51 protein-coding genes are annotated in these 43937 nt (G+C 65.1%); 29 read left to right on the forward strand and 22 right to left on the reverse strand.

Features of this window, described 5'->3' with window-relative positions; translation table 11 throughout:
* Positions 1-68: 68 nt before the first annotated feature.
* A complete protein-coding gene (locus tag ALII_RS0119635; RefSeq protein WP_024588921.1) occupies positions 69-569 on the reverse strand; it encodes a YbjN domain-containing protein in 501 nt (166 codons plus the stop codon).
* 358 nt (positions 570-927) lie between these two features.
* Entirely contained in the window at positions 928-1200 is a 273-nt protein-coding gene (locus ALII_RS0119640; protein ID WP_024588922.1) for an accessory factor UbiK family protein, read from the reverse strand.
* 139 nt (positions 1201-1339) lie between these two features.
* Between ALII_RS0119640 and lgt the strand changes: the two genes are divergently transcribed.
* The 9 genes from lgt (at position 1340) to ALII_RS0119685 (ending at position 8385) form a co-directional block, all read left to right on the forward strand.
* On the forward strand, positions 1340-2176 hold the full coding sequence (lgt, locus tag ALII_RS0119645) for a prolipoprotein diacylglyceryl transferase (RefSeq protein ID WP_029660745.1): 837 nt from the start codon (positions 1340-1342) through the stop codon (positions 2174-2176).
* Positions 2173-3219: a class I SAM-dependent methyltransferase gene (locus ALII_RS0119650; RefSeq protein ID WP_029660746.1), complete on the forward strand. Its 1047-nt coding sequence runs from the start codon at positions 2173-2175 to the stop codon at positions 3217-3219. The genes lgt and ALII_RS0119650 overlap by 4 nt, the downstream gene beginning before the upstream one ends.
* Before the next feature lie 235 nt (positions 3220-3454).
* Positions 3455-4249 (forward strand): peptidoglycan editing factor PgeF, encoded by a 795-nt coding sequence (gene pgeF / locus ALII_RS0119655; protein ID WP_024588924.1) that lies wholly within the window; start codon positions 3455-3457, stop codon positions 4247-4249.
* A 3-nt stretch (positions 4250-4252) separates the two neighbouring features.
* On the forward strand, positions 4253-5404 hold the full coding sequence (locus ALII_RS0119660; RefSeq protein ID WP_024588925.1) for a Xaa-Pro peptidase family protein: 1152 nt from the start codon (positions 4253-4255) through the stop codon (positions 5402-5404).
* 52 nt (positions 5405-5456) lie between these two features.
* The gene (locus ALII_RS0119665) at positions 5457-5963 is read left to right on the forward strand and encodes a hypothetical protein (protein ID WP_024588926.1); all 507 of its coding nucleotides are present in this window, start codon (positions 5457-5459) and stop codon (positions 5961-5963) included.
* A gap of 109 nt (positions 5964-6072) precedes the next feature.
* Positions 6073-7005 carry a ribose-phosphate pyrophosphokinase gene (locus ALII_RS0119670; RefSeq protein WP_024588927.1) on the forward strand — a complete coding sequence of 311 codons (933 nt, stop codon included), beginning with the start codon at positions 6073-6075 and terminating at the stop codon, positions 7003-7005.
* Positions 7006-7070: 65 nt separating this feature from the next.
* The gene (vapB, locus tag ALII_RS0119675; RefSeq protein WP_024588928.1) at positions 7071-7343 is read left to right on the forward strand and encodes a type II toxin-antitoxin system VapB family antitoxin; all 273 of its coding nucleotides are present in this window, start codon (positions 7071-7073) and stop codon (positions 7341-7343) included.
* Positions 7340-7753: a type II toxin-antitoxin system VapC family toxin gene (locus ALII_RS0119680; RefSeq protein WP_024588929.1), complete on the forward strand. Its 414-nt coding sequence runs from the start codon at positions 7340-7342 to the stop codon at positions 7751-7753. Before vapB ends, ALII_RS0119680 begins: the two co-directional genes overlap by 4 nt.
* Positions 7754-7785: 32 nt before the next feature.
* Positions 7786-8385, forward strand: coding sequence for an AAA family ATPase (locus ALII_RS0119685; RefSeq protein WP_024588930.1), 600 nt, complete (start codon positions 7786-7788; stop codon positions 8383-8385).
* Here the strand turns inward: ALII_RS0119685 and chrA are convergent.
* Positions 8374-9684: a chromate efflux transporter gene (chrA, locus tag ALII_RS0119690; RefSeq protein ID WP_024588931.1), complete on the reverse strand. Its 1311-nt coding sequence runs from the start codon at positions 9682-9684 to the stop codon at positions 8374-8376. The genes ALII_RS0119685 and chrA overlap by 12 nt on opposite strands.
* A 47-nt stretch (positions 9685-9731) precedes the next feature.
* Positions 9732-11333 (reverse strand): ABC-F family ATP-binding cassette domain-containing protein, encoded by a 1602-nt coding sequence (locus ALII_RS0119695; RefSeq protein WP_024588932.1) that lies wholly within the window; start codon positions 11331-11333, stop codon positions 9732-9734.
* A 251-nt stretch (positions 11334-11584) separates the two neighbouring features.
* Between ALII_RS0119695 and ALII_RS0119700 the strand changes: the two genes are divergently transcribed.
* The gene (locus ALII_RS0119700; RefSeq protein WP_244437476.1) at positions 11585-12949 is read left to right on the forward strand and encodes a dienelactone hydrolase; all 1365 of its coding nucleotides are present in this window, start codon (positions 11585-11587) and stop codon (positions 12947-12949) included.
* A gap of 63 nt (positions 12950-13012) precedes the next feature.
* Here ALII_RS0119700 and ALII_RS0119705 read toward each other — a convergent pair whose 3' ends face one another.
* Positions 13013-14128: a helix-turn-helix transcriptional regulator gene (locus ALII_RS0119705; RefSeq protein ID WP_024588934.1), complete on the reverse strand. Its 1116-nt coding sequence runs from the start codon at positions 14126-14128 to the stop codon at positions 13013-13015.
* 181 nt (positions 14129-14309) lie between these two features.
* Here ALII_RS0119705 and ALII_RS0119710 point away from each other — a divergent pair, with 181 nt between their 5' ends.
* From ALII_RS0119710 to ALII_RS0119745, 8 genes are all read left to right on the forward strand, one after another.
* Complete coding sequence (locus ALII_RS0119710; RefSeq protein WP_024588935.1) at positions 14310-15515, forward strand: MFS transporter; 1206 nt, start codon at positions 14310-14312, stop codon at positions 15513-15515.
* 148 nt (positions 15516-15663) lie between these two features.
* On the forward strand, positions 15664-16359 hold the full coding sequence (locus tag ALII_RS0119715; RefSeq protein WP_024588936.1) for a 50S ribosomal protein L25/general stress protein Ctc: 696 nt from the start codon (positions 15664-15666) through the stop codon (positions 16357-16359).
* A 223-nt stretch (positions 16360-16582) separates the two neighbouring features.
* Positions 16583-17281 (forward strand): aminoacyl-tRNA hydrolase, encoded by a 699-nt coding sequence (gene pth, locus ALII_RS0119720; protein WP_024588937.1) that lies wholly within the window; start codon positions 16583-16585, stop codon positions 17279-17281.
* A gap of 274 nt (positions 17282-17555) precedes the next feature.
* Positions 17556-18143, forward strand: coding sequence for an exopolysaccharide biosynthesis protein (locus ALII_RS0119725; protein ID WP_024588938.1), 588 nt, complete (start codon positions 17556-17558; stop codon positions 18141-18143).
* 71 nt (positions 18144-18214) lie between these two features.
* Positions 18215-19318: a redox-regulated ATPase YchF gene (ychF, locus tag ALII_RS0119730; protein WP_024588939.1), complete on the forward strand. Its 1104-nt coding sequence runs from the start codon at positions 18215-18217 to the stop codon at positions 19316-19318.
* A 9-nt stretch (positions 19319-19327) separates the two neighbouring features.
* Positions 19328-20293: a magnesium transporter CorA family protein gene (locus tag ALII_RS0119735; RefSeq protein ID WP_024588940.1), complete on the forward strand. Its 966-nt coding sequence runs from the start codon at positions 19328-19330 to the stop codon at positions 20291-20293.
* A 51-nt stretch (positions 20294-20344) separates the two neighbouring features.
* The gene (locus tag ALII_RS0119740; RefSeq protein WP_348265990.1) at positions 20345-20830 is read left to right on the forward strand and encodes a MaoC family dehydratase; all 486 of its coding nucleotides are present in this window, start codon (positions 20345-20347) and stop codon (positions 20828-20830) included.
* Positions 20827-21297, forward strand: coding sequence for a MaoC family dehydratase (locus tag ALII_RS0119745; protein WP_024588942.1), 471 nt, complete (start codon positions 20827-20829; stop codon positions 21295-21297). The genes ALII_RS0119740 and ALII_RS0119745 overlap by 4 nt, the downstream gene beginning before the upstream one ends.
* A gap of 10 nt (positions 21298-21307) precedes the next feature.
* On the opposite strand, the gene ALII_RS0119750 is transcribed toward ALII_RS0119745, so the two are convergent.
* The 8 genes from ALII_RS0119750 to petA all read right to left on the reverse strand — a co-directional run bounded on the left by ALII_RS0119750 (position 21308) and on the right by petA (position 26871).
* The gene (locus tag ALII_RS0119750) at positions 21308-21592 is read right to left on the reverse strand and encodes a type II toxin-antitoxin system RelE/ParE family toxin (RefSeq protein ID WP_024588943.1); all 285 of its coding nucleotides are present in this window, start codon (positions 21590-21592) and stop codon (positions 21308-21310) included.
* A complete protein-coding gene (locus ALII_RS0119755; protein WP_024588944.1) occupies positions 21579-21875 on the reverse strand; it encodes a type II toxin-antitoxin system RelB/DinJ family antitoxin in 297 nt (98 codons plus the stop codon). Before ALII_RS0119755 ends, ALII_RS0119750 begins: the two co-directional genes overlap by 14 nt.
* 64 nt (positions 21876-21939) lie before the next feature.
* The gene (locus ALII_RS0119760; RefSeq protein WP_024588945.1) at positions 21940-22743 is read right to left on the reverse strand and encodes a class I SAM-dependent methyltransferase; all 804 of its coding nucleotides are present in this window, start codon (positions 22741-22743) and stop codon (positions 21940-21942) included.
* 13 nt (positions 22744-22756) lie between these two features.
* Positions 22757-23392 carry an FMN-binding negative transcriptional regulator gene (locus ALII_RS0119765; protein WP_024588946.1) on the reverse strand — a complete coding sequence of 212 codons (636 nt, stop codon included), beginning with the start codon at positions 23390-23392 and terminating at the stop codon, positions 22757-22759.
* Between the two features lie 66 nt (positions 23393-23458).
* The gene (locus ALII_RS0119770; RefSeq protein WP_024588947.1) at positions 23459-24004 is read right to left on the reverse strand and encodes an adenine phosphoribosyltransferase; all 546 of its coding nucleotides are present in this window, start codon (positions 24002-24004) and stop codon (positions 23459-23461) included.
* Positions 24005-24120: 116 nt separating this feature from the next.
* Positions 24121-24948: a cytochrome c1 gene (locus ALII_RS0119775; protein ID WP_024588948.1), complete on the reverse strand. Its 828-nt coding sequence runs from the start codon at positions 24946-24948 to the stop codon at positions 24121-24123.
* Positions 24949-24981: 33 nt separating this feature from the next.
* On the reverse strand, positions 24982-26286 hold the full coding sequence (locus ALII_RS0119780; protein ID WP_024588949.1) for a cytochrome b N-terminal domain-containing protein: 1305 nt from the start codon (positions 26284-26286) through the stop codon (positions 24982-24984).
* 21 nt (positions 26287-26307) lie between these two features.
* Entirely contained in the window at positions 26308-26871 is a 564-nt protein-coding gene (gene petA / locus ALII_RS0119785) for a ubiquinol-cytochrome c reductase iron-sulfur subunit (protein WP_024588950.1), read from the reverse strand.
* Between the two features lie 248 nt (positions 26872-27119).
* On the opposite strand from petA, the gene ALII_RS0119790 reads away from it, so the two are divergent.
* Both ALII_RS0119790 and ALII_RS0119795 read left to right on the forward strand, forming a co-directional pair.
* Positions 27120-27419 (forward strand): type II toxin-antitoxin system prevent-host-death family antitoxin, encoded by a 300-nt coding sequence (locus ALII_RS0119790; protein ID WP_029660751.1) that lies wholly within the window; start codon positions 27120-27122, stop codon positions 27417-27419.
* Positions 27419-27832, forward strand: a complete 414-nt coding sequence (locus ALII_RS0119795) for a type II toxin-antitoxin system VapC family toxin (RefSeq protein ID WP_024588952.1) — start codon at positions 27419-27421, stop codon at positions 27830-27832. Before ALII_RS0119790 ends, ALII_RS0119795 begins: the two co-directional genes overlap by 1 nt.
* A gap of 161 nt (positions 27833-27993) precedes the next feature.
* Here the strand turns inward: ALII_RS0119795 and ALII_RS0119800 are convergent, their stop codons facing one another.
* From ALII_RS0119800 to ALII_RS0119815, 4 genes are read right to left on the reverse strand one after another with little or no spacing between them, the layout of a single operon-like run.
* Positions 27994-28302: a DUF6665 family protein gene (locus ALII_RS0119800; protein ID WP_024588953.1), complete on the reverse strand. Its 309-nt coding sequence runs from the start codon at positions 28300-28302 to the stop codon at positions 27994-27996.
* A 3-nt stretch (positions 28303-28305) separates the two neighbouring features.
* Positions 28306-30201 (reverse strand): ABC transporter ATP-binding protein, encoded by a 1896-nt coding sequence (locus ALII_RS0119805; RefSeq protein ID WP_024588954.1) that lies wholly within the window; start codon positions 30199-30201, stop codon positions 28306-28308.
* Positions 30198-32060: an ABC transporter ATP-binding protein gene (locus ALII_RS0119810; RefSeq protein WP_024588955.1), complete on the reverse strand. Its 1863-nt coding sequence runs from the start codon at positions 32058-32060 to the stop codon at positions 30198-30200. Before ALII_RS0119810 ends, ALII_RS0119805 begins: the two co-directional genes overlap by 4 nt.
* A complete protein-coding gene (locus ALII_RS0119815; protein WP_024588956.1) occupies positions 32044-32289 on the reverse strand; it encodes a hypothetical protein in 246 nt (81 codons plus the stop codon). The genes ALII_RS0119810 and ALII_RS0119815 overlap by 17 nt, the downstream gene beginning before the upstream one ends.
* 261 nt (positions 32290-32550) lie before the next feature.
* Between ALII_RS0119815 and ALII_RS0119820 the strand changes: the two genes are divergently transcribed.
* A complete protein-coding gene (locus ALII_RS0119820) occupies positions 32551-33012 on the forward strand; it encodes a tRNA (cytidine(34)-2'-O)-methyltransferase (protein WP_029660752.1) in 462 nt (153 codons plus the stop codon).
* 247 nt (positions 33013-33259) lie between these two features.
* Entirely contained in the window at positions 33260-33622 is a 363-nt protein-coding gene (locus tag ALII_RS0119825; RefSeq protein ID WP_024588958.1) for a DUF559 domain-containing protein, read from the forward strand.
* 214 nt (positions 33623-33836) lie between these two features.
* Here the strand turns inward: ALII_RS0119825 and ALII_RS0119830 are convergent, their stop codons facing one another.
* Positions 33837-34115, reverse strand: a complete 279-nt coding sequence (locus ALII_RS0119830) for a MoaD/ThiS family protein (protein WP_024588959.1) — start codon at positions 34113-34115, stop codon at positions 33837-33839.
* A complete protein-coding gene (locus ALII_RS0119835; protein ID WP_024588960.1) occupies positions 34108-35190 on the reverse strand; it encodes a sialidase family protein in 1083 nt (360 codons plus the stop codon). The genes ALII_RS0119830 and ALII_RS0119835 overlap by 8 nt, the downstream gene beginning before the upstream one ends.
* Positions 35191-35605: 415 nt before the next feature.
* Here ALII_RS0119835 and leuA point away from each other — a divergent pair, with 415 nt between their 5' ends.
* The 3 genes from leuA to ALII_RS0119855 all read left to right on the forward strand — a co-directional run bounded on the left by leuA (position 35606) and on the right by ALII_RS0119855 (position 38695).
* Positions 35606-37276: a 2-isopropylmalate synthase gene (gene leuA, locus ALII_RS0119845; RefSeq protein ID WP_024588962.1), complete on the forward strand. Its 1671-nt coding sequence runs from the start codon at positions 35606-35608 to the stop codon at positions 37274-37276.
* On the forward strand, positions 37273-38043 hold the full coding sequence (locus ALII_RS0119850; protein ID WP_024588963.1) for an alpha/beta fold hydrolase: 771 nt from the start codon (positions 37273-37275) through the stop codon (positions 38041-38043). The genes leuA and ALII_RS0119850 overlap by 4 nt, the downstream gene beginning before the upstream one ends.
* 73 nt (positions 38044-38116) lie before the next feature.
* Entirely contained in the window at positions 38117-38695 is a 579-nt protein-coding gene (locus tag ALII_RS0119855; protein WP_024588964.1) for a hypothetical protein, read from the forward strand.
* Here the strand turns inward: ALII_RS0119855 and ALII_RS0119860 are convergent.
* Entirely contained in the window at positions 38659-39609 is a 951-nt protein-coding gene (locus ALII_RS0119860; protein WP_024588965.1) for a metallophosphoesterase, read from the reverse strand. The genes ALII_RS0119855 and ALII_RS0119860 overlap by 37 nt on opposite strands.
* A 71-nt stretch (positions 39610-39680) precedes the next feature.
* Here ALII_RS0119860 and ALII_RS0119865 point away from each other — a divergent pair, with 71 nt between their 5' ends.
* Positions 39681-40151: an NUDIX domain-containing protein gene (locus ALII_RS0119865; protein WP_029660753.1), complete on the forward strand. Its 471-nt coding sequence runs from the start codon at positions 39681-39683 to the stop codon at positions 40149-40151.
* Between the two features lie 133 nt (positions 40152-40284).
* On the opposite strand, the gene ALII_RS0119870 is transcribed toward ALII_RS0119865, so the two are convergent.
* Positions 40285-40542 carry a hypothetical protein gene (locus tag ALII_RS0119870; protein WP_024588967.1) on the reverse strand — a complete coding sequence of 86 codons (258 nt, stop codon included), beginning with the start codon at positions 40540-40542 and terminating at the stop codon, positions 40285-40287.
* 118 nt (positions 40543-40660) lie between these two features.
* On the opposite strand from ALII_RS0119870, the gene hemF reads away from it, so the two are divergent.
* Complete coding sequence (gene hemF / locus ALII_RS0119875; RefSeq protein WP_024588968.1) at positions 40661-41575, forward strand: oxygen-dependent coproporphyrinogen oxidase; 915 nt, start codon at positions 40661-40663, stop codon at positions 41573-41575.
* 207 nt (positions 41576-41782) lie between these two features.
* Here hemF and ALII_RS22565 read toward each other — a convergent pair whose 3' ends face one another.
* The gene (locus tag ALII_RS22565; protein ID WP_152529698.1) at positions 41783-42001 is read right to left on the reverse strand and encodes a hypothetical protein; all 219 of its coding nucleotides are present in this window, start codon (positions 41999-42001) and stop codon (positions 41783-41785) included.
* 92 nt (positions 42002-42093) lie between these two features.
* On the opposite strand from ALII_RS22565, the gene ALII_RS0119880 reads away from it, so the two are divergent.
* Both ALII_RS0119880 and ALII_RS0119885 read left to right on the forward strand, forming a co-directional pair.
* The gene (locus ALII_RS0119880) at positions 42094-42990 is read left to right on the forward strand and encodes a LysR substrate-binding domain-containing protein (protein WP_024588969.1); all 897 of its coding nucleotides are present in this window, start codon (positions 42094-42096) and stop codon (positions 42988-42990) included.
* A 160-nt stretch (positions 42991-43150) separates the two neighbouring features.
* Positions 43151-43852 carry an alpha/beta hydrolase gene (locus ALII_RS0119885; RefSeq protein ID WP_051375956.1) on the forward strand — a complete coding sequence of 234 codons (702 nt, stop codon included), beginning with the start codon at positions 43151-43153 and terminating at the stop codon, positions 43850-43852.
* Positions 43853-43937 lie beyond the last annotated feature (85 nt).

Here is a 43937-nt window from a genome sequence, read left to right on the forward strand (position 1 = left end):
TATCCCTCCCCACAAGGGGGAGGGAGGGCGTCGGCGTGGCGCCAGACCATTCGTACGCTCACCCGAACTTACGCGTTCCCGCGGGTCTCGAAGAGGACGTTCGCCAGCGCGTCCCGGGCGTTCGAGCCAGACCAGACGACGAACTGGAAGGCGGGGAAGTAGCATTCGCAGGCTTCGAGTGCGGAGTGCAGAAGGACTTCGACCTGCTGGCTCGTCGGTTCGGCGCCGCCCGAAAGCAGGAGCGACTGGCGGAACATGATCGCGCCTTCCTGCTCCCAAAGGTCGAAATGGCCGAACAGCATCTGCTCGTTGATCAGCGAGAGGAGGCGCATGACTTCAAGCGCACGGTTTTCGGGAACCTTGATGTCGAAGGCGCAGGCCAGGTGCAGCGCCTCGAAATCCTCCATCCAGGAGAAGGAGACGTGGTAGTCGGTCCAGCTTCCGGCCACCGAGATCGCGATCTCGTCGCTGCCTGTCCGCTCGAACGACCATTCATTGGTGTTGGCGACATGCTCGATCACATCCACCGGGTGGAGATCGCGGGCGATATCGAGTTCAACAAGGCTCATCAAAATCTTTGCTTTCCCGTTCGTTCCCGGCGCGACACGCGCGCCAATCAGGACCTGCCCCACACGGACTGAAACTGCCGGCGACAGCCGCATCGAACCGGCCGCCTCACCGTCTCCCGCAGGACCCCGGCGCTTCGAAGCGCTCCGAATCATGCTGTAAATTCAGTCTATTGATGCCGAGTCCCGTGAACAGCCCCTTTTTGGGAGCGGGCCGGAGCAACATGTGGATAGTCGCAAGGCGGCAAAGATGAAGGAAGGCTTAAGCGATTCAGCGGAAAGGTCTTTTCGCGCCGAGCCCCTGTGGAGAACCGGCGCACTGAAACTTGCGCAAAACTTGTGCGGCGTCGCGCTTGGCCGGTCAGGCGGTCGGTTCGACCGGCTTGTCGGCGAGCCTGGCTTCGAGCGCGTCGACACGCGCGGCCAGCTTCTCGTTTTCCGCGCGCGCCTTGAGCGCCATTTCGCGCACCGCCTCGAATTCCTCGCGCTGGACGAGGTCCATGGAATTCAAGATGCGCTCGGCCTGGCCGCGAAAGGCCGTCTCGAACTCGCGGCGCACGCCCTGCGCGGCGCCGGCGGCATCCGTCATCAGCTTGGCGAACTCGTCCAGAATGCGGTTGGGGCCGGTCGACATATTCACACCTCGCGTCAGGAACACCGTTTCGTTTGAGGTAGTCGCGGCCCCTTCATATTGCAAGGAAAAGCGGGCCGCTTGACCCGGCAAACCCGCCCGCGCCATATGAGGCCCGCGTCATTCGCCTGCGGAGCCTGACTTGCCCGATTATCTCGCCCTTCCCCTGACGGCGATCGCCTTCCCCAATATCGATCCCGTCGCCCTGCAGCTCGGCCCGCTCGCGATCCATTGGTACGGGCTCGGCTATGTCGTCGGCATCCTGTTCGCCTGGTGGTATGCACGCAGGCTGATCGCCACGCCGCATCTGTGGCCGAACGACACCGCGCCGATCAAGCCGGTCGACATCGATGACTTCCTGATCTGGGCAGCGGCCGGCGTCGTGCTCGGCGGGCGCATCGGCTACATGCTCTTCTACGATTTTGCGCGCTATGCGGAAAACCCGCTCGACGCGCTGGCGATCTGGCGCGGCGGCATGTCGTTCCATGGCGGGCTTGCCGGCGTCACCATCGCGATGATCCTCTTCGCGCGCCGGCGCGGCTTTTCCCCCTGGAGCCTGTTCGACACCATCGCGGTCGGCGCACCTGTCGGTCTCGGCATCGTGCGGGTGACGAACTTCATCAATTCCGAACTCTGGGGACGGCCGACCGACGTTCCATGGGCGGTCGTCTTCCCCAATGGCGGACCGTTCGCGCGGCATCCAAGCCAGCTTTATGAAGCCATCCTCGAAGGGCTGGTGCTCTTCCTCGTTCTGTTCGTGCTCACCCACAAGGGGCTGAAGCTGAAGCAGCCGGGCTTCCTCGCCGGCATCTTCATCGCAGGCTACGGGCTCTCGCGCATCATCGTCGAGTTCTTCCGCGAGCCGGACGCCCATATCGGTTATCTCGCCGGCAACTGGCTGACCATGGGCATGATCCTGTCGGTGCCGCTGGTGCTGCTCGGCCTCTGGGCGATTGCCCGGGCGCGCCGGGCGGCGTGAGCCTCAAGCAGCGCATCACTGAGCTGATCGCCGAGACGGGGCCGATCCCCGTCTCGCAATACATGGCGCTCTGCCTCTTCGATCCGGCCGACGGCTACTACACGACGCGCGAGCCTTTTGGCGCCAAGGGCGACTTCACCACCGCGCCGGAAATCAGCCAGATGTTCGGCGAACTCGCCGCCGTCTGGCTCGCCTCGGCCTGGCAGGCGGCAGGCGCGCCGCAGGACGCGATCCTTGCGGAGATCGGGCCGGGACGCGGCACGCTTGCGCGGGACATGCTTCGGACGCTGGCCCGCATCGCGCCGGATTTGACACGGCGTGTCGCATTGATCGAGACCAGCCCGCGGCTGACCGCGATCCAGAAGGAAACGCTCGGCGCGACAAGCGCGACGTGGCATCGCGACATCGGGGAACTGCCCGGCGCACCGCTTTTCATCGTCGGCAACGAACTCTTCGACGCGATCCCGATCCGTCAATTCGTGAAGACGCCGCAGGGCTGGCGCGAGCGCTGCGTCGGGCTCGATGCCGATGGCGCGCTGACATTCGTCGCCGGCCCCGGCACGACGGATGCCGCCCTGCCCGATGCGCCGAACGGCGCGATCTTCGAAATCGCACCTGCCCGCAATGCGCTGATGCAGGAGATCGCCGAGCGGATTGCACGAGATGGCGGCGCGGGGCTTTTCATCGATTACGGGCATTTGCAAACCGGCGTCGGCGACACGCTGCAGGCCATGCGCGCGCATGCTCATGTCGACGTGCTGGCGACGCCCGGCGAGGCGGATCTGACGAGCCATGTCGACTTCGCGGCGCTTGGAGCGGCAGCCGGCGCGGGCAGGTTGGAGACGCGGGCCATGACGCAGGCGCGGTTTCTCCTCGGCATGGGACTGCTCGAGCGCGCGGGACAGTTGGGTGCGGGCGGCGATGCGGGGTTGCGTGAGCGGCTAAGGGGTGAGGTCGAAAGGCTGGCGGGGCCGGATGAGATGGGGGAGTTGTTCAAGGTGTTGATGGTGGGGAAGGATTTAGCCAATCTGCCACCGCAGTAGCCCCCTCTCCGCCTCGCTTCGCGAGGCACCTCTCCCCCACTTCGCGGGGGCGAGGAAACGCTGCTGCAAACGGCGAGCGATTTCCAGCTTGGAGTTCCTCGCCCCCTTCGGGGGAGAGGTGCCTCGCGAAGCGAGGCGGAGAGGGGGTGCCTTGGCGCAAACCTCCCCCCAATTGACACCACCCCTCCCCTCCACCACCATCGCGCCGACCCGGCAGAAGACGAGAAGGCGGCATATGCTCGATCTGGCTCGACCGGACCCGGTGCGGTCCGATCTACTCGACACACTTGCGCTCAAGGGCATACGCCACGGCTTCTTCACGCGCGCAGGCGGCGTGTCGGACGGCATCTATCGCGGCTTGAATGTCGGCCTCGGCTCGAACGATTCGCGCGAGGCGGTGGTCGAAAATCGCCGGCGCGCGGCCAAATGGCTGGGCGTGCCCGAGACGCATCTGACGACGGTGCATCAAATCCACTCGCCCGACGTCGAGATCGTGACCGCGCCGATCCCCTATGACCAGCGCCCGAAGGCGGATGCGCTGGTGACGGCGACGCCCGGCATTGCGATTGGCGTGCTGACGGCCGATTGCGGCCCGATCCTCTTTGCCGACGCCGATGCGGGCGTCATCGGCGCCGCCCATGCCGGCTGGAAAGGCGCGGTCTTCGGCGTCATCGAGAACACGCTCGCCGCGATGGAAAAACTCGGCGCGGACCGTGCGCGCATCCATGCCGTGCTCGGTCCGGCGATCAGCGCCGCAAACTACGAGGTAGGGCCGGAACGCGTCGCCGATCTGATCGCGGCGGACGGTGCGAACGAAGCCTATCTCGCGTCCTCGGCGAGCGCCGGCCATGCGATGTTCGACCTGAACCGCTACACGATCGACCGCCTGACGCGCGCGGGCGTGGCGGTTGACCATGTCGCGCGCTGCACCTATGCGGAAGCCGACAACTTCTTTTCCTACAGGCGGACGACGCACAGGCAGGAGCCGGATTACGGCCGCCAGCTCTCCGCAATCGTCCTGGAGACCTGATTGATGGCGCTGCATTTCGACAGAACCGAATTCGATTCCCGCCGTGACCGTCTGCTGATCGAAATGGCCGAGCGCAAGCTCGACGCGATCCTGCTCTTTGCGCAGGAGAGCATGTACTGGCTGACCGGTTACGACACGTTCGGCTTCTGCTTCTTCCAGTCGATGGTGGTGAAGTCGGACGGCTCGATGGTGCTTCTGACCCGCTCCGCCGACATGCGGCAGGCCAAGCACACCTCGACCATCGAGAATGTCGTCCTGTGGACCGACCGCGACAAGGTCGATCCGACCGCCGACCTGCGCAACCTTCTGAACGACATCGACCTTCTGGGCTGCCGCATCGGCGTCGAATACGACACGCACGGCCTGACCGGCCACAATGCGCGCCTGCTCGACGAGCAGTTGAAGACCTTCGGCAAGATCGAGGACGCCTCCGACCTCGTCTCGCGCCTTCGCCTCTTCAAGAGCCCCGCCGAGATCAAGAAGGCCGAACGCGCGGCTGCCCTCTCCGACGACGCGCTCGACGCGGCGCTGCCCTTGATCAAGCAGGGCGGCGACGAGGGCGCGATCCTGGCGGCGATGCAGGGGGCGATCTTCGAGGGAGGCGGCGACTATCCGGCCAACGAGTTCATCATCGGGTCGGGCGCCGACGCGCTCCTCTGCCGCTACAAGTCGGGCCGCCGCAAGCTGACCAAGACCGACCAGTTGACGCTCGAATGGTCGGGCGCCTTCGCGCACTACCACGCGCCGATGATGCGCACGGTCCTGATCGGAAAGGCGACCAAGCGCCATCAGGAACTCTACGAGGCCGCCCATGACGCGCTTCTGGCGGTCGAAAAGGCCATGGTTCCGGGCTCGACCTTCGGCGACGTCTTCGACGCCCATGCCCGCGTGATGGAGGCCCGCGGTCTGACGCGCCACCGGCTCAACGCCTGCGGCTATTCGGTCGGCGCGCGCTTCACGCCGTCCTGGATGGACAAGCAGATGTTCTTCTCCGGCAATCCCGAGCCGATCGCGCCCGACATGACGCTGTTCGCCCACATGATCATCATGGACTCGGATTCGGAGACGGCCATGACGCTCGGCCGCACCTACCTGACCACCGAAGCCGCCCCGCGCGCCCTGTCGCGCCACGGCCTCGACTTGATCGTGCATTGACGGCATAGTTCGCGCCATGGCTGTTTCGAGAACTCTTGCAAACGGATTCGCTTTGTCGACGGCGCTGGCGCTCGCCGGTTGCGCCGGCTCGAACGCGCTCCAGCCGAACGCGTTGACCAGCACGCAGGAGGAGGCGATCGCCGCCGCCTCGTCGAACCCGGCCGGCCGGCAGACGGCGTCTCTGGCCGCCGCCGCCAATCCGCGGCTTGCGATCCCGCCCGCCATCGGCGCGCCCGACAGCGCCAACGCGCCGCTGAACGCCCGTCTCGTCGCCCGCGCGCAGGAACTCGGCATCCCCCTCACCCCCGCCGCCAGCGCCGATGGGCTGACGATGAAGGGCTATTTCTCCGCCATCTCCGAAGGTCCGCAGACGACCGTCATCTATGTCTGGGACGTGATCGATGGCCAGGGCAATCGCCTGACCCGCATCCAGGGCCAGGAGCGCGGCGCCCGTACCTCCGGCGATGGCTGGACGAGCGTCGGGCCGGAACTGATGCAGCGCATCGCCGACCAGACGATCGATGCCTACGCATCCTGGCTTCTTGCCCGCGCCGGTTGAATCGCGCGCAAAGGACGGGAGAGGCCGAAGTGAATCGTCCCCGAAGGGTTGCATTCGCGACGCTTGCCGGTAAAAGGCCGGTCAAATCCTTTGCCGGGGACCTGACTACATGAAGCTTTTCGCGGGAAATTCGAACCGGGTGCTGGCCGAAGCCGTCGCCCGATACCTGAACATTCCCCTTGGCAAGGCAAGCGTGCGCCGCTTCGCCGACCAGGAAATCTTCGTCGAGATCCAGGAAAACGTGCGCGGCGAGGATGTCTTCATCCTCCAGTCGACCTCCTATCCGGCCAATGATCACCTGATGGAAATGCTCATCATGATCGACGCCTTCCGCCGGTCTTCGGCGCGGCGCATCACGGCGGTCATCCCCTATTTCGGCTATGCACGGCAGGATCGCCGCGCCTCGGGCCGCACCCCGATCTCGGCCAAGCTCGTCGCCAACATGATCACCCGCGCCGGCGCCGACCGCATCCTGACGCTCGACCTGCACGCCGGCCAGATCCAGGGCTTCTTCGACATCCCGACCGACAATCTCTTCGCCGTGCCGGTGCTGGCGCGCGACGTGAAGGCGAACTATTCGCTGCCCAACACGATGGTCGTCTCGCCGGATGTCGGCGGCGTGGTGCGCGCCCGCGCGCTCGCCAAGCGCATCGATTCCATGCTCGCCATCGTCGACAAGCGCCGCGACCGGCCGGGCGAATCCGAAGTCATGAACATCATCGGCTCGGTCGAAGGCAAGGACTGCCTTTTGATCGACGACATCGTCGATTCCGGCGGCACGCTCTGCAACGCGGCCGATGCGCTCCTCGCCAACGGCGCGACCAGCGTCACCGCCTACATCACCCACGGCGTGCTCTCGGGCGGCGCAGTCGCGCGCATCACCGGCTCGAAGCTGAAGGAACTCGTCACCACCGATTCCATCCAGCCGACATCAGCGGTGGAAGCCGCGCACAACATCCGCGTCGTGACGATCGCCGATTTGATCGGCGAAGCCATCTCGCGGACGTCGAGCGAGGAATCGGTCTCGAGCCTGTTCGACTAAGGCCTTACCGACGGGCGCGAAATAGTATATATACGGATATAGACTCCCCGTAGGAGGCATGTCCGATGTCGCGCATTCATACCGCAAAGCTGTTCAGGAACGGCGCAAGCCAGGCCGTCCGCCTGCCGGCCGAATTCCGGTTTGACGGCGACGAGGTCTTCGTCTCGCGTGACGAGCGCACGGGTGACGTGATCCTGTCGAAGCGCCCTGCCGCGCAGAACTGGGACGACTTTTTCCAGCTTCTGGCAAATACAGACATCCCGCCCGACTTCATGGCCGAACGCCCCCTCAACGTCCTTGCTCCCGAGCGCAAGCTGTTCAGCGAGGACGACGAGTGAGCGTCCTGCACATGCTGGACACGGATACGGCAAGCTACATTCTCAAGGGGCGTTCGCAAGTCGTTGCGCAGCGACTGGCCGAAGTGCCGCCCTCATCGGTCTGCATTTCGGCCGTCACGCAGGCGGAGCTTCTCTACGGCCTGAAATCGCTTCCGGCCGACCATCGGCTCAACCGGGCGGTCGAGCAGTTCCTGCACCTGCTCCACGTCCTCGCCTGGGACGGCGAAGCGGCCAGATGGTACGCGGAAATCCGGCACCGGCTGAAGACGACCGGCCAACCGATCGGCGAAATGGACACGATGATCGCGGCCCATGCCATTGCAACGGGCGCGACCCTCGTGTCCAACAACACGCGCCATTTCGGGCGCATCGAGGCACCGCTGACCTTGGTCAACTGGACGGCCGACTAGGGCGTGATGCCCGCAAGAGCGGAGGAACACCAATGGACTCCAGAAAGCGGTTCTGGTTGATCGCAGGGCCGAACGGCGTCGGCAAGACGACCTATGCGTTCAAGCACGTTGTGGCGATCAGCGGTTCGGTCAACTTCGTCAACATGGATGAAATCGCGCGCGGCCTCTCGCCGCTGGCGCCGGTCGCAGCCGAACGGGAAGCTGCGCGTGTCGCGCTGTGGCGCGCCCGCTTCTTCATCGCCAACGACATCGTCTTCTCGATGGAAACGACGATGTCCGGCAATGTCCACCTCGCCTTGATGGAGGAGGCGCGGGAGGCGGGCTTGTCGCCCGTTCTGCTCTATTTTTCGGTTCGTGAGCCGGAGATTTCCCTGCAGCGAATTGCCCGCCGTGTCGCCGAAGGCGGACACGACGTCGCCGAAGACGTCGTTCGCCGCAGGTTCACGCGTAGCCACGCAAACCTTCCTCGCTATGCCGCCGCTGCCGACCTCTGGCGCGTCTATGAGGCATCCGGCACGAAGCCGTGCCTGGCGCTCGAAGGGCGCGGTGAAACGCTCGATCACCGCGACGATGATTGTCTCGCCGGCGCCAACGACATGATCCGTGGCTTCGCCGCCGGTCTATCCCGCTAACACCCAGCCCATCCCCGCCAGCGCCGCGATTGCCAGCACCACGATCAGATTGACGTGGAAGCGCAGCAGCGCCACGGCCGCGGCAACCGCGATCACCGCCGCCGCCGCATCGAACGTCGCGAGTTCCGGCAGCAGGATGCGGAACGGCCCCGCCTGAACCTCCGAAAGTTCGCCGAACAGGACATGCAGGCCGAACCAGACGGCGAGGTTGGCGATGACGCCGACGACCGCCGCCGTCACCGCCGAGAGCGCGTTGGCCAGCCAGCGCACGTTGCGCACGGTCTCGACATAGGGCGCGCCGGCGAAAATCCACAGGAAGCAGGGAACGAAGGTGAACCAGAGCGTGACGACCGCGCCTGCAACGCCGCCCGTCAGCGGCTCGAAACCGGACAGCCGCGCGCCGCCGAGAAAGCCGACGAAGGCCAGCACCAGGATCAGCGGACCGGGCGTCGTCTCGGCAAGGCCGAGCCCGGTCAGCATCTCGTCGGGCCGCAGCCAGCCATAAATCTCGACCGCCTGCTGCGCGACATAGGCAAGCACGGCATAGGCGCCGCCGAAGGTCACCGCCGCCATCACCGAGAAAAATCCGGCCTGTTGGGTGTAGACGTTCTGCGCGCCTGCGACGGCATAGAGTGCGGCGAGCGGCAGCAGCCAGATCGCAAGCCAGATGGAGGTGGTGCGCAGGAAGCGCGGCCAGCTCGGCTGCGCCCAGTCGGGGAGGTCGCGCACCGGCGCGCCGTCACCCGCCGCCTTGCCATTGCCCGCGACGCCGAGCGCGCCAAGTGCGGCGGCAGCGAGGATCACGACCGGGAACGGGATCTGCAACAGCGCGATGGCGACGAAGGCCATCACCGCGATCGCAACCATCGCCAGCCCCTTGATCGCGCGTTTCGAAACTTTCACCAGCGCTTCGAGCACGATGGCGAGCACCGCCGCCTTGAGGCCGAAGAGCAGGCCCTGGACGATCGTGACCTCGCCGGCGACGATGTAGATCGCCGACAGGATGGTGATGAGGAGCGCGCCGGGCAGCACGAAGAGCAGGCCCGCGATCAACCCGCCGAGCGTGCCCTTGAGCAGCCAGCCGGCATAGGTCGCAAGCTGCATCGCCTCCGGCCCGGGCAGCATCATGCAGTAATTGAGCGCGTGCAGGAAACGCGGCTCGTCGAGCCAGTCGCGCTCCTCGACGAGTTCGCGGTGCATCAGCGCGATCTGCCCGGCCGGGCCGCCGAAGGAGAGGAAGCCGATCTTGGCGAAGACGCGCGTGACCTCGCCAAGCGAAGGATCTGAATGTGTCTGCACGAAAACCCCGCATCTCAAGTCGTCGGCAAACTAGATCGCGCTCCCTATCATCTCAATGACATATCCGATTCATTTCCAAGGGAAATCACCCGCTCGATGCCGATTGCATCGAGGAAGGCAGTATCGTGGCTGACGACGAGGAGCGCGCCGGAGAACTCGCGTAACCCCGCTTCGACCTCGACGATGGAGTCGAGATCGAGATGGTTGGTCGGCTCGTCGAGGATGAGCAGTTCGGGCATTTCGCCGCCGACGAGAACGCAGGCGAGCCCCGCCCGCAGGCGTTCGCCGCCCGAAAGCGTGGCGACGCGCTGCAAGGCGGCGTCGGCGCGGAACGCGTAGCGTGCGAGCGCGGAGCGGCAGAAATTCTCCTCGGCGTCAGGATTGATCCGCCTGAAATTCTCCAGGATCGATCGCTCCGGGTCGAGCAGGCCGACATGCTGGTCGAACATGGCGAGCCGCGCCGGCACGCGCAGCGACCCGCCGAGCGGCGGCAACATCCCCGCGATCGTCTTCAGAAGCGTCGACTTGCCCGAACCGTTCGGGCCGGTGAGCGCAATGCGCTCCGGCCCGGCGATGGAAAGGTCGATCCCGGTGCGGATGGGCGTTGCACCGAAACCGATCGCGAGCTGCCGCGCCTCGACGAGAAGCTTGCCGCCCGGCACATGCGCCTCGCCGAGCCCGGCGGAAAAGGGCGTGACGCGCTCCACCGCCGCGCGCGCCTGCTTGAGCGCGTCTTGCGCGATCCGGCTCTGCTTTTCTGCCAGGCGGCTGCCCCGGCCCGCGGTCGCCTCGGCACGCTGCTGCTTCGCGTCGAGCAGGATCTTGGGGTCGGAACTACCCTTGCGCGACGTCCGGCCCGCGGCATCGCGCCGGTCCTGCTTCTCGCGGGCGATCTGGGCATCGCGCCCCGCCTGTTTCGCCTCCGCCTCGGCCGATTGAAGCTGGCGCCGGGCCGCCTCGCGCTCGGCCTCACGCGCTGCGCGATAGGCGTCGAAATTGCCGCCATAAATCTTCGCGCCGAGCGGTGAGAGCTCGACGATGCGGTCCATCCGGTTCAGAAGCGCTCGGTCGTGGCTGACCACCAATGCCCCGCCTTTCCAGCTACCGATCAAGTCCGCCACCAGCGCGCGGCCGTCGGCGTCGAGATTGTTGGTCGGCTCGTCGAGCAGGATCATGTCGGGTTGGCCGAAGACGAGGGCGGCAAGCGCTGCTCGGGTGCGTTGGCCGCCACTGAGGCTCGCCAGCAGGCTATCCGGCGCTACGCGCTCCAGCCCGACATCCGCCAGCGCCTTGTCGAGCCGTGCGTCGAGCGTCCAGTCGACCGAGGCGACCTCGTCGGCATCGGCGTCACCGGCAAGCGCGCGTTCGGCAAGGCGCAGCGCGCCGCCGACGCCGAAGAGATCGGCGACCGTTCCGCCCGGCACGACATCCGTCATCTGGCTGAGGAAGGCGATCGTGCCGGAGCGCTGGACGCTGCCCGATGCGGGCAAGACCGCGCCCGTCAAAATCGCCAGCAACGACGACTTGCCGACGCCGTTGCGCCCGACGAGGCCGGTGCGTTCCGCCCCGAGGGCGAGATCGAGATTGTCGAGGAGAACCCGCCCGTCAGGCAGGCGGAAGGTCAGATTGCGAACGGAGAGGAACGGCATGGAACACCAGGCGAACGGTTGCGAAGCGGGCGAGATTGGCGCGCGTCGTGTCGTTCATCGGTGTCGACCTCCTGTTGGAATTTCCGTTCTGGAAAGCTCAAATAGGCCCCCGCAAAGATTTGTTCAACCCGCGCTTGCGTCCGTGCGGCGGGCGACGGAAGATCGTCGCCGACCGTCACGCAACCGTCAGCCGGCCCCGATAGAAGGCGGCACGTCGCAATCACTGTCTTGCAGAAAAGGGATGGAGTTCCATGAAGATGATCGTCGCCGCAGCCTTCGCGGCAGGACTTGTCACCACGACGGCAATGGCCCAGGACAGCGCCGCACCGGCCGACGCGCCAGAGGAAGCGGCTGCCGCCACGCATGAAAACCGCATCGACATCATCCGCCCCGACGCGCCGGAACTGGCCGCACATGGCGATCTGCCGATCGGCGTGCGCACGGTCGAGGTGACCAATGCCGACCAGATCGACGTCGCCAACACCACCGCCGGCGGCGAGCCGCCGCGCTATGAGCGCAAGCTGACACTCGAAATCTGGTATCCGGCGGCCGAAGGCACCGGCGACGAGGGCACCTACACCACGCTGCTTCGCGACGGCGAAACCGAGGTGACGCTGGCGGGACGCGGCGTGCGAGACGCCGAACCGGCCGCAGAGGGCGGCCCCTATCCGCTCGTCATCATCTCGCATGGCTACCCCGGAAACCGGTTCCTGATGAGCCACTTGGCCGAGAACCTTGCCACCAAGGGTTATGTCGTCGCCTCGATCGACCATCTGGAATCGACCTATGCCGACCAGGGCGCGTTCGGCTCGACGCTCGTCAACCGCTCGCTCGACCAGCTCTTCGTGCTGGACGAGATCGAGCGCATGAACGGCGAGGAGGGCGACTTCCTCTCCGGCCTCGTCGACACCGAAAACACCGGCCTGATCGGTTATTCGATGGGCGGCTATGGCGCGGTCATCACCGCCGGCGGCGGCGTCACCGAGACCTCCGTCGGCTATGAATGGGGTGCACCGGCCGGCACGCTGGCCATCCATGAGGCGGGCTCCCCCGAACATGGCGAGCGGGCGGAAGACCGGATCAAGGCCGTCGTCGCCTTCGCGCCCTGGGGCCGCCAGCGCGGGTTCTGGGATGCCGAAGGGCTGAAGGGCATCGAGACGCCGATCTTCTATGTCGCCGGTTCCGCCGACGACGTCTCCGGCTACGAGGACGGCGTGAAGATGCTTTATGACGAGACCGTCAATGCCGAGCGCTATCTTCTCACCTTCGAGAACGCCAACCACAACGCCGCCGCCCCGATGCCTGCGCCTGCCGAAAGCTGGACCGTCTCGCAAAAGCTCGGCTACGCACCCTTCGACCACTACGCCGACCCGGTCTGGGACACGGTGCGGATGAACAACATCGCCCAGCACTTCGTCACCGCCTTCCTCGGCAAGGAACTGAAGGGCGACGAGGCGATGGGCGAATATCTCGACCTCGTCGAGAACGCCGCCGACGGCGTCACCGCGCTCGACGACGAGGACAAGCCGACCGCCGAGCACACCTACTGGAAGGGCTTTGCCGACCGCACGGCGATGGGCCTGTCACTGATGCACGCCACGCCGGCGGCGCAGTAGGACCTCAATCTTGTCGCATCGGATCGATCCGAAAAACCGGCAACCACTTTTCGGTCCGATGCTCTACCGCATCACATTGCGCAGCAGGGCGACGAGTTCGCCCTGCCGGTGCGTATCTGTCTTGGCAAAGATCGATTTCAGCCGGTGACGCGCCGTCTCGCGGGCGATGCCGAGGAACTCGGCCGCCCGGTCGATGCTGTCGCCATTGGCCAGAAGAACGGCGAAAATCGCCTCGGCCTCGGTCAGCCCCAGGATCGATTGCAGCGTTTCGGCACTGGTGCGCGGCGCGGCATCGGGATCGCGCAGGAGGACGATGACGCGCGCCTCGCTGTGAAGCCGGGTCACGAAGGCCGGCAGGTCGACGACTTCCGCGACGAGCGGGCGGCGGCAGGGGCGAAGGATCGGGATCGGCACCGCGCGCGCCGCATCGGTGAAGCCGGCCCGCAGCCGCACGGCCTGCCCGACGAGCGCATGCAGCGCCCGGTTGCTGTCGGCATGGATCGCCGTCAGTCGGCCATTAACGAGACGGATCGCGCGCGGATTATCCTCGAGCAGCGCCCGGGCCGGCGCATTCATCTCGATGACGCTCCGGTCGGCGGCGATCAGCACGGCGGCCTCGGCCAGTGTGTCGAGGATTTCGAGCCCGGTGATGCCGCGCGCATTGTTGAAGAAGCCCGACAGTTTCACCATCCGGCGCAGATGCGGTGCCAGCCGCTCCATCGACTTCGCCTCCTCGCGCGTGAAAAAACCCTGGTCCGTGCGCCGCAGCATCGGCACGCACCAGGACTGTCCGTCGACCTTGAACCCGACGGCTGCAAAGCCCGAATAGCCCCATTTGAGGTAGAGTTCGTTGTAGGTCGCGAGCTTGCGGCGCTCCTCGTCGGTCGCCAGATCGTGTTCGATCACCACCGTTCGACCGGAATTGAGCAGCGGCCAGCCGCGATCCGCACGGTAATGGTCGACATACCATTCGCCGGCGACGTAATCCTCGAGGAACTCCGTATAGGTCGCGGTGGCCGGCATCGCGACGGCCGCCGCTTCCACGTCCTTGGGATAGAACATCGCATCGGCCGCGCCGAAGACGCCGACGAGGTTGCGCAGCGCCGTCGGCCAGTAGTCGGGCGCGACCGTCGCCGCATAGCATTCGTCGAGCGCGCGATCGTAGATCGTGTCGGACATGACCGTTTCCCCCCGGAACGTCGCTTCGGCTTGCCGCTTCGGCCGGCGGTGGTCACCGACAGACGAAAGTCTAACCCGGAATTGACGTAGCGGCAAAAGAGTTGGCCCAAGAAAATCTCGTCCTGCCGCAAGGCAAAGCGCATGGCTTGCGCTATAGCCGGCCAAGACCGGAGCTTTTCCCTTGACCGATACGACTGCCCAGCCCGCACGACTTCCCGCCGAGACGACGGCGTTCACCGTCATCTTCGCCGTTTCGTTCTGCCACATGCTGAACGACGTGATGCAGTCGCTGCTGGCCGCGCTCTATCCGATGCTGAAGGAGGATTACGGCCTCGCCTTCTGGCAGATCGGGCTCCTGACGATGGCGTTCCAGGTCACGGCCTCGCTGCTGCAGCCGGTCGTCGGGCTCTACACCGACAAGAACCCCAAGCCCTATTCGCTGTCCTTCGGCATGGCGTCGACCTTCTGCGGCCTGCTGCTGCTCGCCTTCGCCCATTCCTACGGCTTCCTGCTGCTCGGCGCCTCGCTGATCGGCATCGGCTCGGCGATCTTCCACCCCGAGGCCTCGCGCGTGGCGCGCATGGCGTCCGGCGGGCGCTACGGGCTGGCACAGTCGCTGTTCCAGGTCGGCGGCAATTTCGGCACCGCCATCGGCCCGCTGCTCGCCGCCTTCATCGTCGTGCCGCGCGGGCAGGAAAGCGTCGCCTGGTTCTGCGCCGCAGCGCTCGCCGGCATGATCATCCTCTACCAGATCGGCAACTGGTATCAGCGCTATACGGCGGCGCGGAAGGCCCGGCCCGCCGCGGCGGCGATCGCCCTGCCACGCAAGAAAGTCGTCATCGCGCTCGTCGTTCTGGCGCTGCTGGTGTTCACCAAGAACATCTACATGGCGTCCTTCACCAGCTACTACACCTTCTACGCCATCGAGCGCTTCGGCGTGACGGTGCAGCAGTCGCAGATGATGCTGTTTCTGTTCCTCGGCGCGGTCGCGCTCGGCACGGTTCTGGGCGGCCCGTTCGGCGACCGCTACGGCTCCAAGACGGTGATCTGGCTGTCGATCCTCGGCATCCTGCCCTTCACCATGGCGCTGCCCTATGTGGGCTTCGAGGCAACGCTCGTGCTGACCTTTGTCATCGGCGTGATGATCGCCTCGGCCTTCCCGGCCATCGTCGTCTTCGCGCAGGAGCTCGTGCCCGGCCGCGTCGGCATGATCGCCGGCATCTTCTTCGGCTTCGCCTTCGGCATGGGCGGCATCGCCGCCGCCGTGCTCGGCGTGGTGGCGGATGCGCGCGGCATCGAGTTCGTCTACACGATCTGCGCCTTCCTGCCGCTGCTCGGCCTTCTGACGATCTTCCTGCCGAACATGCGCGAGTTGCACCGCTCCTGATCTTGCGCTATGGAGCCGCCACCCGCGTAGACACCCTTGGAGGCAACGCGGGCGATTGCCGTTGGGATTTTGGTTCCGGCGGCATTCGACGTTTGCGACATGAGGCCTGACGCCGTCGCAAGCGCTCCACAACCTGAAAGGAACTGCCATGAGCCACGAGAGCTACACGCTCGAGGCCGAAGCGCGCGAGACGGTCGGTAAGGGGTCCGCCCGTGCACTGCGCCGCGAAGGTCGCGTCCCCGCCGTCATCTACGGCGACAAGAAGGAACCCGTTTCGATTTCGCTCCCCTACAAGGAGCTGTTCATGAAGATCCACGGCGGTGGCTTCAAGACGACCGTTGCGACCATCAAGGTCGGCGGGAAGTCGTACCAGGTCCTGCCCAAGGATTACCAGCTCGACCCCGTCAAGGATTTCCCCGTCCACGTGGATTTCCTGCGCGTGTCGAAGAAGACCGTCGTCACCGTCGAAGTGCCGGTCCACTTCCTCAACGACGAGAAGTCGCCCGGCATCAAGCGCGGCGGCGTGCTCAACATCGTCCGCCACGCGGTCGAGGTTCACTGCCCGGCCGACTCGATCCCCGATGCGCTGGAATTCGATCTCACCGGTCTCGACATCGGCGATTCGATCCACATCTCGGCCATCGAACTGCCGAAGGGCGTCGAGCCGACCATCACCGACCGCGACTTCACCGTTGCCACCATCGCCGCCCCGGCCGTCCTGACGGCTGAGGAAGAGGCCGGCACGACCGAGGAAGCCGACGCCGAGGCCGTCGAGGTCGAGAACGGCGCCGAGCCGGAAGGCGAAGGCGAAGAGACCGAAGCCAAGGAAGAAAAGGGCGAGTAATCGCCCGCTCCGGCGCCGAACCCCCACCCTTTATCCCTCCCCACAAGGGGGAGGGAGGCCATGAGCGCCGCGATTTTCGGATCGGCGCGGTGCCAGGGTTCAAGGTAGGTTCGACGCCGGCGACCTCCCTCCCCCTTGTGGGGAGGGATAAAGGGTGGGGGTTTTCCCTTCGAAAAAGACTCCCGTCCTTCCCAACTGCCCTTTTCGGGAGACACCAACGCCCATGCGCATCATTGCAGGCCTCGGCAATCCCGGATCGAAATACGAGAACCACCGGCACAATGTCGGCTTCATGGCCGTGGACGCGATTGCCCGCCGCCATTCCTTTCCGCCCTGGTCGAAAAAATTCCAGGCGCTGATTTCCTCCGGCACGATCGGCACCGAAAAGGTGCTCCTGATCAAGCCGCAGACCTTCATGAATCTCTCGGGCCAAGCCGTCGGTGAAGCCCTGCGCTTCCACAAGGCCGAAATCGGCGACCTGATCGTGCTTTACGACGAGCTCGACCTCGACCCCGGCAAGGTGCGCATCAAGACCGGCGGCGGCCATGGCGGCCATAACGGCATCAAGTCGATCGACGCCCATTGCGGCAAGGACTACCGCCGCGTGCGTATCGGCATCGGCCATCCGGGCATCAAGGAAATGGTCACCCACCATGTCCTCGGCGATTTCGCCAAGGCCGACCGCGACTGGCTCGACCCGCTGCTCGACACCTTCGCCGACCACGCCGAACTGCTCGCCAAGGGCGACGATGCCGGCTTCATGAACAAAGCCGCGCTGGCTGTGCAGGGCAGCAAGGCCGCGCCCAAGCCCGCCCCGAAAGCGCAAAGCCACATCCGCCAGGCGCGCCCCGCCCCGCAGGTGAAGCTGCCCGAGACGGGGCCGATGGCGGCGATGCTGAAGAAGTTGTTGGGCCGGGACTGAAGCCCTTCCGGTCGGCTCAGCACCCCGCCGCACCCCCCTCTGGCCTGCCGGCCATCTCCCCCTCAAGGGGGGAGATCACGCACGCTATCATTCGCGCCAAAACATTCGTCGGTTCAGCAGGACGATGGCGAGACTGATCTCCCCCCTTGAGGGGGAGATGCCCGGCAGGGCAGAGGGGGGTGTGCCGGAGCACGACTTCTTCACTCAATCACCCCTTCCCTTTTCCCCCCACCGACACGATATCCGACGACCACTCACCGCGGGAACCACCCCCATGCCCGAAAACAACGATCTCGACTCGATGGAAGCCGTCCTCGACACCATCGCCGATGCCGGCGATGGCAGGCGCGTTTCGGTCGAGGACATCGTCGATGAGATCGGCGACGATGCGTTCGGGCCGCTGATGCTGATCCCGGCTCTCGTCGCGGTGACGCCGGCGAGCGGCGTTCCCGGCCTGACGGCGACGGCCGGGCTGATCATCGCGCTCGTCTCGTTCCAGATGGTGATCGGCCGCAAGGCGCTCTGGCTGCCGGGCTTCATCCTGAACCGCACCATGTCGCGCTCGAAGCTCGACACCGCGCGCGACTGGCTGGCGAAGCCTGCGCGGATCATCGACAGGTTGACCGGCAAGCGCCTCTCCTTCCTCGTCAAACCGCCCTTTTCGGTCGTCCCGGCCCTGATCTGCCTTTGCGCCGGGCTCGTCATGCCCTTCCTCGAAGTCATTCCCTTTTCCGGCTCGGTCATGGCCGGCGCCGTGTCGCTCTTCGCGCTCTCCTTCGTCACCGAGGACGGCATCCTGTCGGTTCTGGGCACCGCACTCGTCGCCACCGCCGGCTATCTGGCCTGGACCGCCATCGTCTGACCCTTGACCTTCGCGCGCCCATTCCCCATAGCCCCCACAAAGAAAATTTCTGCCACAGGACGGGCAATTCCATGGGTTTCAAATGCGGCATCGTCGGGCTTCCCAATGTGGGCAAGTCGACGCTCTTCAACGCACTGACCAAGACGGCCGCCGCGCAGGCCGCCAACTATCCCTTCTGCACCATCGAGCCGAACACCGGCGAGGTCGCGGTTCCCGATCCGCGCCTGAAGGCCATCGCCGGCATCGCGAAGTCGAAGGAGATCATCCCGACCCGCATCTCCTTCGTCGACATCGCCGGCCTCGTGCGCGGCGCCTCGAAGGGCGAGGGCTTGGGCAACCAGTTCCTCGCCAACATCCGCGAGGTGGACGCGATCGTCCACGTGCTGCGCTGCTTCGAGGATGACGACATCACCCATGTCGAGGGCAAGATCGACCCGGTCGCCGATGCCGAGACGGTCGAGACCGAGCTGATGCTCTCCGACCTCGAAAGCCTCGAGCGCCGCGCGCTGCAGTTCCGCAAGCGCGCCGCCTCCAAGGACAAGGAAGCGATGACCGTCCTGCCGATGATGGAAGCGGCGCTGACGCTGCTGCAGGACGGCAAGCCGGTGCGCATGCTTTTGAAGGGCATCGCGGCGGAGGATCTGCGCATCCTGCAAGGCCTCAACCTCCTGACCTCGCATCCCGTGCTCTATGTCTGCAACGTCGCCGAAAGCGACGCCGCGTCCGGCAACGAGCACACGGCGGCGGTCGCGAAGATGGCCGAGGCGCAGGGCGCGAGCGTCGTCGTCATCTCGGCGGAAATCGAAGCACAGGTCGCGCAATTGTCCGACGAGGAAGCTGCCGAGTTCCTTGGCGATCTCGGTCTCGACGAGCCGGGCCTCGACAAGCTCATCCGCGCCGGCTACGAGCTTCTCGACCTCATCACCTATTTCACCGCCGGCCCGAAGGAGACCCGCGCCTGGACAGTCGCCAAGGGCTCCAAGGCCCCGCAGGCGGCCGGCGTCATCCACACCGATTTCGAGCGCGGCTTCATCCGGGCCCAGACCATCGCCTATAACGACTACGTGTCGCTCGGCGGCGAGACGGCGGCCAAGGATGCCGGCAAGGCGCGCGACGAAGGCAAGGAATATGTGGTGCAGGACGGCGACGTGCTGCTCTTCAAGTTCAACACCTGACGGACTGCCATGATCCAGGCCTACGCGCTTCAGGGCGGACTTCTCGTGCCCGTCGCCGTCACCGGCGAGGGACGCGACACCGCGGTCTGGATCGACATGGTGGCGCCGACCGATGCCGACGAGGCGCTGGTGGAGGAATGGCTCGGCATCGACGTGCCGACCCGCGACGAAATGGACGAGATCGAGCTTTCCTCGCGGCTCTACAGCGAGGACGACGTCCACTTCATGACGGCGGCTGTCACCGCCAACACGCATCAGGAACGGCCGGAGATCGGTTCGGTCACTTTCATCCTCGGTGCCGGCAAGCTGGTCACCGTGCGCTACATCGAGCCCTCCACCTTCACGCGCTTCGCCGAACGCGCTGGGCGCTCGCCGCTCGGCTGCACGAACGCGACGTCGCTCCTGCTGGCGTTGCTCGAGGCGATCGTGGGCCGCGCGGCCGATGTGATCGAGCAGGTCGGCAGCGACATCGGCGATCTGTCGGAGCGCATCTTCTACCCCGCCGCCCGCAAGGCCTCGCGCCGCGACCGCGACTTCCAGCTCATCCTGCGCAAGATCGGCCGCAAGGAGGAACTTCTCGCCAGCCTGCAGGATAGCCTCCACACGCTCCAGCGCGTCGCCGGATACCTCGCCTATGTTACCGACCGCGAGAAGGATCACCGCCACCGCATCCGCTCGCTCTCGCGCGACGTCACGTCGCTGGCCGATTACTCCGAGCGGCTTTCGCAGAAGATTTTCTTCCTGCTCGATGCCACGCTCGGCATGATCTCCATCGAGCAGAACGCGATCATCAAGATCGTCTCGGTGCTGGCGACGATCTTCCTGCCGCCGACGCTGGTCGCCTCGATCTACGGCATGAATTTCGACTTCATGCCGGAGCTTCACTGGACCTACGGCTACCCGCTGGCGCTCCTGGCCATGGTCGCCGCCGCCGCCCTGCCCTTCTGGTACATCAAGAAGAAGGGCTGGCTGTGAACCGAACCCGGTTGCGCATCGCGCTTCTTGCCGCCACACTATCGTTCAAACTTGAACAGGATGACGGACATGGCTGAAAAGCGCTGGGCGTTCGAGGATTTCACCGTCGGACGAACGATCGACCTGCCGGTCAAGCACGTTACCGCCGAGGAGATCGTCGACTTCGCCTCGCAGTTCGACGCGCAGCCCATGCACATGGACGAGGAAGCCGGCAAGGCGTCGATCCTTGGCGGGCTCGCCGCCTCCGGCTGGCACACCTGCGCGATGTTCATGCGCATGATGTGCGACGCCTTCCTGCTCGATTCGACCTCGCAAGGCGCGCCCGGCGTCGACTATGTGCGTTGGAAGAAGCCGGTCATCGCCGGCGACACGCTCTCCGGCACCTCGACCGTCACCGCGGCCCGCGTCTCGGCCAAGCGGCCCAATCTCGGCTTCGTCACCGTCGAGCACCGCATCTTCAACCAGAAGGGCGAGACGGTCTGCGAACTCGCCAACACCGGCATGTTCCTGCTGCGCAACCCGGGAGTGGCCGCATGACGCTCGACGACTATCTGCTGATCGGCCAGCGCATCGAGCTCGGCAGCCACACCTTCCGCGCCGACGAGATCAAGGCATTCGCCGCGAAATACGATCCGCAGCCCTTCCACATGGACGAGACGGAAGCCGAGCACTCCGTCTTCGGCCGCCTCTGCGCCTCCGGCTGGCACACCAGCGCGATGTGGATGCGCTACAATCTCGAAAAGCGCCAGGACATGGAAGGCGCCGGCTGGGGCGGCGACGGCGAAAAGCCCGTCTTCGGCCCCTCCCCCGGCTTCACCAATCTGAAATGGCTGAAGCCCGTCTATGTCGACGAAACCATCACCTTCACCCGCACCGCCAAAGCCCACCGCACCGTCGCCTCCCGCCCCGGCTGGCGCGTCATGACGCTCATCTGCGAGGCGTTCGATTCGGGCGGGGACAAGGTGCTGGAGTTTGAGAGCGCAGTGCTGTTGAAGGCGGAGTGAGCTCAGTCCGTCAGTCCATCTGGGGCCATTGCTGCGCGGCATGGAGCACTCGCAGGATCGTTACGGCTCGGTCATCCTCGGTATAGACGACGATGTAGTTCGAGCGCACAACCATTTCGCGCGTACCGACGACACGTCCCGAGCGATAGAGCTTCGGGTAGTCCGGCAAAACTGCTGCCCGGTCGACGATATCTTCCAGGAGCCGTTGGCTGGCGTCCAGGTTGTCCGCCGCAATATAATCAACGATGGCGATCAGATCGTCGCGCGCGGCCTGTTGCCACTCAAGAACGCGCACGGCGCCTGCTGTCGATCAACGCCTGAGCTTCTTCGATGACCTGTCGATGCGGAATGGTTGGGCGCTTGTCGTCCAACGCCTCCTGAACTTTGGCGCGAAACCAGGTGTCGTGGGCCTCGGGATCGACTGTCAAACCCGCCGGAAGCCCACCCTCTTTTGAAATTCGCGTCAAAAGAATTCGGACGGCATCCGACAACGTCAGCCCGACATTTGCGAGCTTGGCACCTGCATCTTCTTTTAACTTGTCGTCCACACGTATGTGCAGCATCGAAGTTTGCGCCATGAGTGTGGCCTCCTGTCAAACTTGATCCGAACGTATCTCAATTGAGAGACGCGCGCAATCTGCGCTAAAGGCGTATCCCGGTAGCAACCCAGACCCGATGCGGAACGTCGAGCGGATCGCCGGGGAATTTGCTGCTGAGCACTTCTGCCAAATCCCGATCGAAGCGCTCGACTTCGACGTCGGTGAGACTTGCCTTGACGCCTGCGCTCGCGGCGATGCGCCCGCGCCACGCCTCGTGCGAATAGGCGACGGAAAGATCGAACGACAACGTCTCGATTGACCCGAAATCGGCATTGGCCAGATCGCCAAGCCATAGCGGATAGATGCCGGTTCCTCCGCCCATGGTCCAGTTCGGATTGGCCTGCAGAATGAGCCGCTCCGTCGCCTCGACCACGTTGCCGGGAAGCGGCAGCCAGTCGAAATGCGCGATGAGCAGCCGGCCACGGGGGCGAAGGACGCGACGCGCCTCCTGTGCGGCCGCAGGGCGATCGAACCAGTGCCAGCACTGGCCGGCGGTGACCAGATCGAAGCTCTCATTCGCGAAAGGCAGCGCTTCTGCCTTACCGACATGGTAGTCGATCCCGACGCCCGCCTGGCGGTCCAGTTGACGCGCAACCTCTATCAGCGCCTCGGCCGGGTCGATCGCAGCGGCTTGCAGGCCAAGCAACGCCAGACCTCGAGCAACCGTCCCCGTTCCCGAGCCCAGATCGAGGACGCGCTGCCCTGGCCTTGCAAAGCCACATGCGTCGACGGCCTCGAAGAACGCGGGCGGAAAACCTTGCCTGTGCTGCTGATATTCGCGGGCCGTCCGGCCGAAATCGACTTGCGCCCCGAAACGCCGCGTGGCCGGAATGTTTGGCCCGTTCATGCCTCGATGCCCATCAAGACGACGTGTTCCCCGCCACCATCGCCCCAACCGCCCGATCCCCCTCGCGCTCGCTCGCCCCAAGCCCCTCCGCCACCCCGACCCTATCCGCCTCGGGCCTATTCTGGCTCATCTTGCGCTTGCCGAAGAGGCGGGTGATGGGCAGGCGGAGACCGACGATGCCGCGCAGTTGCGCGTCGATGAAGCGCTCCGGCGCGTCCGTGACGGCCCACGGATCGGCGCGGGCGGCTTCGTGGCGAAGGGTCAACCGGGTGACGATGTCGCGCAACCGCTCCGCATCCTCGAAGAACTCGACCGGCCCATGGGCATGGACCGCGACGTAGTTCCAGGTCGGCACGACCTTGCCGTGTTCGCGCTTCGTGGCATACCAGGACGGCGTGATGTAGGCGTCCGCGCCCGGGAAGATCGCGAGCGCTTCGCCGACGGGCGCAAGCTTCCACTGATGGTTCGCCTTGGCGACATGGCCGTAGAGCGTACCGAACTCGCCCTCGTTTGCGTCAAGGATCAGCGGCAGAGGCGTTGCGACCAAACCTTCCTCAGTCGCCGTGACGAGCGTCGACAGCCCCGCCTCGCGCATGATGGCGGCGAGTGCGGCGGGGTCGTCCTCACGGAAGGCGGGCGGTGTGTACATGGCCCGATCCTAGCATCGCAGCCCGCTCGGAAAAGAGGCGAGATCGTCGAGCGATTGGACCAGCCCTCAGTGTCCCTCGAACGCCACCAGCGTGCGCACCGGCACATCGAGCGCCTCCAGCTTCGCGCGCCCGCCAAGTTCCGGCAGGTCGATGACGAAGCAGGCGGCGACGATCTCGGCGCCCATCTGGCGCAGGAGCTTCACCGCGCCCTCTGCCGTGCCGCCCGTCGCGATCAGATCGTCGACGAGGATCACCTTCTCGCCCGGCGCGACGGCGTCCTTGTGCATCTCCATCTCGTCGAGGCCGTATTCGAGGCTGTAGGCGACGCGCACGGTCTCGTGCGGCAGCTTGCCCTTCTTGCGGATCGGGATGAACCCGGCCGACAATTGATGCGCCATCGCGCCGCCGAGGATGAACCCTCGCGCCTCGATACCGGCGATCTTGTCGATCTTGGACCCGGCATAAGGATGCACCAGTTCGTCGATCGCCCGGCGGAACGCCCGCGCGTTGCCGAGCAGCGTGGTGATGTCGCGGAACATGATCCCTGGCTTGGGATAGTCCGGAATGTTGCGGATCGCCGAGACGAGCGTGTCGTGAAGGGTGGTGTGCATGGCTGCCCCGGAGTGGATGAGCGCTATTGGTAGAAGATGGCGACGGCGAAGGAAAGCGGCGCGCGGCCACGAAAAAGGGCGCCCGGAGGCGCCCTTTGCAAATCATGGCGGAAACGTCAGTGCGCGACGTTCGCCCAGATCTTGCGCTTGGTGAGATACACCAGAACCGCAAAGCCGATGAGGAACAGCATGACCACGAAGCCCATGCTCTTGCGGTCCTCCATATGCGGCTCGGCGGCCCACATCAGGAACGCGGTCACGTCATGCGCATATTGCTCGACCGTTTCGGGCGCGCCGTCATCGTAGGAGATGAGGCCTTCCTGCAGCGGCGGCGCCATGGAGAGCGACGTGCCGGCGAGGAAATGCGGGTTGTAGTAGGTTCCCGGCTGCTGCTCGTAGCCCTCGGGCGCATCCTCGTAGCCGGTCAGCAGGTTGTAGATGTAGTCCGGACCGCTTTCGGCATACTGCGTGAAGATGTCGACGACGAAGAGCGGGAAGCCGCGCTCCACGGCGCGCGCCTTGGCGATCAGCGACAGGTCGGGCGGCGCCGCGCCGTTGTTGGAGGCGGCGGCGGCTTGCGGATTGGCGAATGGCGACGGGAAATAGTCGGACGGGATCGCCGTCCGCATGAACATTTCGCCGTCGGCGTCCGGGCCGTCCTGGATTTCGTATTCGCCGGCCAGCGCGCGCACCTGCGCCTCCGAATAGCCGAGGTCTTCCAGCGTGCGGAAGGCCACGCGCTCGAGCCCGTGACAGGCCGCGCAGCCTTCGCGATAGACCTTGAGGCCGCGCTGCAGCTCGCCGCGGTCATAGGTGCCGAACGGGCCTGCGAAGCTCCAGTTCTGCTCTACCGGCTTGATCAGCGGATACTCCGCCGCGCTTGCCGCCATCGTCGCACCGACGACGAAACCGAGCGCGGCGATCCCCTTGAGAACAGTCTTCATGTCGTGTCAGTCCTTTCGAGCCGGCGCGCCGGTTCAGCCTTTGGTTTCCGGCGACGCATTGGCGCCGGCGGGCTGGACGGATGCCGCCCCCTTGTTCTTGGCAAGCACCGCTTCGGTGATCGAATTCGGCAGGCGCTTCGGCGTCTCGATCAGGCCGAGCAGCGGCATGATGACGAGGAAGAAGCCGAAATAGTAGAGCGTGCCGATCTGCGACATGATCACATAGGCGCCTTCCGCCGGGCGCGAGCCCAGCCAGCCGAGGAAGATCGAATTGACCACGAACAGCCAGAAGAACAGCTTGTACCAGGGACGATAGACGGCCGAGCGCACCTTCGACGTGTCGAGCCAGGGCACGAAGAACAGCACCGCGATGGCGCCGAACATGGCGAGCACGCCGCCGAGCTTGGAGTCGATCGGGCCGATGTTGAAGGTGATGGCGCGCAGGATCGCGTAGAAGGGCAGGAAGTACCATTCCGGCACGATGTGCGACGGCGTCTTCAGGGAATCCGCCATGATGTAGTTGTCCGCATGTCCCAGATAGTTCGGGATGTAGAAGACGAAATAGGCGAACATGATGAAGAACAGCACCATGCCGAACGCGTCCTTGACGGTCGCATAGGGCGTGAAGGGCAGCGTGTCGGTCTTCTGCTTGACCTCGATGCCCGTCGGGTTCGTCTGGCCGGTGACGTGAAGCGCCCAGACGTGGAGAACCACGACGCCGGCGATCATGAAGGGCAGCAGATAGTGCAGCGAGAAGAAGCGGTTCAGCGTCGGATTGTCAACCGCGAAGCCGCCGAGCAGAAGCTGCTGAATCCATTCGCCGACGAGCGGTATGGCGGTGAAGAAGCCGGTGATGACCGTCGCGCCCCAGAAGGACATCTGGCCCCAGGGCAGGACGTAGCCCATGAAGGCGGTCGCCATCATCAGAAGGTAGATGATCACGCCGAGAATCCACAGAAGCTCGCGCGGCGCCTTGTAGGAGCCGTAATACATGCCGCGGGCGATGTGGAGGTAGACGGCGATGAAGAACATCGACGCGCCATTGGCGTGGAGATAGCGGATCAGCCAGCCGGAATTGACGTCGCGCATGATCTTCTCGACCGAATCGAACGCCATGTCGACATGCGCCGAATAGTGCATGGCGAGCACGATGCCGGTCACGATCTGCACGACGAGCATGATCGAGAGAATGCCGCCGAACGTGTAGGCGTAGTTCAGATTGCGCGGAACGGGATAGGAAACGAACGAGTCATGCACCAGCCGCGGCAGCGGCAGGCGTGAATCGATCCAGCGTCCGATGCCGGTCGTCGGCGTGTAGGTAGAGTGTCCACCGCTCATTATTGTAAGCTCTCTCTTGACTTAGCCGATTCTGATGACCGTCTCGGAAATGAATTCGAACACCGGCACGGGCAGGTTCGTCGGCGCCGGGCCGGTACGGATGCGGCCGGCGGTGTCGTAGTGCGAACCGTGGCAGGGGCAGAACCAGCCGCCGAAATCGCCTGACTGGCCGAGCGGCACGCAGCCCAGATGGGTGCACGAACCGACCATGACGATCCAGTTCTCCATGCCTTCGCCTGCCGAGCGCGCCAGATCCGTCGCCGGCTCCGCATCGCCAAGATTGTCGTTGCGGGCGACCGGGTCCTTCAGTTCGGAAAGCTCGACGGCCTGCGCCTCGGCGACTTCCTCTTCGGTCCGGTTGCGGATGAAGATCGGCTTGCCGCGCCACTTCGCCGTCACCGACATGCCCGGCTCGATCGCCGACACGTCGACGTCGACGGTCGCGAGAGCCAGCGTCGAGGCATCGGGGCGCATCTGGTCGATGAACGGCCACACGGCGCCGCCGACGGCCACGACGCCGGCCATGCCAGTGGCGATGTAAAGAAAGTCGCGGCGGGTCGGCTCGGTCGTATCGTTCACGCTCACGGGACTATGATCCTTATTGCCTCACTTCGACCGCAGGAAACCGTGATCTTCACCCGTCCCGGACACGCTGCGCAACGGCAAGCGATGCCGGGGGCGTCCCCCAGTCATTTGGCGAAGGTTTCTATGCCCGCCTTGGCGTCTTGTCCAGCCGTTACAAGGGCGTGATGGCAGTTTGTCGCGGGGGTTGTTGACAAGATCGGCCGCGATGTAGCAACGTTGCTACATGTGAATGCAAAGGAGGTGCGGCCATGAACGTCAAGCCCGCAATCACCGTCATGTCCAGCCGGCAGTTCAACCACGACACCGCCGGCGCCAAGCGCGCCGCAAGGCAGGGCCCGGTCTTCATCACTGATCGCGGCGAGCCGACCCACGTCCTCATCACCAAGGCCGAGTTCGACCGGCTCGATCAGGAAAAGAAGGCGGCCGAGGACAAAAAGCCGTTCAGGAGCATTGCCGAAGCACTCGCCGACAATCGCCCGGAAGCGGATTTCGATTGGGAGGTCCCGGAATTCAAGCAGCCCTTCAAGGGCTATGATTTCGAGCATTGATGTTCCTGCTCGATACCAACGTTATCTCAGAGTTGCGCCGTCCGGATCGCGCCAATCAGAATGTCCTTCGCTGGACAGGCGCGCAGGACCACCGCTTGTTCTACATATCAGTGGCGACCGTAATGGAGCTTCAATACGGCGCGCTGATTCTCGGCCATCGCGACGTTGCTGCGGGGCAGATATTCGTCAACTGGATCGACCGGAACGTGTTGCCCGACTTCAGCGAGCGCACGCTTCATATCACCGCGGACGTTGCGCTCATTTGTGCAGGGCTGCATGTTCCGCACAAACGCGGCGAACGCGACGCATGGATCGCCGCAACCGCTCTCGTCCATGACCTGACCGTCGTCACGCGAAACGTGCGCGATTTCGAATCGACCGGTGTGAGGCTTTTGAACCCGTGGAACGACTGACAGCTTCGGCCAAATGCTGGACGGTCGGCCGACATTGCCTTTGACCAGCGCGGGATTCACGAATATCGCGGCCTGGATTCCTGTGACAAGCACAGGAATCCAGGCCTCGCTCCGACCGCTTCAAAGACGGTTGAGATCAACCACGGGTCGGGCATCCTAGTCTAGCTCGCACCCAGCCGTGCCAGCACCTCGGGCGGAATGCCGTAATCACGAATGGCATCTTGGTGGCGGCGAAGGCCGATCAGTTCGCGCTGGATGAAATAGGCGTGGACCGCCTCGGCGGCGGCCCTTACCAGAAGCACGCGCTCGGCATCGCGCGCGTCATGGGCGTTGAGCGCCGCCATCGCCTTGGCGACCCGATCGCCGGCCCGCCCCAGCAAGGATGCCATTTCGCCGGCAAGCTCGTAGTCGAGCGTGTCTAGCCCCGTCTGGAGCCGGACGCCGCCCTGCCCGGGAAGCCGGAGCGCCATCGTCTACTCCGCCGCCAGGCTCTGCGCGAGGAAGCCGCCGGACTGGCGCTTCCACAATTGCGCGTAGAGCCCGTCGCGCGCGATCAGGTCGTCATGCGTGCCCTCCTCGACGATCCGGCCCTCGTCGATGACGATCAGCCGGTCGAGCGCGGCGATGGTGGAGAGCCGGTGCGCGACGGCAATGACGGTCTTGCCCTCCATCAGCCGGTAGAGGTTTTCCTGGATGGCGGCCTCGACCTCCGAATCGAGCGCCGAGGTCGCTTCGTCGAGCAGCAGGATCGGCGCGTCCTTCAGCATCATGCGCGCGATCGCAATGCGCTGGCGCTGCCCGCCGGACAGCTTGACGCCGCGCTCGCCGACATGCGCGTCGTAGCCGGCGCGTCCCTTGGGGTCCGAAACGCCGGCGATGAAATCGTGCGCCGCCGCCCCCCGCGCCGCCTCGATCACCTCCGCCTCGCTCGCATCGGGGCGCGCATAGGCGATGTTGTCGTGGATCGAGCGGTGCATCAGCATCGGGTCCTGCGCAACCACGCCGAACTGCGCCCGCAGCGAGCCTTGCGTCAGGGAGCGGATGTCGCGCCCGTCGATCAGGATGCGCCCCTCCTCGACGTCGAAGAGGCGCAGGATCAGGTTCACGATCGTCGTCTTGCCGGCGCCCGACGGGCCGACCAGCGCGATCTTCTCGCCCGGGCGGATGTGGAGGTTGAGGTTGTCGATGATGCCGCCATCCTTGCCATAGTGGAAGGAGACGTTCTCGAAGCGGATGTCGCCCTTCGCGCGTGGCGCGACGACGGCATCGGGCGCATCCGTCAGCGTCGGCTTGACGGAGATTGTGCCGGTGGCGTCCTGCACCGTCGCATAGTTGCGGATGAGCCCGTTGATGTTGAACATCATGTAGCCGGACATCTGGTTGAGCCGGTAGGCGAGGCCCATGGCCGCCGCGATGGCGCCCGTCGTGGCGGCGCCCGCCATCCAGCTTTGCAGCGCGAGCAGGAAGATCGCCGCCATCATGAAGCCGTTGATGATGGCGACGGCGGCGCGCACGCGGGTGATCGACCGCGTCAGTCTCTTCACCGCCATCAGGTAGCTGTGCATTCCGTCGCGCACGAAGGAATGCTCGCGCCCGCCCGAATCGAACAGCTTGACGGCGAGGATGTTGGTGAAGGCGTCGACGAGGCGTCCGTTGACGATGGAACGCTCGTCGGCCGTGCGCCGCCCGGCCGCACGCAGCGGCGGCAGAAGCTTCCACCCGGCGATGCCGTAGGCGGCAAGCCAAACGGCGAGCACCGCCAGCATCCACGGATCGACCGAGAACATGATCGTCGCCGCAAGGACGAGGAATGTGACGAAGCCCCAGACGGTCTGCAACGACGAGATGATGAAATCACCCGTCGCCTCCGCCCCTTGCGTGATCTTGGTCGCGATCCGGCCGGCGAAATCGTTCTGGAAGAAGGTGTAGGGCTGCTCGATCACCCGCCGGAATGCCTGCCAGCGCACGCGCTGGTAGAAGTTCGGCGCGATCGTCTGCTCTTCCACCACGGTCTGGAAGATCATCGCCACGGCGCGCACGAGAAGGATCAGGACGAGATAGCCGAGGATCGCCCAGCCATAATCGGCGATCAAAGCCGTCGGCGTCGTCGTTTCCAGAACGTCGATGATCCTGCCGAGCGCCCAGTAGAGCCCCGCATCCACCGCCCCCGTCAGACCGCCGGCGATGAGCAGCAGCACGAACGGGCCCGGCGCCTGCCGCGCGAAGAACCCGATGAAGCCGAAGGCCGTCTTGGGCAGCACGGCGCGATCCGTATCGGCGAACGGATCGATGACGTTCTCCACGCTCCGCCACGCCCGTTCGGACAGGCGCGGCGCGGGATCGTCCGTCTTCACCGGCGCTTCGCTCATTCGGCTGCGATATCCTTCTCGTTTTCCGCCTCGTCTGGCAGAAGGAATCCGCCCGACTGCCGGTTCCACAGATGGGCATAAAGGCCGCCGCTTGCGATCAATTCCTCGTGCGTCCCATCCTCGACGACATGGCCCTTGTCCATGACGATCAGCCGGTCCATCGCCGCGATGGTCGACAGGCGGTGCGCGATGGCGATCACCGTCTTGCCTTCCATCAGGCGGTAGAGGTTCTCCTGGATCGCCGCCTCGACTTCCGAATCGAGCGCCGAGGTCGCCTCGTCGAGGATCAGGATCGGCGCGTCCTTCAGCATGACGCGGGCAATCGCGATGCGCTGGCGCTGGCCGCCGGACAGCTTGACGCCGCGCTCGCCGACATGGGCGTCGAAGCCCTTGCGCCCTTCCGGATCGGAAAGCCCGGCGATGAAATCGAGCGCCTCGGCCCGCCGCGCCGCCTCGATCATCATCTCCTCGGTCGCATCGGGGCGGCCATAGAGGATGTTGTCGCGCACGGAGCGGTGCAGCAGCGATGTATCCTGCGTGACGACGCCGATATGGGCGCGCAGGCTCTCCTGCTTCACGTCGGCAATGTTCTGCCCGTCGATCATCAGGCGTCCGCCCTCGATGTCGTAGAAGCGCAGCAGCAGATTGACGAGCGTCGACTTGCCCGCGCCCGAGCGACCGACGACGCCGACCTTCTCGCCTGGTCGGATGGTCAGGTCGAGCTTTTCGAGCACGCCCTTCTGCTTGCCATAGTGGAAGCGCACGTCGTCGAACAGGATCTCGCCCCGCGGCACGGTGAGTGCCTTCGCATCCGGCTTGTCGTCGACCACGCGCGGCATCGAGATCGAGGCGATGCCGTCCTGCACGGTGCCGACATTCTCGAACAGCGCCGAAAGCTCCCACATGATCCACTGCGACATGCCCCACAGCCGCAGCACGAGGCCGAGCGCCACCGCAATCGCACCGACCGTGACGGCATCGAGCTGCCACAGATAGATGCCGAGCGCGGCGACGGAGAACAGGCAGAGCGAGTTGAGCACGTAGAGCAGCCCGTAGAGCCCGGTCACCAGACGCATCTGCCGGTAGACCGTGTCGAGAAACGACCGCATCCCCTCACGCGCGAAGGTCGCCTCGCGCTGGGCGTGGCTGAAGAGCTTCACGGTCTGGATGTTGGTGTAGCTGTCGACGACGCGCCCCGTCATCACCGAGCGCGCATCGGCCTGCTCCTCCGAGACGCGGCCGAGACGCGGCACGAAATAGACCATCAGGCAGACATAGGCGACCATCCAGCCGGCGAGCGGCACGGCGAGGCGCCAGTCGGCCGACCCGACGATGAAGATCATGCCGAGGAAATAGACGACGACATAGTTCATGACGTCGAACGTCTTGATCACCGTCTCGCGCACGGCGAGCGCCGTCTGCATCAGCTTGGTGGCGATGCGGCCGGCGAACTCGTCCTGGTAGAAGGTCATAGACTGCTTGAGCAGGTAGCGATGGACCTGCCAGCGGATGCGCATCGGGTAGTTGCCGAACAGCGTCTGCTGCTGGAGCAGCGAGTGCATGAACACCATACCGGGCAGGCCGACGAGCACGAGCAGCGCCATGCCGGCAAGCTGCCAGCCATTATCGGCGAGGAACGTGTCGCGATCCTGCGCCGTCAGCCAGTCGACGATGTTGCCGAGGAAGGAGAACATCCACACCTCGGTGATCGCGATCGCCGCGATCAGGATCGCCGCGGGGATCAGGTAGGGCCAGGCGTCCTTCGTGTAGTGGAGGCAGAAGGCGAACAGCGTCTTCGGCGGCTCCACCGGCTCTTCGGCCGGAAACGGATCGAGGCGGGATTCAAACCAGCGGAACATGGCAAGCTCTTTCAGTCGTATCGGGATCGAGAACGGCGTCGCAGAGCGACAGCCCATGTTCCGCAGCTCTCATGTAGGGCGTCGCAGCCGGGCTTCCCACATCGGCGCCCAGCCCTCCTGCCATGACGATGGCAACATGCGCGAAGAGCGCCGAGACGGTCAGGCCGCCGGCAAGGTCTCGAATATCGGGCAGGCGCCGGACGGGGCGCGGGGCGTATTGGGGAAACATCGTCGAAATCTCGTAGAACCGGTCGTCTTGCCGGCGGATTTCGAAAGCGGATGCTTCAGTGTCTCAGGGAAGCGTCGATCCGAAAACCACAGGCGCGAAATCTGCGCGGCGCGCGCGAATGCGGGATGGGAAGAAAATATTCATCGCGTGCCTCCTCGTGGTTCGGGTTGGACGAGGATGCTTCATAGCCGAACCGAGGCGATTTGACCACCCGCCCGGATTGGCGCTAGGGCCAACTCTCGATTGCACCAGGGAACAACCATGCGCATCGCGCTCTACCAGCCCGACATCGCCGGCAACACCGGCACGATCCTGCGCCTCGCCGCCTGCCTCGGATTGGAGGTCCACATCATCGAGCCGGCCGGCTTCGACCTGTCCGACCGCAACCTGAAACGCGCCGGCATGGACTATCTCGAAATGGCCGCGCTGACGCGCCATGTCGACTGGGCGGCGTTCGAGGCGTGGCGCGTGTCCCAGGCCGCGCGCCTCGTCCTCCTCACCACCAAAGCCGAAACCGCCTACACCGACTTCGCCTACGCGCCGGACGACGTCCTTCTCTTCGGCCGCGAATCCGCCGGCGTTCCCGACACGGTCCACGACGCTGCCGACCACCGCCTCACCATTCCCATGCAGCCCGGCGCGCGCAGCCTCAATCTGGCGATGAGCGTCGCGATGGTAGCGGGCGAAGCGGTTCGGCAGACGGGTGGGTTTCGGAGCGATTGAGCCTGGCGCCGGCCGGCCGGCCGGATGGTAGGAGACCCCCACCCCATACCCCTCCCCACAAGGAGGAGGGGGTCGCCGGCGTTGTGCCTGTCCGTTTAACCAAGCTCCGAGCTGAAGAGGATGTGCGACGTGGATGTCCCCCCTCCTCCTTGTGGGGAGGGGTAAGGGGTGGGGGTCTTCTTCAGAGGAATCCTTGCAAACTCTAAATTTGTTCCCGACGTTGACGTTCTCGTGGGGAAAAACCGAGATGCCAAGCGCCGTCGATCCAAATTTAATCTCGCGGGCGCGCAAACTCCGCCGCGACATGACCGACGGCGAGCGCCGTCTCTGGGCGGAGTTGAAGATGTTCCGGACCTGGTACGGCATCCATGTCAGGCGACAGGCGCCCATCGGGCCATACGTCGCCGACTTCGTCATCCACGAGAAGCGTTTGGTCATCGAGATCGACGGCGAGCATCATCAACTGCCGGATCGGCAAGTTCGCGACCGTTTGCGCGACGAGCGGTTGGCCATGGATGGGTATCGCGTGGTGAGGATCGATACGGGTGAGCTTGGCGACAATTTCGATGGGTGTGTCGAGACGATCCTGAGGGAAATCGGGGTTGTTTGAGGGGTGGTGCTTCTACTTGCAACGTCTGCGCGGTACCCCCACCCCTTACCCCTCCCCACAAGGAGGAGGGGGACATCCACGTCGCACACCCTATTCCGCTTGGTGCCTGGCCGAACGGAAAGGCGCCACGCCGGCGCCCCCTCCTCCTTGTGGGGAGGGGTAAGGGGTGGGGGTCCTCTTCGCAGAAATCCGCCTCGCAGAGGCTCCGTATCCCCTACCCCCCGCTGATCGCCGTCAGCACGAACACTTCGTCCCCATCCGCAAGCCTGTGCCCAAGCTTCACCCTCTCCCCATCCACGAACACATTGATATGCCTGCGAATAGCCGGCCGAGAATCGCACAGCCGGTCGCGCATCCCCGGCCACAACGCTTCCAGCCCGTCGACCATCTCGGCAACACTCCCCGCCTGCATCTCGACCCGCCGCCCCGCCCCCGGAAACAGGTCGACGAGGATCGCCGGCAGCCGGACGACTATGTCGGGCCGCTCAGTCATGAACCGTCAGCGTCTCGACCGACAGGATCGCCGGCATGTGCGCCTCGATCTCGCGCCATGTCTCGCCCTCGTCGCTCGAGGCGAAGAGGACGCCGCCGCTGGTGCCGAAATAGACGCCGGCCTTGTCCATGCGGTCGGTCGCCATCGCCTGGCGCAGCACGCCGAAATAGGCGTTTTCCTGCGGCAGGCCGTTGCGCAAATCCTGCCAGGTGCGGCCCGCATCGCGCGTGCGCCACACGGCGGCTTTGGCGTCCGGCATGTAGCGGCCCTTGGTGTCGCCGTTGAGCGGCAGGAGGAAGAGCGTGTCGCGGTCGCTCGGATGCGCGGCGGCGGGAAAGCCGAAGCTCGAGGGCAGGCCTTGCTCGATGCTCTCCCATTTCACGCCGCCATCGTCGGTGCGGTACATGCCGCAATGGTTCTGCTGGTAGAGCCGCCCATTCGCGCCCGCCGCCATGACGACATTGTGCACGCACTGGCCGAATTCGGGATAGTTCTCGCCCTCCGGCAGGAAGTCGGCGCGCGTGCCGCGGTTGCGTGGTTCCCATGTCTCGCCGCCATCGGCGGTGTGGAAGACGCCGGCGGCCGAGATGCCGACCCAGATCTTGTCGTCGTCGGCGGGGTCGATCACCAGCGAATGCAGGATCAGCCCGGCCCCGCCGGGGTTCCAGTGCGGGCGTGTCGGGTGCTTTTGCAATCCTTCGACATGGGTCCATGTCTCGCCGTCGTCGTCGGAGCGGAAGAGGCCGGCAGGCTGGACGCCGGCATAGACGCTGCCATTGTGCGCCGCCACGCTCCAGACCGAGGAGATCGGCTCCTGCCCTTCCGGATAGGCAAGGCCGTTCGAGGAATGCGTCCATGTCTGGCCGAGATCGGTCGATTTCCAGACCGCCGGGCCGAACCACGCGTCGCCACCGCCGGCATAGAGCGTACCCGTCTCGGGATGGGCGACGAAATGGTTGATCGGCCAGGTCTGGCAGAACGGGCCGGAGAGCTTCCAGTCGCGCCGCGCACCGTCACTTTCCAGGATGAAGGCACCCTTCTTGGTGCCGACCAGTATCAGAACCTTGTCTGCCATCAGATCCTCCATCTATCCGGCCGCGGAGACATTACTCCTTTTCCAATGACGGTTGAACGGGCCGCGTCCCGACAACCATTGGCGCAATTTTTTGAAAGCGATGCGGCTTGTCACGCAATCATCGCTCGGCTATCTCTTCGCCCATGACTTCGTCGCGCGCCTCTTTCTCGATCTTCCCGGCCATTGCTGCCGGCGATCGCGCGCGCCTATCCTCGCTTCTTCTCCTTCTTAGCGGCGATCGTCGGGTTGGCTGAAGGAGCGCCCGGCGGTCGAAGTGCCGCCGAGACCCGGCAAAGCTCCTTGTCCCGACACCATTCCCAGAGCTAGAAGTGCCCGCCGCCGACCGAGATCGCGGCCGGGCAAGGAGACGAAGATGAACGAGCAATCGAAGATCGTTGCCACGGGTGCCAAAGGCATGCCCGACGCCGCCCGCAAATACGAACCCTATCCCTTCGTCGGTCTGAAGGACCGGACCTGGCCCGACCGGCGCATCGAGAAGGCGCCGATCTGGTGCTCCGTCGACCTGCGCGACGGCAACCAGGCGCTGATCGACCCGATGGGCCACGACCGCAAGGCGCGGATGTTCCAGTTGCTGCTGGACATGGGCTTCAAGGAGATCGAGATCGGCTTTCCGTCGGCCTCGCAGACCGATTTCGACTTCACCCGCTTCGCCATCGAAGAAGCCGGCGTGCCCGACGATGTGTCGTTGCAGGTGCTGGTCCAGTGCCGGCCCGAACTGATTTCGCGCACCTTTGAGTCCTTGGCGGGCGCGAAGCGCCCGATCGTCCACTTCTACAATTCCACCAGCGAGTTGCAGCGCCGCGTCGTGTTCGACAAGGACGTCGCCGGCATCAAGGCGATCGCCACGGATGCGGCCAAGATGATCGTGGACGAGGCCGCCAGATCGGTGCCCGGCTGCCGTTTCCAGTATTCGCCGGAAAGCTTCACCGGCACCGAGCTCGAAGTCGCGCTCGAAATCTGCAACGCAGTCACCGAGATCATCAATCCGACGCCTGACAACAAGCTGATCCTCAATCTGCCGGCAACCGTCGAGATGTCGACGCCCAACATTCATGCCGATCAGATCGAGTGGATGAGCCGCCAGCTCGACCGGCGCGATTCGATCATCCTGTCCTTGCATCCCCACAATGATCGCGGCACCGGCATCGCCGCGACCGAACTCGGCCTGATGGCGGGCGCCGACCGCGTCGAGGGTACGCTGTTCGGCAATGGCGAGCGCACCGGCAATGTCGACGTCGTCACGCTGGCGCTCAACATGTACACGCAGGGCATCGATCCGATGCTGGACTGTTCGCAGATCGAGCGCATGAAGGACGTCTACGAATACTCCAACCAGTTGAAGATCCCCGAGCGCCATCCTTATGTCGGCGAACTGGTCTACACCGCCTTCTCCGGCTCGCATCAGGATGCCATCAACAAGGGCATGAAGGCGATCAAGACCGCCAACAAGACCCAGTGGGAGGTGCCCTATCTGCCGATCGACCCGCAGGACGTCGGCCGGTCCTACGAGGCGATCATCCGCATCAACTCGCAGTCCGGCAAGGGCGGCATCGCCTACATCCTGCAGGCTGATTACGGGCTCAACCTGCCGCGCAATTTGCAGGTCGAATTCAGCCGCGACGTTCAGCAGATCACCGACCGCGAGGGCAAGGAACTGCGCCCCAAGGCGATCCACGAGCGCTTTCTCGAACTCTATGTCGACCAGCCCGAGGGCCGGATGAAGTTCGTCGATCACCAGACCTTCCCCGACAGCTCCGCCAAGGGCCGGCGCGTGGTCGAGGCGACGATCATCGACAATGGCACGGAAGTGCAGATCACCGGCACCGGCACCGGCCCGGTCGACGGTTTCGTCGACGCGCTGTCGAAGCATATCGGTATCGATTTGACCGTCCTCGACTATTCGGAACACTCCATGCAGCGCGGCTCGAACGCGGCCGCAATCTGCTACATGGAAGTGGAGCATCCGGACGGAAAGCTCTTCGGCGCGGGCATCAACACCAACATCGTCGCGGCCTCGCTCGAAGCGGTCGTGTCGGCGGCCAACCGCATTCTCGGTGCCAAATGAGCGACAAGCTCGGTGCCCGCGTAGAGGGGAAAGGCGGCGAGACCATCGTCCTTCTCCACGGTTTCGGCGGATCGCATTCGACCTGGACCGACATCCAGCCATCGCTTGCACGATACGCGCGGGTGATCGCCTATGACCTTCCAGGTCATGGGCGCTCGCTCGATTTTCCAGGCGCGGGCCCGGCGACGGTGGCGGCGAAAGCCGTCGCCGCCGATTTGACGGCGCGCGGGATCGAGCGTGTACATCTCGTCGGCCATTCGATGGGCGGCGCGATCGCCACGCTGATCGCCATGCGCTCGCCCGAGCGCGTCGCCTCGCTGACGCTGCTGGCGCCCGGCGGGTTCGGCCCGCAGATCAATGGCGAACTTCTGAAACGCTACGCCAATGCGCCCGACGCCGGCGCATTGGGACTGATCATGGACGAGATGTCCGCGCCCGGCTTTTCGACTCCGCCTAAATACGTCCTCGGCCTTGCCGCCGTGCGCGGCCAGCGCGGCCAGCGCACCAACCTCGACACCTTCCACGGAATCATCCAGAAGGACGGCGTGCAGGGCGAGATCCCACGCGAGGCGCTGGCCAAGCTCGCCATGCCGGTCAACCTCGTCTGGGGAACGGCCGATCCGGTCCTGCCCTTTTCGCAGACCCAGAACCTGCCCGAAAACATTCGCCTCACCCGCATCGACGGCGCCGGCCACATGCTGACCGTCGAGGCCAAGCCTGCCGTCCTCGCTGCCATCCGTGCTTCTCTGATCGCCGGAAGCCCTTGACTTTTGGCGCGTTTTCGCCGGAATCGGGGTGTAACGAAGCGTTAACTGTACCCTTGAGTCCCGGAGCGCCGGCATGAGCGAAGCTTTGGAAGAAACGCCCCACAAGGGCGAGATGCGCCGCCTCGCCGCCGCGATCCGCGAGGTCAAGACCAACAATGCCGACCGCACCGACGTCGTCGTCGATTTGCGCGAGGCGCAGCAGACGCGGCTCGAAATCCTGGCGCAAGACCTCGAACAGGTGTTTGCCGACATCCCGTCGGACGACGAGCGCTTCGATCTCAACGTCACCGCCGGGCTCCAGCCGCGCCTTTGGATCGACGCGGTCAGCCACGTCACCATGGGCCGCGACAAGCGCACCTATCGCTTCCTGAAGGACACCCGCAACGGCCGCATCGTGCTGGCCGAGACGCCCGACATCAAGAAGGCGGCCAATGCAGTAACGCTCTATGTCGCCGAGCGGATGGTCGAGCGCGAAGCGGTGCTGGCCGGCGACCGCGAGGCCCCTGCCCCCGTCCTCGGCGTGCTCGACCGCGAGCCGGCCAAGGCCGCCTTCGACGTCTTCACCTCGCTGGCGCTGTTCCTGGCCGGTGCCTTCGTCGGCATCGCCGCAGTGCTCTATTTCGCCTGGGACCGGCTGGCGATCAGCTTCTGAGCGCCTTCTTCAGCCGGCAGGAGCGTCTGCGCGACGATCTCGCGCACGCCTTCATGGCCGTACATCAGCCCGCGCCGCTGGACGCGCACGCCCCAGCTATCCGGTCCGCCGTCGATCTCGATGAGGTTGTACTGCGCCGCCGGCTTCGACCCGCCGATCGCCTGCCCCGCCGCGGCAACGCCCAGCACCGGCACCCGCCCGTCGCGCCCGTCGAGCCAGTAGAGGCTCGGCAGATGCGTGTGACCGTGGAGGACGAGTTCGGCGCCGTGGCGCAACATCACCTTCTTGAACCGCCCGATGCCGTAGAGCCGCTTGTGCTGCGGCGCCGCCCCGCGAACCGGCGGGTGGTGGATCAGGATCACGCGGCAAAGCCCCTTCGTCTTCGCCTCGTCGAGCATCCGCCCGAGCCGCCGCGCCTGCGTCGAGCCGAAATAGCCCGACGCCATGAAGGGTGCCGTCGCGCGGGCCGAAGAAACGCCGATGATCGCCATGTCCCCGCGCACGCGCATATAGGGAAACGCGCCGCGATGGGCGGGCTGCGCCTTGCCGTCGCCCCACATCCACTTGCCCCAGGCCCGGCACGCCTTGTCGAGCGCGCCCGGCACATAGGCATCGTGGTTGCCCGGCACGACCGAGACGTCGTCGCCATGGCCGACCTCTTCCAGCCACTGGCGCGCGACCTCCACTTCGGCGTCGAGCGCGAGGTTGACCAGATCGCCGGTGACCGCGATATGGTCGGGCGCGCGCGCCTTCATGTCGTCGAGCAGCATCCCGATCACCTGATCGTGGAGATTGGCTTTCCGGTTGCGCTGCCAGTTGATGTAGCCCGTGATCCGCTTCGAGGCGAGTTCACGATAGGACATGTCGGGAAGGGGGCCGAGGTGGACGTCCGAGAGATGAGCGAGCCTGAGCATACCCTTCCTTACGATATGAAATTCCGCGTGACCACCCCGGGAGGCGCGCGGTGAGCGAGACGTCCCGCACAATGCCGACCCGGCTGCAATGGTTGCGCATCAAGCTCTTTCACGGCTGGTTTCTCCTGCGCCGTCCGATGACGCTCGGCGTGCGCGGCATCGTCCACGACGCGGAAAAAGGCACCGTCTTCCTCATCCGCCACACCTACATCGCCGGCTGGCAACTGCCCGGCGGCGGGGTGGAAGTGGGCGAAACGATGCGCCTTTCGCTCGAACGGGAACTGGCCGAGGAAGGCAATATCGAGTTCACCGGCGAGCCGCGCCTTGTCTCGATTCACCTGAACCGACAGGCCAGCCCGCGCGATCATGTCGCGCTCTATCTCATCACGCAGTTCCGCCAGACAACGCCGAAACTCCCCGACCACGAGATCGCCGAGGCCGGCTTCTTCCCTCTCGACGCCCTGCCCGAAGCGACCACCCCCGCCACCCGCCGCCGCCTCGCCGAAGTGTTCGGTGACGCCGTGTTGGAGCATCACTGGTAGAGCGCAAGGGCGCGTTGAGATTCGGGGCTGAGCGTGCCGAAAAAGGTGGATTTCGAGGTACATCAGTACGTGAGCACCGGAAGCGCAGAAAGTCGCCATTTGCAGGCCGCTCAGGCGCGAATATCGACGCGCCCTAGTCGGCCGTAGGCAAGCGCCGGATGGTGAACTCGATGATGTCGTCGGGGCGCTCGGCCCAGCTTTCGATTTCGGTCCAGTAGGCCTGTTTCGGCCAGCGGTCGAACCACTCCTGCGCCTTCACGCGCGCGTCGGGGCGCGGCAGGCGGAACGTCTCGCGCACGAAGCCGTCGCGCGGATGGGGGCTGCCTTCTGCGCGATGCTTGTTGAGGCTGCGCCTCAACCCCTCCAGCGGTGGTCTCGCAGGCACCCGCAACAAAGAACTCCTTGACCCCAACGACCAACAGATTAGGGATCAGGGCGTCAAATTACGAGTCAAATGTTGAACGCGCCCCGGCTGCCGCCGAATGCGCGCCCTCCCCACGGAGCTTTGCATGGAACGTCCCGACATCCCGGCCGGCCTGCCCGACGACATCGAGTCGAAAAAGGCGACCGCGAAGGCCTGGTTCGAGGAACTGCGCGACAAGATCGTCGCCGGTTTCGAGGCGATCGAGGACGATCTGTCGGGCCCGCACGCCTCCTGGGCGCCGGGCCGGTTCGAACGCACCGAATGGCTGCGCGACGAAGGCCGCGGCGGTGGCGGCATCATGTCGATGATGCGCGGCCGCGTCTTCGAAAAGGTCGGCGTCCACACCTCGACCGTGCATGGCGAGTTCTCGCCAGAATTCCGCAAGCAGATCCCCGGCGCCGACGAGGACCCGCGCTTCTGGGCGAGCGGCATCTCGCTCATCGCCCACCCGCACAATCCCAACGTGCCGGCCGTCCACATGAACACGCGCATGGTCGTCACCACGCGGCAATGGTTCGGCGGCGGCGCCGACCTCACCCCGGTCCTCGACCGCCGCCGCAAGCAGGACGACCCCGACACGGCCGCCTTCCACAAGGCGATGAAATTCGTCTGCGACAAGCACAAGGCGGTCGCCGACCATGACCGCCTGAAGGCCTGGTGCGACGAATATTTCCACCTCCCCCACCGCGACGAGCCCCGCGGCACCGGCGGCATCTTCTACGACTGGCTGAAGACGCCGGAAAACAAGGGCGGCTGGAACGCCGATCTGCGTTTCTCCCAGGACGTCGGCCGCGCCTTCCTCGTCGTCTACAACCACCTGGTCCGCAAGAATTTCAACGACAACTGGACCGACGCCGACCGCGAGGAACAACTCATCCGCCGCGGCCGCTACGTCGAGTTCAACCTCCTCTACGACCGCGGCACGATCTTCGGCCTGAAGACGGGCGGGAACGTCGATTCCATCCTGTCGTCGATGCCGCCCGAGGTGAAGTGGCCGTAGGATGTGTGAGGCGAGCCAGTACGATTCATCGAACAGCTCGCGGGTAGGTCCGGTTTTCCTGAATTGACCCCCACCCTGTATCCCTCCCCACAAGGGGGAGGGAGACGTGATCGCTGCGCCAGCCCTTAACGCGTGGCTCCACGCTGAAAGGCAAACACGACGCCGACGCCCTCCCTCCCCCTTGTGGGGAGGGATAAAGGGTGGGGGTCACTTCGGAGAGAACGCAACCTCGCGCTTGCCACTTTCAGGGGCAGGTAACCTGGCGCCTCGCAGGCTGCGGTGACGAAACCCCGCACACCCATCCGGCCATTGTGGCGTCAGTGGCAGATCGGCGATTTCGTCCAGCGACATGGCCTGGATAGCGGGATGTGCGAGCGGGTCGTCGGGACTGGGTTCGGGACAGCGTCTCAAGAAAAACTTGAACATGGCATTGCTCCTCAACCTCAGATGCCAGATTATCCGGTCCTTCCAATTCGATTTCACTGGAGTTTGCCTTCGCCTCACTTTAGTTTTTCTCCATGACAGAACTGAACCGCGTCCATATGAACGGGCTGCGCGCGACGGAAGCCGTCGGTCGGCTCAGTGGGCTACAGGCGGCTGCCGATGAACTGGGCGTCACCGTCGGCGCGGTCAGCCAGCATGTCGCTCGTCTTGAAGCCGCGCTTGCTCGGCCCGTTTTCGTCCGAACGTCGCGCGGGCTCGTCGCGACGGAGTTCGGCCGCACCTTCCTCGCACGTCTGACGTCCGGCTTTGCCGAACTCGAAGGCGCACTGAAAAGCGCGCGTTACGACCGGGCGAACATCCTCACCGTGTCGGTTGCCCCTGTTCTCGCCTCGAAATGGCTCGTGCCGCGCCTTGCCCGGTTTTCCGCGCTTCATCCGGACATCACCTTGCGCCTCGACGCCTCAGTCACGCTCGTCGATCCCGATGCCAGCGACGTCGACGCCGCCATCCGCGTCGGCGACGGAAACTGGCCGGGCGTGACGAAGACGTTTCTGCTGCCGCAGGATATCTTTCCGGTTTGCGCACCGGCGCTCGCGAATCGCCTGCGCGTGCCGCTAGATCTGACGAATGCGCCGATCATTCGCGATGCGAACTCGACACTGAAATGGTCGACCTGGCTCGCCCCGTTCGGCATCAATGAAGACCAGCTTGCCGATGGCCACAGCTTCACCGATGCCGCCCTATGCCTCGACGCGGCGATCGCCGGCCAGGGCGTCATGCTCGCCTGGCAGACGCTTGCGCAATATGCGATCGGCGCAGGACAGCTCGTGGCTCCCTTTCCGCAACGCGCCGCAACCGGCCTCGGCTACTGGGCGGTCACCTCGTCGTCCCAGTCACTTGCGCGGAAGACACGCGCTTTCATCACGTGGCTCAAGGCGGAACTCGACGAAACCCGCCTGGCCTTTCCTTAGACCTCGAACGACAAGTTGCGCCCAAGCAACAGCAGCCATTCACGAAATTGCGAGCGCATTTTCCTTAAATCACGCATTAACCTTCTGCGTTAATCTCGCGTGCATGAAGACAGCGCGCATCATTACATTAGCCTTGACTGTTGCAACCGCCTGGCCCGCCATGGCCAGCGAGGTCGTGCCGTTCCCTGCCCTGCCTGCGCCGCAAATTCCGGCGACCGTGGAGAGCGTGACGCGCGAGACCAACTTCACGCACCGCATCCATAAGCCGGCGCAGGCGAATGGGCGGACGATCATCCTGATGCACGGCTCGGGCGGCGACGAGACGACCTTGCTGCCGCTGGCGACCAAGATCGACCCGAACGCGACGCTGATCGGCATTCGCGGACGAGTCGTGCAGGAGGGTGTGAAGCGCTGGTACAAGCGCATCACCCCGACGAGCTTCGACCAGACCGACATTCGCGGCGAAGCGGCGGCGTTTGCCGAGTTTTTCGGCCGGCTGGTCAGGAGCGAGGGCATCGACCTCGAGCGCACGACCTTCCTCGGCTATTCCAACGGCGCGAATCTGATCGCGGCGCTGTCCGTGCTGCACCCGGACGTGGTGAAGACCGCCGTCCTGCTGCGCCCCATGCCGGTTCTCGAAACCGCGCCCCATGCCGACCTCGCCAAGGCGAAGTTCCTGACGATATCGGGCCGCGACGACACGCTCTACGCGCCGTACGCCCCGAAGCTGGAGGCGATGTTCAAGTCGTGCGGCGCCGACGTGGTGGCCAAGACCATCATCGCCGGCCACGACATCGGCGACGAGGACGCGAAGATCGCGTCGGAGTGGCTGGCCGGGTTGCAGATGGCTTCGATGGAGTAGTGCGGCGACTGACACGGTAGCGCTGAGCACCCCCACTCCGTCGCGCTTCGCGCGCCACCTCTCCCCCTGCCCGGGGGAGAGGAAA

Origin of the sequence: Aliihoeflea sp. 2WW (assembly GCF_000497755.1) — a bacterium.
Classification (GTDB): domain Bacteria; phylum Pseudomonadota; class Alphaproteobacteria; order Rhizobiales; family Rhizobiaceae; genus Aliihoeflea.

Bases quoted from the DNA above. Each gene is read 5' to 3' on its own strand.
- ALII_RS0119635 (WP_024588921.1), bottom strand. From the start codon at position 569: ATGAGCCTTGTTGAACTCGATATCGCCCGCGATCTCCACCCGGTGGAT.
- ALII_RS0119640 (WP_024588922.1), bottom strand. From the start codon at position 1,200: ATGTCGACCGGCCCCAACCGCATTCTGGACGAGTTCGCCAAGCTGATG.
- pgeF (WP_024588924.1), top strand. From the start codon at position 3,455: ATGCTCGATCTGGCTCGACCGGACCCGGTGCGGTCCGATCTACTCGAC.
- ALII_RS0119660 (WP_024588925.1), top strand. From the start codon at position 4,253: ATGGCGCTGCATTTCGACAGAACCGAATTCGATTCCCGCCGTGACCGT.
- ALII_RS0119670 (WP_024588927.1), top strand. From the start codon at position 6,073: ATGAAGCTTTTCGCGGGAAATTCGAACCGGGTGCTGGCCGAAGCCGTC.
- vapB (WP_024588928.1), top strand. From the start codon at position 7,071: ATGTCGCGCATTCATACCGCAAAGCTGTTCAGGAACGGCGCAAGCCAG.
- ALII_RS0119685 (WP_024588930.1), top strand. From the start codon at position 7,786: ATGGACTCCAGAAAGCGGTTCTGGTTGATCGCAGGGCCGAACGGCGTC.
- ALII_RS0119695 (WP_024588932.1), bottom strand. From the start codon at position 11,333: ATGCCGTTCCTCTCCGTTCGCAATCTGACCTTCCGCCTGCCTGACGGG.
- ALII_RS0119700 (WP_244437476.1), top strand. From the start codon at position 11,585: ATGAAGATGATCGTCGCCGCAGCCTTCGCGGCAGGACTTGTCACCACG.
- ALII_RS0119705 (WP_024588934.1), bottom strand. From the start codon at position 14,128: ATGTCCGACACGATCTACGATCGCGCGCTCGACGAATGCTATGCGGCG.
- ALII_RS0119715 (WP_024588936.1), top strand. From the start codon at position 15,664: ATGAGCCACGAGAGCTACACGCTCGAGGCCGAAGCGCGCGAGACGGTC.
- pth (WP_024588937.1), top strand. From the start codon at position 16,583: ATGCGCATCATTGCAGGCCTCGGCAATCCCGGATCGAAATACGAGAAC.
- ALII_RS0119725 (WP_024588938.1), top strand. From the start codon at position 17,556: ATGCCCGAAAACAACGATCTCGACTCGATGGAAGCCGTCCTCGACACC.
- ychF (WP_024588939.1), top strand. From the start codon at position 18,215: ATGGGTTTCAAATGCGGCATCGTCGGGCTTCCCAATGTGGGCAAGTCG.
- ALII_RS0119735 (WP_024588940.1), top strand. From the start codon at position 19,328: ATGATCCAGGCCTACGCGCTTCAGGGCGGACTTCTCGTGCCCGTCGCC.
- ALII_RS0119745 (WP_024588942.1), top strand. From the start codon at position 20,827: ATGACGCTCGACGACTATCTGCTGATCGGCCAGCGCATCGAGCTCGGC.
- ALII_RS0119755 (WP_024588944.1), bottom strand. From the start codon at position 21,875: ATGGCGCAAACTTCGATGCTGCACATACGTGTGGACGACAAGTTAAAA.
- ALII_RS0119760 (WP_024588945.1), bottom strand. From the start codon at position 22,743: ATGAACGGGCCAAACATTCCGGCCACGCGGCGTTTCGGGGCGCAAGTC.
- ALII_RS0119765 (WP_024588946.1), bottom strand. From the start codon at position 23,392: ATGTACACACCGCCCGCCTTCCGTGAGGACGACCCCGCCGCACTCGCC.
- ALII_RS0119770 (WP_024588947.1), bottom strand. From the start codon at position 24,004: ATGCACACCACCCTTCACGACACGCTCGTCTCGGCGATCCGCAACATT.
- ALII_RS0119775 (WP_024588948.1), bottom strand. From the start codon at position 24,948: ATGAAGACTGTTCTCAAGGGGATCGCCGCGCTCGGTTTCGTCGTCGGT.
- ALII_RS0119780 (WP_024588949.1), bottom strand. From the start codon at position 26,286: ATGAGCGGTGGACACTCTACCTACACGCCGACGACCGGCATCGGACGC.
- ALII_RS0119790 (WP_029660751.1), top strand. From the start codon at position 27,120: ATGAACGTCAAGCCCGCAATCACCGTCATGTCCAGCCGGCAGTTCAAC.
- ALII_RS0119795 (WP_024588952.1), top strand. From the start codon at position 27,419: ATGTTCCTGCTCGATACCAACGTTATCTCAGAGTTGCGCCGTCCGGAT.
- ALII_RS0119800 (WP_024588953.1), bottom strand. From the start codon at position 28,302: ATGGCGCTCCGGCTTCCCGGGCAGGGCGGCGTCCGGCTCCAGACGGGG.
- ALII_RS0119805 (WP_024588954.1), bottom strand. From the start codon at position 30,201: ATGAGCGAAGCGCCGGTGAAGACGGACGATCCCGCGCCGCGCCTGTCC.
- ALII_RS0119810 (WP_024588955.1), bottom strand. From the start codon at position 32,060: ATGTTCCGCTGGTTTGAATCCCGCCTCGATCCGTTTCCGGCCGAAGAG.
- ALII_RS0119815 (WP_024588956.1), bottom strand. From the start codon at position 32,289: ATGTTTCCCCAATACGCCCCGCGCCCCGTCCGGCGCCTGCCCGATATT.
- ALII_RS0119820 (WP_029660752.1), top strand. From the start codon at position 32,551: ATGCGCATCGCGCTCTACCAGCCCGACATCGCCGGCAACACCGGCACG.
- ALII_RS0119825 (WP_024588958.1), top strand. From the start codon at position 33,260: ATGCCAAGCGCCGTCGATCCAAATTTAATCTCGCGGGCGCGCAAACTC.
- ALII_RS0119830 (WP_024588959.1), bottom strand. From the start codon at position 34,115: ATGACTGAGCGGCCCGACATAGTCGTCCGGCTGCCGGCGATCCTCGTC.
- ALII_RS0119835 (WP_024588960.1), bottom strand. From the start codon at position 35,190: ATGGCAGACAAGGTTCTGATACTGGTCGGCACCAAGAAGGGTGCCTTC.
- leuA (WP_024588962.1), top strand. From the start codon at position 35,606: ATGCCCGACGCCGCCCGCAAATACGAACCCTATCCCTTCGTCGGTCTG.
- ALII_RS0119850 (WP_024588963.1), top strand. From the start codon at position 37,273: ATGAGCGACAAGCTCGGTGCCCGCGTAGAGGGGAAAGGCGGCGAGACC.
- ALII_RS0119855 (WP_024588964.1), top strand. From the start codon at position 38,117: ATGAGCGAAGCTTTGGAAGAAACGCCCCACAAGGGCGAGATGCGCCGC.
- ALII_RS0119860 (WP_024588965.1), bottom strand. From the start codon at position 39,609: ATGCTCAGGCTCGCTCATCTCTCGGACGTCCACCTCGGCCCCCTTCCC.
- ALII_RS0119865 (WP_029660753.1), top strand. From the start codon at position 39,681: ATGCCGACCCGGCTGCAATGGTTGCGCATCAAGCTCTTTCACGGCTGG.
- hemF (WP_024588968.1), top strand. From the start codon at position 40,661: ATGGAACGTCCCGACATCCCGGCCGGCCTGCCCGACGACATCGAGTCG.
- ALII_RS22565 (WP_152529698.1), bottom strand. From the start codon at position 42,001: ATGTTCAAGTTTTTCTTGAGACGCTGTCCCGAACCCAGTCCCGACGAC.
- ALII_RS0119880 (WP_024588969.1), top strand. From the start codon at position 42,094: ATGACAGAACTGAACCGCGTCCATATGAACGGGCTGCGCGCGACGGAA.
- ALII_RS0119885 (WP_051375956.1), top strand. From the start codon at position 43,151: ATGGCCAGCGAGGTCGTGCCGTTCCCTGCCCTGCCTGCGCCGCAAATT.